This is a genomic window from Afipia felis ATCC 53690 (genome assembly GCF_000314735.2).
Classification (GTDB): Bacteria; Pseudomonadota; Alphaproteobacteria; order Rhizobiales; family Xanthobacteraceae; genus Afipia; species Afipia felis.
In genome coordinates, this window is sequence record NZ_KB375270.1 from 3,595,515 (window position 1) to 3,651,241 (window position 55,727).

A 55,727-nucleotide genomic window follows, 5' to 3' on the forward strand; every position below is an offset into this window, starting at 1 on the left:
GGTGCAATAGCGCGATGCGCTGTTGCTGCCCTCCTTGGGCGTTTCCTCCCTAGACTTAGGCCACTCGCTTGCGGGTGGCCTTTTTTCTTGCCCGCATGTTTTCCGGCGATGTCCTTGGTGCCGGTCGCACCAATCCATGCGCCTCGCATAAGCGAGCCGGGAGAACGGGCCGAAAGGCCAGTCGCGTCGAAAGGGAGCCCGGAGTTACTCCGCCGCCGCCTCGAAGGGGCCGGAGGAATCAAAGCGCAGCGCCGTCAGTGCTTCTGCAAGAGCAGAGAAGTCGGCCGCGACTTTCCGGAATTGCGGGCCGCGTTCGCGCCGCCGCTCGTCCATGTAGATCGCGCGGTTGAGCTCGATCTGGATCGTGTGCAGGCTGCTTGCGGGATTGCCGTAATGCTCAGTGATGAAGCCGCCGGCATAAGGCTTATTGCGGCCGACGCTATAGCCGAGTGCAGCGAAGGTTTCTTCCACCGCGTCAGCGAGCATGCCTGCGCAGGATGTGCCGTAGCGATCGCCAAGCACGACATCGGGGCGGCGCTTGTCTTCGCGCGAGACGCCGATCGAAGGCATCGAGTGGCAATCGGCGACAATGGCGTAGCCGAACATCTGCTGCGCCTTGGTCGCGAGTCGCCGCAGCGCGCGGTGATAAGGCTTGTAGAGCAGGTCGATCCGCGCCAGCGCCTCGTCCACCGCAAGGCGTTCACGGTAGATTTCCTGCCCGTCGCCGACGACGCGCGGAATGGTGCCCAATCCGCCCGCGACCCGCATCGAGCGGGTGTTTGCGAAGCTCGGCAGCCGGTCGTCGAACATCCGGGGATCGAGTTCATAGGGTTCGCGGTTGACGTCGACATAGCAGCGCGGGAAATGCACCCGCATGACCGGAAAGCCCTCGTCGGCGAGGTGGCCGACGATCTCGTCCATGAAGGAATCCTCCGACCGGCGCAGCGCATCATGGTCGATGCGCGTCGCGGCGAGGAATTCAGCCGGGTAGACCGAGCCCGAATGGGGCGAGTTGAAGATGATCGGGGCGCGCCACGTCTCCGGTTCGTGAATTTCGAACGGAGGGGAAATTGCGTCGTCAAACTCGTCGATCATTGGACTCCCTCAGGCAGCCATGCACCGGCGCGGTGGCCGGGCGTGACGCCCTTCTCTATAGTATCGCGATTGTCCATAAAGGCTTCCATTCGGGCAAGAGCGAGGGCACCTTCACCCGAAATTTACCCTCTGTCGGTCAGATGGGGGAACCAACCGAAAATCCAACCCGGATGCCTGCCTGCCATGAATATCCAGCATAAAATCCTCTTGGCCGAAGACGATAACGACATGCGCCGCTTTCTGGTGAAGGCCCTGGAGAACGCCGGGTTTCAGGTCTCGTCCTACGACAACGGGCTGTCAGCCTATCAGAGGTTGCGCGAAGAGCCCTTTGAAATGCTTCTAACCGATATCGTGATGCCGGAAATGGACGGCATCGAGCTCGCCCGCCGGGCGTCGGAGCTCGACCCTGACATCAAGATCATGTTCATCACCGGCTTCGCCGCGGTGGCGCTGAATTCCGATTCGGAGGCCCCGAAGAACGCCAAGGTATTGGCCAAGCCCGTGCATCTGCGCGAATTGGTGAGCGAAGTGAACAAGATGCTGGCGGCCTGAGGCTGCTGGACCAGAAGATCTTGGGCGTGGGCAAGGCTGTGAACGTGCCTTGCCACCGCCTGCGTCAGCCGATATAGGATCGGCTTCCCGAACAGATGGACCGGTTGGACCGGGCGCGTAGCTCAGCGGGAGAGCACTTCCTTGACATGGAAGGGGTCACAGGTTCGATCCCTGTCGCGCCCACCACCCCGTAAGCGAATGAGTTTGCTGCGGATTTCCTCGGGCTCTCGGTTCTCTGACGATCTTCAACATCTCTGCTGGTCCCAAATTGGTCCCACTCAGCAGGAGATGTTTATGGCTTCAATCCGCAAGCACCGCGGCAAATGGCAGGTGCGTGTCCGCCGCGATGGCGTGGCTGTCTCCAAGAGCTTTCTCGTCAAGAAGGACGCGGAGTTATGGGCAAGAGACACGGAACTGAAGGCCGACAGGGCTGAACTGCCTCCAAATATCAAGCAGCTTGCTAGGATCACTCTGGCCGAACTGGTGATCCGATATCGCGACGAGGTTACTCCGAGCAAGAAAACCGCAGCGTCGGAGATCGTCGTGCTCAATGCCTTCCTGCGTCACGACATTTGTAAAAAGCGGCTGTCGGATCTGACCGTGGGTGATTTCAGCCGCTATCGCGATGAGCGCTTGAAAGAGGTCAAGGTCAATACGCTGCGTCGGCAGCTCAATCCGATCCAGAACATGTTCAAGATTGCTTACAAGGAGTGGGCTTTGCCCATACCGGTCAATCCCGTGCAAGCCATGGGGTTGAAAAACGAGGACGATGCGCGAGAGCGGCGCATAGAAGACGAGGAATGGGAACGTTTGATTGCAGCAGTGGAGGCCGCTCGTAATCCGCTGATCGAGCCTATGATGAGACTGGGCAGGGAAACGGGAATGCGCCGGAGCGAGATGCTACGGATTATCGAGCGGCATGTGAGTCTCAAGCGTCGCGAGTTGTTTGTCCCGCCCGGCAAGAACAACAAGGCGCGGACCATCGTTCTGACCCAAGAAGCAGTAAACATTCTTTCCAGACTGATTGGCGAGTCTGACAAGGATGGGCGGCTATTCCCGATGACCATACAGGCTGCCAAATGCGCTTGGCGGAGGGTGAGGGCACGAGCTGGGTTGGATGGCCACAACCTTCGCTTCCACGACATTCGGCATGAAGCTATCAGTCGGTTCTTTGAGATTGGTCTATCAATGCCAGAGGTGGCGAGCCAGAGTGGCCACAAGGATGCGAGGATGCTTCTACGATATGGCCATGCGATGCGATCGAGAATTCTGAGCAAGCTGGATCAGCATTGAACTGCTGTGGGCCATGGACTGATGTGGGGCGAAGGGCCGCACTGCGAACGAACCGCCCCCGGTTTCCTCGTCCGCGGCGCACATCGAAGGTGCGGCCCGTGTCCCGCAAGGCTTGCTGAACGATAGGGTAGGACAGATACCGACTCATGTTCTTCTGGAGCGAGACACCGGTGAGCTCTTGGATTTCCAGAGTGGTTATCTCTGATGCTTCTGTGGTGTAGAGGAAAGAGACAAGTCCTTTCACGCCTTGCTGCTTGGTCTGCTCCGGTGTTCGCTGGATTGTCAGCTGGGCGCCGGGGAACATGATGTCTTTATACTGGATGAGTCTTTCAAACTCGCCCGTGACATAGAGTCTTTGCTCCCCGCATTTTCCCTGCCCGTCGATATTCCGGGCATTACCTCTCATCGCAATCTGTTTCATCCAGCGCAGCAGATGGCCTTCTCGTATTCCCGCCAGCTCTTTACCTTTGGGGTTTGGACTTTGGAACGGAGCCAATGCAGACGACGTGGCTCGTTGCGCTCGCAATCCCAAACTGGTGCCGACCATGGCTCGCTTGGGAACGTGAAACTCACCGAACAGGAAGACCGCGCCAGCGTCCTTCCATCGGTTGGAGCCTATCCCTGATCCCCAATGGATGAAACAAACCATTCGTCCCTCGAGATCAAACGGGTGATTGAAGTCTCGATGACCGTTCGGCAGGTATTCATGATCCAGCAATCCTTTGTGAACCACGGCTAATACCTTCTCACCGGGTTTGCTGTTCTGCTTAATCGTTTCGATGATCCACTCGGCATATGGCTTGGCCTGTTTCGCTGTCTTGATGATCTGGTTGACTGTGGATCCTTTGCCACCGCAGCAGTACCGCGCGCTCGTCCGCCAGCAGGACCGTGAGTGGCATGAAGCGCGGCTCGGGGCCGATGGCTTCGGCGAAGGGTCGTCGTTTTGGCAGCACCGGGGATTGCCCGGTTCGAAACAATCCAGTGCCCCGGATTGAGCGCAGCGAAATCCCGAACCCACCCCATACACGAACGCAAACCCGGATTTCGTCCCCGCGGTCTGCGGTCTTCCTGCGACTTGGCTTTCCCCACTAGGGCGTGAACCATAAATCTGCCGGGCGGACGGCTTGTCAGAGTCCGCTATGTCTCGACGAGGTGCCTGCGCCATGCGCACAAAATGGACCGCTGATTGCGCTATGGTACCAGCTTTCTCTGAGGCGGTTCATCGGACTTGGCTGCATTGGAAAAACGAGCGGGAAGATCAGCGGAGCTCAAGCTGGCGTGAGGCGGTGGGCTCAAAGCGGCGAACGCAATCAGTTCGACCAGGATCGAGCCATAAAACGCAATCGAGCTAAGTCTCCATCCTCTACCAATTCGTCGTTCGTCTCTGGCCGAACGAAGGACGCACAAAATTGCCTGCACAATTGCGGTCAATGCGAACCTCTCGTTCAGTTCGAGCCATCACCGGTCAGAGGTGACCAGGACAAGTCATTTCCAAGCGCATCCGTCGGAACGATCGTCATGGTTGCGACTGCTGGAGCGGCAGCAGGCCGGGGTGAATCGACAAAAGCCTTCGCCGCTACGGCTGCGCCCATTGATCCGGATTGCGGCGTGTGGAAGGTCGCACCGATCAGCGCCACGGCTAACACGCCACCGATGATGAGCACGCCCGGAAGCCACTCAGTCGGTCCCCGACGGTGCTGTTCTGTATAAACTGCGAGCTTGGTCATGATCGCCTCCTGTGATGCCTCGACAGGAGTAAGCGCTTGCGCTTGCGGGGGCATCATCTGAACCGATGATGCCGTACCGACCGTGCAGTGATGGCGTGATATTGTTCCCGTCAGGCGAAGCGGAGCCAACTCGAATCGCAATGCAGGTCCGTCGCCCATACGGCACGACGCGTGGTGCAGATTGAGATGTGCCTCAGGCCCGCAGCGGCCTCCCGCATCGCGCACTCGATTCCGACGCCGATCCTTGCGCCAGAACTCTGATCGAGCGTTTCCACATTGATCCGCACCATCTGCCGATCATTCCCACTCCGAACGGCAAGCTGCTGCACAATCCGAGCGAAAACGAACTTGCCCGCTGTGTCGGCCTTGTGCGGCCGGTGGACGCCAGCAAGGTCTATGACGTCGCCATTGTCGGCGCCGGGCCAGCATATTGAGCTTTTGAACTAAGCGCTTCATTGCTGGCGCTGGAACGTCGCAATCATTGGTTATGAGTCCGGCACCACCTTCAGTCTCGCATTCAAACGCATGTTCGACAGCAGTCCGGGCCGCTACAGATGCAGTGCCTCGACAACGCTGCATGGCGAGGGTTCCAGTGTTCAATGTGGAAGGTCATCAAAAAACAGATAAACGGCGGCAATCTTACCGTCCCGGGCAATGATGAAATCGGTGCCTGCATCGGCCGGCGGCTTTCCACGAAGGCGAACCTCCGGGCCCGGCCGGGCGATGGATGATCGAGCGCTTGAAGGGGTCCTCGGCAGGTATCGCGGCGAGGGAAGCTTTATAGACGCGATGAGTGGAACGATCTTTGCTTAGAGTAAATACATTCAATTGGTTTATTCATCCAGGCTAGGCGACAAGCCTGACAAGGTTTGCTGCGGGAGGTTCGCTCTCCAAAATTACCAGCGCAACCACAACCGTCCGCTAATCATACCCAAAAGCCCTGCGCCCAGAACGCCAAGCGTGTACCAGAGCACGATGAAGAGAACGCCGGGCTCCGGACAATGAAATGAGTAGATGAATACGGCGGTCGCGCCCGAGGTAAGGCCTGCAGCAAGTCCGGCAAGCGATGGGTTAGCGGGTGCCAGCTTGCGCATCGTTGCGAGAAGCGAGGCCAGTAGCGGCAGAGAAATAAGGACGATCAGCCACGGGCATACTAAGGCTGTCGTGCCCCAGGCCAACATCTCTCGTTGATCAGGAGTGGTAATGCTCCATTGAAGTGCTGCGATGCCAGCAAGGCCCAAGACAGGAAGGGCTATTGCAGGCCATGGCAATTGGGCCTGCAATGGACGCGATAAGGCCGGGAGGGCACGGACCAGAATGGCGATCAACGAGACCGCGTATCCAAGCTTGCACCAGAATGCCAATGTCGTCGTCGCCAGCGCCAGGTCGTGACGGGGACCGAGCAATAATAAAGTGATAGCTGCCGCGACGGTAATGCCAACCCCGGCATGGCGCAGAAACAGCGCGTGCATCGCCTGCGGCGCAATTGGCTTCAGATCGGCAGTCAGCCTGTCGATCAGGTTATCTGTCATCTTCCTTGCCTCCAAACCGATGGGCGAGTGACGCCAGTCCGCGGTGGATAGCCACTTTGACGGCGCTCCCGCTCAAGCCGCTTGCGCGCGCGGCATGGTCGACCGACTGGCCTTCTATCTTGACCTTGCGGATCAGCTTGGCCGTTCGTCCGGAAACGCCGTCGAGCATGCGATCGACGTCTACGCGCGCCTCCGCCGCGTCCGTTTCGCAGGCCGCGGGAAGATCATCATCGAGAGGGCTGGTGGCGCGACGGCGCTGGCGGCGCAGGTGATCGATCAGTTTATGATGCGCTATGCCATTTACCCACGGCAGCAATTCCAGATCTCGATCATAAGTTATCCGCCGCAGGTGAACGGCCAGGAGCGTTTCCTGCACAAGATCCTCAACTTCAGAGAGCGCGCTGCCATAGATGCGCCGCGCGAAGTAAGATTTCAGAAATCGTGACAGTTTGTTGAGAAGCGCCCTGTAAGGCGCTTCCTCGCCCTCCAGTGCCAGCAGCATCAAGGCTTTTAACCTTTCTTCGTTTGAAGGGGGCAGCGTGTGTTGTCTCTCATTCATCGGAGTCTTCGCCGGGAGAATGGATAAGGTTACATGCACACCGGGACGATCACATGGGCGTGATCGATGTAACCATTTTTCTGCTTCAGCCGAATTCTCTCAGGTTAGCGCAGCAAGCGCCAGAACAAACAGGAGTATCGCAATGACCATCAGCAAAAACGTCGTTTTCCTGCCGGCCCTCGCCCTACTGGCCGGCATTGTCCTGACACCGGCGGCGTTCGCACAGGAGACGACGAAGCATGACACCATGAAGCCCGATACGATGAAGTCGGACGCCATGAAAGGCGATGCGATGAAGAACGACGCCATGAAGGGCGGCGCCGTGAAGGGTGACGCTATGAAGGGTGATGCGATGAAGCATGACACCATGAAATCCAACGGAACGAAGGCCGCTCATTAAGCTAACAGCCCGCCGGTTTTCAAACTGGCGGGTCGTCTTCCTTTCATAGGGAGGGAACGATCATGGGGCGGCTGATCTATCGTCAATCGTTCTGGACGCGGCTGACCCATTGGCTGTGGGCATTCGCATTATTCTTCATGCTTCTGTCGGGCCTGCAGATATTCAATGCCCGGCCACAACTCTATGTTGGCAAGGAATCCGGTTTTGGCTACGACAACACCATCCTCCAGATTGGGGCTGAAGACACCAAGAGCGGCCCGCGTGGCTTCACGAGAATCTTCGGCCACACCTTCGACACGACGGGCGTGCTCGGCTGGTCGGGACCGGCCGGTCGGGAAAGCGCCCGCGCATTTCCGTCGTGGGCGACGATCCCGTCGTATTATGATCTCGGCACGGCGCGGGTGATCCACTTTTTCTTCGCCTGGGTGTTGAGCGCAACGCTGCTGACATGGCTCCTGGCCGGTTTCATCAACGGCCATATTCGCCGCGATCTTATCCCTCGTGGCACTGATATCCGCAATCTGCCCCGCGATGTGGCCGCCCATTTGCGTCTGAAATTCCACCACGCGCGCGAGTACAATACGCTGCAAAAGCTTGCTTATGCCGGCGTTCTTTTTCTTGCCCTGCCGCTCATGATCCTCACCGGTCTTGCCATGTCGCCGTCGATGGATTCGATCTTGCCATGGCTCAACGAGGTGCTTGGCGGGCGGCAGACGGCGCGCACCATCCATTTCTCCGTGATGGTGCTTCTGGTGTTGTTCTTCATTGTTCATATGCTGATGATTCTGGCGGCGGGGCCAATCAATGAGCTGCGCTCGATCATCACCGGCTGGTATCGTGCCGACCAACCCAGCGGCGATGGGGAAAGGAGCACCTGACATGGCAAAAGTCCTCATCAACCGCCGCAAATTCCTTACCGCAGCCAGCATCGGCGCTTCCGGTTTTCTGCTTGGTGGCTGCGATGCCTTCGACGACCATCTTGGCGTCGGCAACGGATTGCGTTCGTTCCTCGAAGGAGCGAACAGCCTCACGCATCGCGCCCAGCGCCTGCTGACGCGCGACGCCTTGGCGCCGGAATTTTCCGAAAGCGACATCCGGCAACCAATGCGGCCGAACGGCGTCACCGCGCCGGACGACGATACGTACAAGTCTCTGCTGTCTAATGCCTTCGCCGATTGGCGATTGGAAGTGACGGGACTGGTGGAGAAGCCGTTATCGCTGAGCCTCCGTCAGCTTCAGGCCATGCCCGCTCGCACTCAGATCACTCGCCACGATTGTGTGGAAGGCTGGAGTTGTATTGCCAAATGGACCGGTACGCCACTGGTGTTGGTGCTCGATCAGGCAAAGGTGAAGCCTGAGGCCCGTTATGTCGTGTTTCATTGTCTCGACACGATGGACCGTGACCAATCAGGAGACATCAAATATTACGGCTCCATCGATCTGATCGATGCTCGTCATCCTCAAACCATCCTGGCTTATGGGCTGAACGGCAAACCGCTGCCGGTCGAGAACGGTGCGCCGCTGCGTGCGCGCGTTGAACGTCAACTTGGCTACAAGATGCCGAAGTACCTCGCGAGGATCGAACTGGTATCTTCTTTCGCGATGATCGGGGGTGGCCGTGGCGGCTATGGGGAAGACAGTGGCTACGACTGGTATGGCGGTATCTGAAGAAGCGCAGATTTTGGCGGAGTCTTTCACCAGAGGCATCGGAATCACAAGAAAACAATTACTTCAGCTTGATCCCGGGCGATGTCAGACTTGTTGCCCCTTAAATTGTAACACCCGGTGAGTCCATATGGTGATGCCGAGGTCGACCACATGGACTTCTCGCGCTTCGCCGTGCCTGATTGCCGATCATATGGCGGCATCTTGAAGCCGGACGTCGTGTTTTTCGGCGAAAGCGTCCCTCGAGACCATGTGACGCGGGTTATTGAAAGCCTGAAGCAGGCTGATGCTATGCTGGTCGTGGGATCGTCTTTGATGGTCTATTCAGGCTTTCGGTTTGCCAGGCGGCCGCTCAACTCAGCATTCCGATCGCTGCCGTCAATCTCGGCCGAACACGCGCTGACGACCTGCTAACGATGAAGGTCGAGGACCGCTGCGAGGTGGCGCTTTCGTTTCTTTTGTAACCGATTTCGATGAAGCTCAACCTAAGGGCGGGGCATCTCAATCACACCTGCGATCGACAACGCCTGACCTAGCAGCGTAGCGTCGGTCGCCGGCCGGCTGCAGAGCATGACGCCGAGTGGCAATCCGGATGGCGCCAGCCCTACAGGTACGGTGGCGATCGGCCCGCCAAGCGCGGTAAAGGGAATGATGTAGCGCGGATCGCCGGTTTTCATGCCTTCGGGCGCAATATCCGGAGCAGCCGGGGCGATCACGACGTCGATATCGGTACAGGCGTCCCAGAATGTGAGTTGCATCTGCAGAATGCGATGCAGCGCGTCGGCATAAGTGCCGTCCCTTATCGTCTTTCCGCGAATAATGGCGGCAAGCCAGGCTTCCGACACCTTGTCGGGATGCGTGGTCTCCAGCCCGCCGTAGATGTGGGACAACTCGTACTCGAGAACGGTCTGATGTAGTGATAGGGACGTCGCCAGATCGACGGCGGACTTGTGGGATGTCATCTGGTGTCCGGCCTCGCAGAGCTGCGTGCTGATCTTGCCGAGACTCTCACGTACCGCGGCATCCGCGTCCGTGAACAATGGGTCTTCTAGCATCGCAATGCGTAGCGGGTGGGGAGTGCGCGTATGCTTATAACGCTGCGGTTGAAGCGCGGTGCTCATAGTGGCGACATCGTTCATCCGATAGCCAAACCACCCGACAGTGTCGAAGCTCGGTGCAAGCTGGGTCAGGCCCGCAGTAGAAAGGTCTTGCGTGGTCGGCTTGAATGCTGCGATTCCGCAATAGGCGGCGGGGCGCACCACGGAGCCAGCCGTTTGAGTGCCGATACTGCAAACGGCCGTGCCGGACGCGACCGCGGCAGCTGAGCCTGCGCTAGATCCGCCAGGGGTATGAGAAGCGTGCCACGGATTGCGTGTCGGAGGCGGGCCTTCGAAATAGGCGTACTCGGTTGTATGCACCTTGCCCATTATAATGGCGCCTGCCGCACGCAGCATCGCCACGATATTCGCGTCCAGGGTGGCCGGCGCGCTGTTCTCGCGGCTTGCCGTCCCCGCCCGGGTTTGTTGCCCTTCGATATCGACGACGTCCTTAATCGCCACAGGAACGCCGTGCAGCGGGCCGCGATTGATGCCCTGCTGCATTTCGTCGCTACACGCGCGTGCCTGACACCGCGCAGCCTCTACGTCCAGCGACAGCCAGGCATGAATATGTGGCTCGACCGCCTCCGCGCGCTGCAGAATCGTTTCAAGAAAGCGCACCGGATCGGAAGCGCCCGATACAAAGCTGGATCGGATCGCGCTTATATCGCCTGGGTCATGGACGAACTGAGACACTCAATCTGTTCCTTCTTTACGACTGACGCGGGCCGGTTTGACGTCGTGAAGCTTATTGAGGAGCTTGATGAATTGAGCCTGCTCCTTCTCATTCAGGCGGCCATAGATGCTGCGTTCCACAACCAGCAGGCGAGGCATCATCTTCGTGTAAAAACGCTTCCCCTTCGCGGTTAAGGCAAGCACCTGAACACGCGCATCGGCCTGGTGCGATGTCCGCGAAATAAGCCCCATTTTCTGCAGCTTATGCACGGCCCGGCTGATCGTGTTCTTCGGTCGTCCTATCGCATGACTGATGTCAGTGGCGGTCCATCCCTCCCGTAGCTCGATACAGAACACCACCACCCATTCGTGCCATTGGAGCCCGTATTCCTTTTCGAGCATCGCCCCCAGCGTGGTGACGTAGCGGTTGGTGAGAACGTTCACGCGGATCGCAAACGGTGTCGGATTATCTATGAAGATCATCGGATGGGGCATGGGCTTGACCAAATTGATAACATGATATCGAATTAGTTCACAATGGAACTAATTAGGTGGAGCTACGAAAAATCAAACAAGTCCCATTCGGAACTAAATGGTTAGGGGCTGGCACAAGAATTGCTTCGTTAAGGGTGTAAACGCAAGGTCTATACGAGGGGAAATAACAACCATGATTGCTTTTAATAAGTGGATGGCCTGTTTGGGCCTCGCTGCCATGACGCTTGCCCCGCTCAGTGCTTCGGCGGGCCCGGATGGCCGTGTCGTGGTAGCGCAAGGCGTCTACCCGGTGAGTTTCGACCCTCATCGGGATGTCACCGTGCCGACCATCAACGCCAATGCCAACATCTATGACGCGCTTCTTGCGCGCGATTCCGATCTGAAGATTGTTCCCGCACTCGCCGAATCGCAGAACCGCATCAGCGATACGGTGCTCGAGCTGAAGCTTCGCAAGAATGTGAAATTCCACAATGGCGATGCGTTCAGTGCAAAAGACGTCAAGTTCTCTCTCGATCGCGTGCTCAACAAGGAAGAACGTTCGCCGCAGCGTGGCTGGATCAACACGGTGTCGTCCGTCGATATCGTTGACGATTACACCGTCCGGCTGACGACGTCGGTGCCGGATCCTGTTCTGCCCGCGCGCCTAACGCTGATCAACATTGTCTCGAAGACTTACTTCGACAAGGTCGGGCTTGAGGGCATTGCTGCTAATCCGGTGGGAACCGGTGCCTATAAGGTCGGTAAATGGGTGCGGGGTGATTTTCTTGACCTCGATGCGAACGAAAACTACTGGGCTGGCGCGCCACAGGTCAAGAAAGCGCAGTTCCGCGCCATTCCAGATGTTGCCGCACGTATTGCTGCTCTGCAGGCAAAGAATGTCGACATCATCACAAACTTGCCGCCGGATTATATCGCTGTGATCAAGAAGGCTTCGGGCCTACAGGTTGCGAGTGTTCCGAGCGCCCGCGTGCTGTTTTTTGGCCTTGTGAATACTGCTCCCGGTCCGCTGCAGGATCAGCGCGTCCGGCAGGCGATCAATCATGCCGTCAATGTCGACGAAATCGTCAAGAGCTTGTTGCTCGACAACGGAATCCGCGCTGGCGATGTCAATGGCCATATCTTGCGTCTGCTCGGCGTGGACTTCAAATCGAAGCTTTATGACTATAACCCGAAAAAGGCCAAGCAACTGCTCGCGGAAGCCGGCTTCCCGAATGGCTTTTCCATCGACATGGACACGCCGAACGGCCGTTACCTGATGGATCGTGACATTTCGCAAATCGTTGCGGCTCAACTCGGTGAGGTTGGCATCAAGGTCAATCTGAAGGTCCATGAGTGGGGCAACTACGCCCAGATGTTCACTACACATAAGGTGTCGCCAATATACATGTTGGGCTGGGCGCTCCCCAGCATGGACCCCGATCAGTGGGCGACGCCGCAGTTCGGCGCAGGCGAGCCAGTGTCGAACTTCGACGACAAGGAAATCCAGGCTCTTGTTGTCGAAGCGCGCCAGGAAATGGACGCTGACAAGCGCAACAAGCTCTACGAGAAGCTGAACAACATGGTGCATGACAAGGCCGCCTGGCTCTTCATGCATCAGCAGATCGACCTCTATGGTGTGAACGCCAAGCTGGACTGGAAGCCGCGCGCCGACGAAAGTTTGCGGCTTGCCGACGTCAAGCTTCGTTGATCCGGCTCTGACAGGGCCGTCCATTCCGGGCGGCCCTGCCTCTGGAGACCTACTTCGATGATCAGTTACCTGGCGAAGCGCCTCCTTCAGGCTCTGCTTGTTCTGCTTGGGGTGATGACACTCGTTTTTTTTCTGCTGCATCTGTCCGGCGACCCGACGCAATTGCTTTTGCCGATGGACGCAAGCGCAGAGGAGCGCGCTGCATTTCGTCTGCGTATGGGATTCAACGACCCGCTACCGTTGCAGTACATTCGCTTCGCGTTCGACGTCATTACCGGGAATCTCGGGTTTTCTTATCGGCATAGTGAGCCAGCCGTGCGTATGGTGCTCGATCATTTACCGGCAACCTTCCAGCTCACCGGCACGGCGTTGCTGATTGCCACGTTTCTGGCCGTCCCGATCGGGGTGATTGCCGCCGTCAAACGCGGCAGCGCCCTGGATTCGATCGCGATGGGCTTTGCTCTTTTGGGACAGGCGATGCCGGTTTACTGGCTTGGACTGATGCTGATCCTGTTGTTCTCCGTCCAGTTGCAATGGCTGCCTTCCGGCGGGCGTTCGGGTTGGGAAACGCTGATAATGCCAGCCGCAACGCTTGCGGTGTTCTCTATGGCAAGAATCGCGCGCATGACGCGTTCAGGCATGCTGGATGTTCTCAGTCAGGATTATATCCGCACCGCGCGCGCGGTAGGCATCCCGACTCAGACGATCATTTTTAAATTCGGCCTGCGGAATGCGGCGATTCCGCTCATTACGGTGATCGGTCTTGAATTCGGCGTGCTGCTCGGCGGTGCCGTCATCACCGAGACCATCTTCGCTTGGCCGGGCGTCGGCCGCCTTGCTGTCGATTCGATTTTCGCGCGTGATTATCCCGTAGTTCAGGCCGTAGTGCTCGTGCTTGCGTCGATCTTCGTGCTGATCAACATCACGATCGATGTTCTCTACACCTATATGGATCCGCGCATTCGCGAAGGCGGAGGTTTCAAATGAGCTCATCCGCCAGTTCGATGTCGGCATTGTCCGGGGTCTTTGCTTGGTGCAGGAAGTCGGCGCTGTGCCGTATTCTTCGGCGTAGCAGCGGAGCTATCGGCCTTTCGATTCTCTTCGTCATGATTGTGATGGCTGTGCTGGCACCGGTACTCGCACCTCATGATCCGAATGCGCAGAGCCTTTTGATGCGCATGAAGCCGCCGGTTTTTGCCGGCGGCACCTGGAATCACATTCTGGGCACCGACCATCTCGGCCGCGATCTGCTCAGCCGGGTGATGTATGGCGCGCGTGTTTCGCTCTTTATTGGCTTTTCGACATCTCTGATCGCCTGCGTGATCGGGACTGTAGTGGGAATCGCCTCGGGCTTTTATCCCGGAATGATCCGCTCCGCGCTGATGCGGATCGTCGATGTGTTTCTGGCGATTCCCTATATTCTGTTTGCTGTGGCCGTGGTTGGCGCACTTGGTGCGGGCATCACTAATTTGATCATGGTGCTTGCCTGCACGCGCTGGGTACAGTTTGCCCGTATTGTTTATGGCCAGACGCTGTCGGTGCGCGAGAAGGAGTATGTTGAAGCGGCGCGTGTGCGTGGTAACAGCCAGTTTCGCATTCTCGCCGTACACATCCTGCCGAACGTGTCTACGCCGGTCATTGTCGTGATGACCCTCGAATTCGCTTTCATGATCATTATGGAATCGGCGTTGACCTTCCTTGGCCTTGGTGTGTCGCCGAGCACGCCGACATGGGGTTGGATGCTCGCCGAAGGCAAGGACTACATGAGCATCGCCTGGTGGCTCTCCGTTGTGCCGGGCATTGCCATTGTCGCGACCGTGCTCGGCATCAATCTGTTCGGCGATGCTTTACGCGACACGCTCGACCCCCGTTTGAAGCTTTGAGGTCGGATCATGAGCAATCAAGATAATATTCTGCTTAATGTCGAAGATCTCAGTGTTGCGTTCCGCACCGATCATGGGTCGGCGAACGTGGTGCAGGGCGTGTCTTTCAAGATGCGCCGCGGCGAGATCATGGGACTGGTGGGCGAATCCGGGTCGGGAAAGAGCGTTACTGCTCTGGTCATCATGGGTCTCTTGCCGAAGGCCGTTGCGAAGGTCAGTAGCGGTCGTGTTTTGCTCGACGGGCAGGATCTGACCAAAATGTCGGATCGCGACATGCGCAAGCTGCGCGGCCCGCGGGTCGGAATGATCTTTCAGGAGCCACTCACGGCGCTCAATCCAGTTTTTACGGTCGGTTCGCAGATTATCGCCGGCATTCGTGCGCATGAGCCTGTGACTAAGCGGGAAGCCCATGCGCGTGCGGTTCAGCTGCTTCAGCGCGTCGGCATCCCTGAACCTGCTCAACGCATGGAAGCCTATCCTTTCCAGATGAGCGGCGGCATGCGCCAGCGAGCCATGATCGCAATGGCGATTGCCTGTTCACCTGACCTTCTGATCGCCGATGAACCTACCACCGCGCTGGATGTCACTATACAGGCGCAGATTCTTGATCTGTTGCGAGAAATCCGTGACGAGATGGGAATTTCGATCCTGTTCATTACGCACGACCTCGCGATCATTTCCGAGCTCTGCGATTCCGTCGCTGTGTTCTACGCGGGCGAGATGCAGGAGCGCGGATCGGTCCGGAAAGTCTTCGCAGCACCGCACCACCCCTACACCAGCGGCCTTCTCTCTTGCATTCCGGACGTCGCGCGGGGCGAGCGCCTGAAAGCCATTGAGGGCCACCCACCGGCGCGGCTAAGCGATGTGCCGGGCTGCCGGTTCGCGCCGCGATGCCCGAACGCAATCGATCTTTGCTCTCAGGTTCATCCGTCGATCGAGCGCCTGCCCGATGGCGCGGAGACGCGGTGCTTCCGGTGGAAGGAGATTCAGGCATGCAACTGAGCATCCGCCATCTGAAGAAGTCATTTATGCTGCCGCAGCGAAACGGTTGGGGCGTGGAGCGCAAATATGTGCACGCGGTCAACGACGTTTCGCTCTCGATCGGCAATGGTGAAAGCTTCGGCATTGTCGGCGAGTCCGGTTCGGGAAAATCGACTCTGGCGCGGCTCATTCTTGGACTCGAACAGCCGACGGACGGCAGCATCGAGCTCGATGGACGCGACGTCGCGAATCTCAGCGACAAGGAGCGCCGGAGCTACTGGAAACGAGTGCAAATTATCTTTCAGGACCCGTTCAGTTCGCTGAACCCGCGGATGCGGATCGGCGACATTCTGGCGGAGCCGATCCGCAATTACGATGTGGTGACCGGAGATCTCACCGGGCAGGTTGAGGATCTGCTCAATCTGGTCGGCCTGCCGTCGACCGCAACGAACCGCTATCCGCATGAGTTGAGTGGCGGGCAACGTCAGCGCGTGGCGATTGCCGCGGCGCTGGCCGTCAAGCCCGACATCCTTCTTGCGGACGAAGCCGTGTCGGCGCTCGACGTGTCTGTGCAGGCGCAGATCATCAATCTGCTCTCGGACCTGAAGAAACAATTTGGCCTGACTTACATCTTTATCACCCATGACCTCAATCTCAGCTCCTATTTCTGCGACCGCGTTGCGGTGCTGTATCTAGGGCAGATCATGGAGGTCTGCGCGTCAGATGTGCTGCTAGGGAGTCCGGCGCATCCGTATACGCAGGCCTTGATCTCGGCGGTTCCGGCGGTCGATCCGGCTAAGCGCAAGAACCGGACGAAACTGACGGGCGAGATACCAAGCCCCATCAATCCGCCGAAGGGCTGTCCTTTCCACCCGCGTTGTCCGCTCACGATTGCAAAGTGCAGCGAGGCGCGACCTCCCGTTGTCGATATCGGCGGGGGACATCTCGCCGCCTGCCACGTCGTCAGCGAACGCCTCGCGCAAGGCGCGATCTAAAGTACGAGATTATCATGAAGATCAAGAATGCACAGGTCTGGCTGGGCGGCAACGAACTCAAGCAGGTGGATATCTGTATCGAAGACGAGTACTTTGTCGATCTCGCGGAATTCGATCCCACGACCGAGGTGGTCGATGCGAAGGGGCTGACGATTCTTCCCGGCCTCATCAATGCTCATGTCCATTTTTGTCTCGACGGCAGCAACGACAGTGTTCCGCGTCTCGCCGCCGAGCCACATCTTACCACCGCCTATCGTGCGGCGGCGGCGGCCGAGGCAACGTTGCGCGCGGGAACGACAACGGTGCGTGACGTCGGCTGCTCCGGCCAGATCGGCATCTATCTGAAGAAGGCCATTGATGCAGGGTTTGTCCGCGGGCCGCGAATGCTCGCCTCGGGCCCATGCATCGTCATGACCGGAGGTCACAACCGTTTCATCGGTGTCGAAGTCGACGGTGTTGATGAAGCACGCAAGGTCGCGCGCCAAAATCTGAAAGCGGGTGCCGATTTGATCAAGGTCGTCTCCACCGGCGGTGTGATTACCTCCGGTGTAGAACCTGAACATGTCCAGCTCAGCGCCGAGGAAATGCAGGCGGCGGTCGATGAAGCGCATAATTGCGGCAAGCATGCTGCCTCTCACGCTCAAGGCGAACAAGGCATTGCCAATTCGCTGAAAGCCGGCGTCGACACCATCGAGCATGGAATTTATCTGACGCCCGCGCTGATCGAGACCATGCTGAAGCAGGGTTCGGCGCTGGTCCCGACCCTCACGCCGATGCGGCGCATCCTGCTCGGGTGCGGCCAGGAGCGGTTGCCCGATTACGCCGTCGAAAAAATGCGCCGGACATCGGAGCCGTGGCTCGACAGTTTCCGCGCGGCCATTGCGGCGGGCGTTCCCATTGTCGCCGGGACCGATGCCGGTACGCCTGGTAATCCGCACGGTTCTGTCGCGGTGGAAGTGAAATTCATGGTCGAGGCCGGAATGACAGAGGAACTGGCGCTCAAGAGCGCCACCAGCGTCGCGGCGAAGGCGATCGGCCTTGGCGACAAGGTAGGACAGATTCGTCCTGGCTTTCACGCCGACCTGATCTTCGTGCGTGGCAACCCGCTCGAGGATATCCGCGCGTTGGATAATCTCTGTGGCGTTATGAAAGACGGCGAGATGATCTGGTTCAATCCGGATGCGTCTGATGGATCGATCGCGAAGGGCTGGCTGGACGTCGAAGCTTTAGTAGTATCCATCTTGTAGATTAGCGGGCCAATTTATACGAAGCGACTTGAGCGCCTAGCCGGCGTCGATAGATCGATCGATGATTTGAAGGGCCTTAGGGAAGGAGTACTCACTCAAGATGATCTGAAAGGAATGCAGGCGAGCGTTGTGTTTGCTTCAGCCGAATAAGAGTTCGCTTTGGCCGGGTAGCCTTTGGATGTTTCTTAGTTGGAATGGGTGCATGCTTTCGCGTATCAGCACAAATAAGCAATCCGCGCTCAACGCGAAGCTGCCGCGCCTTTGTCTTTCGCGGCTGCAAGGTGATCTGGATCTGCCCCCTTTGAAGTGGTCCTCCCTGAAGTATATGTTTCGGATGGAGGATAAGATCGATGGTGTGGGAGAGAAATACAGCGGAAGAGATCGTTCCGAAGCTGCGACAGGTTGATGTGCTGATGACGCAAGGTCGACAGCATTCTCAACAAGAAATCCCTGTTTTCTCTTGTTGCTTCCCTGATCCGTAGAGCCGTAAATTTGCTTCAACACAATGAAATTGTTATCTTTTTCGGTAGTCGCTTGATCGGATTTGGGCTGTTCTGATAGAATTCCCTGTTAGTGCCCATATGGCTGTGAATTAGGGCTTAGAGACTGGTTCGAATAGGACTGTCGCGTCCACCATCTTTTTCAAGATGTTAGCCGGTTGGGGCCATTCGCCCGTCGGGGCGATTTCCACTCGGCCTCCACGCCGGAACGGCGCAAATATCCCATGCGGATAAGCTGTCATTATCCGGCACACGGCTTCCCCACGTTACTCCGAAGATAACGCTGATGGGCGCACAACCGTTGACATTGCCCGCTGCAATCATCCCGGACGAGCGCAATCTTCTTTGCAGTGCCCGTGCGGCTGTGCCCCGCATCTACGGATTTTATTTGTCGTCTGGCGAATTGTTTTTCGCGCGCTGCTGCGCCGAAAGATAAGCGATGGGCAGATGCCAGCCGTGTCTGATGGCCATATAGCGTAATCCCAGGCACAAAGTTCCGCCGACGATAGCAGAGGTGCCGTAAGGAAGGCCAAGCATGTGGCCGATGACAACAACCCCAGCGGCGGCGAGAGCCGCAACGGCATAAAGATCGGAGCGTAAAACCTGAGGGATTTCCATCAGAAGGAGATCACGTGTCATGCCGCCGCCGATACCTGTCAACATTCCGAGGAGTGCTGACATAACAGGGCTCAGTCCAAATGAGATCGCCTTTTGCGCTCCTGCGACAGCAAAGAAAGAGAGCCCGATCGCATCAAACAATAGCACTGGCGTACGAAGGCGGTCGACGCCGGAATAGAGGAAGAAGGTAATAAGCCCGGCCAGAACTGACACGAGCAAATATGGGCTAGCAGTCAAGGCGGCTGGCGGCACAGCGCCGATCAGCACATCGCGCGTGATGCCGCCGAAATTTCCCGCGACGAAAGACAGAACGAGAATGCCAAAAATATCCAAACGGCGATTGACCGCGGCGACTGCCCCACTGATCGCGAAAACGAACGTGCCTCCAAGATCAAGAATGTGAACGAAAGTCTCAATCGTGATCATCAACATCCTGTCGGGAAAGGCTTAACGAGACGAGCCAAAGGCAGGCGCTCCGGCAAACCAATGGATATGCAGCCTCGGTACAAGCTTACAAACAATGTAATCCCAAAGCATCCCTCGGCGTTAGTTCGGCCGAAGCCACGCCAGTGCGCCCACAACGAGCGCCTCAACTCCGGTCTCCAGGGTAGGGTGCAAGACTGGCGCGAATTTCGGGCTGTGATTGACCGGAAGCTCGTTCAGTTGGCCTGCGGCTTTGGCCTTGGCGTAGACTTGAGGATCGTTGCCGCCCACGAACCAGAAGACGGATGGCACCTGCCAGGCGGTGCCGAAGCAGCCGAAGTCCTCGCTGGCTGGGGCAGGTCCGGTATGTTTGACCCGTTCAGGTGAGAAATAGCCGCGAAACGCTTCAGCGATGCGATTGCTCGCGGCTTCGTCGTTGACGTTGAGCGGGTAACGGTCGAGCGGCGTGATTTCGGGCTTTCGTGGCGCACCCGATGCTTCAGCCTCGGCATTGACGATCCGTTCGATCGCCGCAAGCACATGCTTGCGCACACCGGCATCGAATGTTCTCACATTGAGCTTGATAATGGCTTCATCGGGAATGACGTTCTCTTTTGTGCCTGCTTGAAGCACGCCGACGGTAATTACTGCCGCGTCGGCTGCTGCAACTTCGCGGGAGACGACGGTCTGGAGTCGCAACACCACGGACGCCGCCATTACGACCGGATCGATGCTTGCTTGCGGCATGGAGCCATGGGCGCCGCGACCGAACAGGCGGATTTGCAGGCTGTCCGCTGCAGACGTGATCGGTCCAGCGCTTCCGGCGAGGGTCCCTGCGGGACCGACCATGACGTGCTGGCCGAGCACGACTTCAGGCATCGGGAAGCGCTGCAGCAGGCCGTCGTTGATCATGGCCTGGGCGCCTTGCGCAGTTTCTTCGCCGGGCTGGAAGAGGGCCATCAACGTGCCTTGCCAAGCATTCCGAGTCTGCGAGAGCAATGTGGCCGCGCCCACCAGCCAGGCGACGTGCATATCATGCCCGCACATATGCCCGACCGCGACGGTGTTTCCCTCGGCGTCTGTCGCGGAAACTCTGCTGGCATAGTCGAGGCCGGTGTTCTCGGCGATCGGTAATGCATCCATGTCGGCGCGCAGCATCACGGTTGGCCCCTCGCCATTCCGGAGCAAGCCGACCACGCCTGTTTTGCCGACACCAGTTGTCACTTCAAAGCCAGCTTTGCGCAGCCGGTCTGCGGCGATGCTCGCCGTTCGTATCTCCTGCATCGACAATTCGGGATGGGAGTGGACGTCTTTGTAGAGTGCCTCCAGATCGGGGAGCAGCTTGTTCAGATTCGACAGAACGATGGATGCGGTACCTTGAGCCATGATGATCTGCTCCCGCTTGCGTAACCAGATAGGGGAACTCGGCTCGTTACAAAAAGTTCTTTTGCCCGCTGGTGGCGTGAGTCTTGTGGCAGGCGGGATTGTCGTGCCCGCTTCTGCGGCCCGCGGGGCTGTTCAGTGCTGCACCATCGGTTGCGGGTGACATTGGACTGGTGCCCCAGAAAAGGGACCTGACTATGTGAGCGCGGAAGCCCAGGCGATGGTATTTGCCGGCGTTGGCCCTGCCCCACACGACGAGATTCTTTCGCCATATACGCCGCTGCTAAGAGCGCATCCGGGGAACGGACATCGCTCCAGGCCTCTCGTATTTCATATTCCGGATTGCTGCCGCAGATTTTACTGCAACCGCGAATGCGGGACGGCTTGACAATCAGAATAGCTACCAATTATCGTACTCATACGTATGACACGTATGAGAGATAATCATGACACCCAGCTCGTCGACTTGCGACGTGGGCTTGTTCATTGAGAACGTCCACAACGATCATGAAGTCTGGTACCCGATTTACCGGCTCCGCGAAGCGGGGATGAAAGTTACGGTCATCGGTCCGGAGCGAAAGGACTATGTTTCCAAGCTCGGCCAGGTTCTGCCTGCAGATATCGCCGCGAAAGATGCGGTTGCCACTCTTTACGATGCACTGATTATTCCGGGCGGATATGCGCCGGACATGATGCGTCTTTGTCCGGAGATGATCGCCCTTACGGCGAAGCACCACCAGCACGGCAAGCCAATTGCCGCCATCTGCCACGGCAGTTGGCTTCTGGCGTCCGCGAACATCATTCGGGGCAAGCGTGTGACGGGTGCGCCGTCTATCAAGGATGATCTCGTCAATGCCGGTGGCCAGTTCGAGGACGCCGAAGTCGTGGTTGATGGATCGATCATTACGTCCCGCAAACCGGCGGACTTGCCCGCTTTCTGTCGCGAAATTCTGCGGCTGCTTCAGCCGGGACTCTGAAAGCAGATACCTAACTAAAAAACGGCCGGTTACGGCCGTCATAAAATTTGAGGGGAGGGATAAATGAAAAAGCTACTAGCGTATATCTTTGCCTTGATCGCCACAGTCACCTCATTTCTTCCAAGTAGTCCTGCTCGAGCGGAAGTAAGTGAAGTGCGGCTCGCACAACAATTCGGAATCAACTATCTGCCGCTTACCATCATGCGGACCGAAAATCTGATCGAGAAACACGCAGCCGCGTTGGGTCTGGGTAAGATTAAGGTCACGTGGCTGAAGTTCGGTGGAAGCAACTCCATCAACGATGCCCTTCTCTCCGGCCAGCTCGATTTCGGCTCTGGCGGCGTTGCTCCGCTTTTGACGGTCTGGGACAAGACAAAAGGCATTTTCGATGTGCGCGGCGTCGCCGCACTTGGCTCAATGCCGTTCTACCTGAACTCTAGTAATCCCAACGTCAAAACCCTCGCTGACTTCACCAGTAAAGACAAGATCGCGTTGCCGGCGGTCGAAGTTTCGATTCAGGCGGTTGTTCTTCAAATGGCTGCCGCAAAGGCATTCGGCATGGCGAACTACAAAAAGCTCGATCGGCTCACTGTGGGGATGAAGCATCCTGATGCCATGGCGGCGCTGCTCTCCGGCACTGAAGTCACCGCGCACTTTGCTAATTCACCGTTTCAGTAACAGGAGCTGCAGAATCCGGCGGTTCATCGTGTCCTGAGTTCGTACGAAGTGCTCGGCGAACCCACGACTCTGAATTCCGTCTATACGACCAAAAAATTTCACGACAACAATCCCAAGACCTATCAGGCGGTCCTCAATGCGCTGAAAGAAGCCATGCAATTTATAAATGACGACAAGGCGCGCGCAGCCAAAATCTACGTCGAAAGTGAGAAAAGCAAACTGTCGGCAGAATTCGTTCAGAAGATTTTGGAAGATCCGGATTTTATCGTCACGAGCGAGCCGAAGGGGATCATGAAGTACGCGGAATTCATGCATGCCGCGAAGAAAATGAAGAACCTGCCAAAGAGTGCGAAGGATATCTACTTTCCCGAACTCTATCAGGGCAAGTGAACAGGTTCGGGTAAAATTAAGGCCACCCAAAAAACAGATCTGCGCAATCAGCGGACGTAAGGGAGGAGGGACCGATGACGACAGCGCCACTATTGGAAGTCAAGGGCGTCACGTTGCAGTACAAGACGCCGAGTTACCTTATCACTGCGACCTACCGGGTCGATTTCAGCGTTTTTCAGGGCGATCGTTTCATTTTGCTGGGGCCTTCGGGCTGCGGCAAGTCGACGTTGCTGAAGGCCGTCGGCGGCTACATGACGCCGACTGAAGGTGAGATGAAGCTCAAGAGCAATGTGATCCGTCATCCCGGCCCTGACCGAATGATGGTGTTTCAGGAGTTCGATCAGCTGCTGCCCTGGAAGAGCGTCAAGGAAAACGTGATGTTTCCCTTGCAGTGCACCAACAAGCTCGGCGTCCGCGAGGCCGAAGAAAAGGCCATGCACTATATCCGCAAGGTCAACCTGGAGAAGTTCGCGGAGAGCTACCCGCATATGCTCTCGGGCGGCATGAAGCAGCGCGTGGCAATCGCACGCGGCATGGCGATGGAGCCGGATATTCTCCTGATGGACGAGCCGTTCGCCGCACTCGACGCGCTGACGCGCCGCAAGATGCAGGACGAGCTGATGATGTTGTGGGACGAAACTCGTTTCACCGTTCTGTTTGTCACACACTCCATTCCCGAGGCGATCAAGATCGGCAACCGCATCCTGCTGCTGTCGCCGCATCCGGGGCAGGTGAAAGCCGAATTGAACGGCGGCGTGCAAGGCGAGGAAGCCGCCGAACTCGAAAAACGAATTCAGGCCATGCTGTTTGCCGACACCATCGAGGAGGCCGAAAATGTCTGATGCATCGCTCGCCATGAAGGCCTTCACAACCCCGGTCCGCCCGGAGTTCGTGTGCGACGCAAGAACCACCGATCGGGCGCCCGAAGTGCTGGAAAAGCCTCTTTCGCTGGCCGTTCGACTCTACAATCAAACTTGGCTGCGCAAGGTCATCATCCTCGTCATTCTCGCTCTCGTTTGGGAAGCCTATGGCCGTTATCTGAACAACAGCCTGCTGTTCCCGACCTTCGGCGAAACGATGAGCGCGTTTTTCACCAATATCGGGAACGGCGTTCTGCCGTCACGTGCGTGGGCTTCCATTGAAGTGCTGTTGATGGGGTACGCGGTCGGTGTGGTGCTGGCGGCGCTGCTGACGGCATTGGCGATCACGACGCGGATCGGCACCGACTTCCTCGAGACACTGACCTCGATGTTCAACCCGCTGCCGGCGATCGCGCTGCTGCCGCTGGCGTTGATCTGGTTCGGGCTCGGCAACGGCTCGCTGGTGTTTGTGCTGGTGCACTCGGTGACCTGGGCCATCGCGCTGAACACGCACTCCGGCTTTTTGTCGGTCAGCCGCACGCTGAAGATGGTCGGGCGCAATTACGGGCTCGGCGGCTTCCGCTACATCGGCAAGATCCTGATCCCTGCAGCGTTTCCAAGTATTCTCACCGGTCTCAAGATCGGCTGGGCGTTCGCCTGGCGTACGCTGATCGCGGCCGAACTGGTGTTCGGCGTCTCGTCGGGCTCGGGCGGTCTCGGGTGGTTCATCTTTGAGAACAAGAACAGTCTCGACATCCCGACGGTGTTCGCCGGTCTGTTGACCGTCATCATCATCGGTCTTGTGGTCGAGAACATCCTCTTTCGTGCCATCGAGGCCAACACGGTCGACCGCTGGGGTATGCAATCTTAGGTGGCGGCGTCTGAAGCGAGGTGAGGCCGAGTTCGTCGCAAGCTCTGTCGCGGCGGTGGTGGAACTCTCACAGCGTTGAGTTTGATGCGTGTAGCTGAAAACGCATCGCTGCCTTTCCCCTCGCGGATAGCTGAAGATTGACAATTATCGCTCTCCTCCTACATAATCTACTCATACGTATGAGTAGTATGAGCAGATCGAAACTTGACGAAGAATGAGAAAGGTTGAGGCACATGAACTGTCCCGTTGCTCACGTCACCGGAGATCTGATGTCGCCCGAGGCGATTGCGGATCCTGAGTCCTATTTCGGCCGGTTGCGGGACGAAGACCCGGTTCACTGGAACGAACAGCGGAAAATGTGGATTGTGACGCGCTATGACGATGTGGTCTGGGCGTGCAGGCAGCCACAGCTGTTTTCGTCGGACAAGCTTGGATTCAACGTCAAGGAACTGCCGGAAAAGGACAGGGCGCGGTACGAACAGAAGTTCTCGCCCATCTATAAGGCTTATGCGAACTGGCTAAGCGCGGTGGACAACCCGCTGCACGACCATATTCGCCTGATCGTCAATCAGGTCTGGACTCCGGCGCAGGTCGAAAAGCGCCGCGCGAGCATCCGCCAGCTGGTTCACGGCCTTCTCGACGAGATTGAGAGTAAGGATGACATCGACTTCATCAGGGATTTCACCCTGCCGCTTCCTATCAAGGTGATTCTTGATTTCCTGGGTTTTCCCCACCAGGACTGGAAGGAGATCAAAAAACACTCGGATAGCTGGCTCTTTTATCATTTCGGCGGCGGTACGGATGAAGCGCGTTGGCAATCAGGTATGGACGGCATTGAAGGCCTGACTCGTTATGCCGAGCCCCGGGTAAAGGAACGGCGAGCCAACCCGACGGACGACTACATCTCGGGGTTGATAAAAGCCGAGTGGAAGGGCGATCGCCTGACCGACGAGGAGATCATCGTCCACTGTGCAAACCTGCTGTTCTCCGGTCATGAGACGACAACGAACCTGCTGGCGAATGGTCTGCATCTGCTGCTGTCGAACCGCGATCAGTGGGATCGCCTCTGCGCAAACCAGTCACTGATCCCGACTGCAGTCGAGGAAATCATCAGGATGGAGGGCGCGATCAAGAGTATGCTTCGCTACGCCCTTGAGGACGTGGAACTGAAGGGCAAGAAGATTCATAAAGGGGACTTGGTCCTGCTTGTGAACGCGGCGGCCAATAGAGACGCCGCCAAATACGCAAACCCTCAACAGATGGATGTCGGTCGTCGCCCGAACGCTCATCTCGGCTTCGGTCAAGGCATTCACATTTGCCTGGGTGCCCCCCTTGTGCGGGTTGAAGCCCACGAAGCCTATTCGGCGCTCACTCAGCGCTTTCCTCAGATGAAACTGGCCGCGGATACGTTTGAGTACCACGCCATTTTGCGAGGACGGGCGCTGAAAAAACTTCCGGTGAAACTGAAATGAAGAACGGTTGTCGTGTTCGCATATCGATCGACTATGACAAGTGTGTGGGCTCCCGCATCTGCACGGCTGTCGCACCGAACGTCTTCACTCTGAACGAGGACTCGCAGGCAGCGGTGATAGATGCTGAAGGCGACACGCTGGAAACAATAAAAATGGCGGCGGAGGCCTGTCCGGTCAGTGCAATCACGATCGGGGAAAAGGCTGAGTAACCGGCAAGGATATCGGGCCTCGTGGTGAAAAGCTGTACTGGTGAGGAGAGTGAAATGGTTGGCTCTGCCGCAAGGAAATTGGTGGATGATATGGTCGATGCAATTCCGAAAACGCTCCAGGTGAGCGTGCGATCAATCACGCCGTATGGTGAAAACATCAGATGCTTCGAGGTGGCCGATCCGAATGGCCGGCCGCTTCCCGCATGGGGGGCCGGAAGCCACATCGATCTTCATTTGCCCGGTGAAGGCGGCGGTATCCGGCAATACTCTCTTTGCGGTGATCCGGCCGACCGCATGAGCTATAGATTTGCCGTACAAAGGGAAGAAGCCGGACGCGGCGGCTCGAAAAGAGTTTTTGAAGAGATACGTCTCGGCAGCGTGCTGACGATCGGCGCGCCGCGTAACAATTTTGCCATCGTCAATGGAGTGCAACGGCATCTGCTGCTGGCAGGCGGCATCGGCATCACGCCGATGATGTCGATGATCCATGATCTTGAACGCGAGAAATGTGATTATGCGCTTCACTATTGCACGCGCTCGCCGGAGAGAACGGCGTTCCTCGATCGGTTGGCTCCGCTTCAGTCCGACGGCAAGGTCTTTGTGCATTGGGATTATGGCGACCCATCCAATGGTCTCGATCTAAAAGCCTTGCTGAAGGATTATGCCGAAGGGACTCATTTATACTATTGCGGGCCTCCCGGATTTATGGGGGCAGTCGCGTCGGCTTCCGCGCATTGGCCGAAAGGCACGGTCCATCGCGAATTCTTCACGCCTTCGGCGAACGATCCGGCTATTGCCGCGGCCCATCCGCCCAAAGAAGACGAAGTTGCCGAAGGCATGGGCAAACCTTTTCAGGTCAAGATTGCCAGCACTGGCCAAGTCTACGACATACCGAGCGACCGAACCGTGCTTGATGTTCTGAGAGAGAATGGCTTTGTAATCGAGACGGCCTGCGAACTCGGTGTTTGCGGTACATGCCGGACCCGAGTTCTCGAGGGTGAGGTCGACCACAAGGATTTTGTTTTGGAGGAGCGCGAACAGGAGCACGAAATGACGGTTTGCTGCTCGCGCGCCAAATCATCCCTGCTGGTGCTGGATTTATAGAGTCTCCGAAGGTCGTCTGGGCAATTGATGGTGGCAATCGTCGATTTATAGGGCCTTTCACGTGTCATTCGGCCTGGATTCGGCTAAAAAGGCAGGGATTCCCATGCCGTTGGTGAGCCGAGATTCGGACGTTCATATGCAAAAGGCGATAGTCAGCGCCCCCCTTTCCGGGGTGGAGCCGCTCTACAAGCAGGTCAAAAACAAGATCATCCAGAACCTCACTTCCGACGAATGGAAGCCGGGATCGGTCATCCCCAGCGAAACCAGGCTGGCTGAAACTTACGGAGTTGGAGTTTCAACGATCCGTATGGCGATCGGTGAACTCGTAGCAGCGCGGATTCTCATCCGGCGGCAGGGGAAGGGGACTTTCGTATCCTCGCGCGCGGACCAGCACAGCGTCTATCAGTTCTTTCACGTTGTAAAAGACGGCGCGGACCGGGAAGCCCCCGTCAGTGAACTGCTCTCGTTCAAGCGCGGTCAGGCTGACGACAAGGTTGCGGATATTCTCAACCTGCCGCGCTCGTCGAAAGACAGTGAAGTTTTCAAGCTTCGCAACTTGTTGCGTATCTCCGGCAGCCCGGTCGCTCTGTACGATATCGTGATTCCATGCGCCTTGTTCAAAGGCCTGAGCGAAAACGTCATTCGAAATTTCGGTAGAACGCTGTACGGCGTTTATCAGAGTCGTTACGGCATAACCATCGTATCGACCACCGAAGAATTGCGAGCCGTTAAGGCGGACTCAACCGTGGCTCGCAGTCTCAAAATTCAAACTGGTGACCCTGTCATTGAAGTAACGCGCGTTGCCAGTACATTCGATTCAAAGCCGGTCGAGGTCCGTCGCGGCTGGGTGAACACCAAGGGTTTTCATTACTTCATCACGCAAGGTGGCGAGTAATGACCGGGTTGTTTTCTTCCCGTCATGCCATCAGCGCCTCAGATGGAATTTCTTTCTGAGCGAGTTGCGCAGTATGCCTTCCAGCGTCTTACGATAAGAATTGATCTTCACCAGGGGCCACAAACATGGCGGCCGCGAAATCGAGCGCAGTCGCGATGGTCCCGATGACCAAGCTGACATGCGCGGGATTGGCAATCGCGAGGCCCTGCTCAAACGCATTCACTGAAATTCCCGCCGCGTAGTCTGCGTCTGACGCCGCCTGTCATGTTGTCGAGACATCGAAGTTGTTGCTTCAGATAACGGAGCGTTCTCGACTGGTGAATGGCGCGCCTGTTTTCATGACCTGACACTTCATGAACTGGAATTTTTATGTCGGATCGTTGGCCAATATCAGAGTGAATATGCTGGCTGGGTCTTTACGTGTTGACTCCCTTATTTGGCGCGCTCAAAATTTAATACGTAGTATCAGCATATGATACGCGCTTTAAACAAGATGGATTGAAGGCCAAAGATCATTCGAGCGCTGTCGCTGTGTCGGCGTGTCATTCGATCTTAGGTTGGAAATGAATGGCGGGACAAAACACGCCACCGGGGAAGTTGGATGCTAAAAGTACAGCTCGGCGAAATGCTCAGCAAACATAACCAAGTTTCGACGGCGCTATTGTATGAGGACCGGACGTATTCCTACGGAGAACTGGAAGCTCTTTCGAACCGTTTCGCGCACATGCTCCTCTCCTTGGGAGTGAAGGCTGGAGAGAGCGTTTCCTATTTGCTGGGGAACGATCCGCTCTTGGTGGCGGGCTATATCGCCGGGTTCAAGACAGGCATCGTCACCAATCCTCTCCACGACCGGCTCACAGCGGATGAAATCGCCTATATCGTCAATCACGCCGGCAGCAAGATCGTGGTGGTCGGCGAATCATACGCGGCGACCTTAGCGGAAGCGCTGAAGACCCTCATCGATGTTCGTGTGGTCTGCTTCGGCAATCCGGGCCCCTTGCAGGGCGCGACCGTTCCCGATATCGATTCGTTTTCGTCTGCGGCGCTGAGTCCGAGCATGAAGCCGGATGATGTTGCGTTGCTTCTCTATACATCCGGTACGACGGGGCGGCCGAAAGGCGTGATGTTGACGCACGGCAATGTCGCGGAAGGCATCACGGCGGTTGCGGGCGGATTCGATCTCAAGCCATCCGATCGAACGCTGTGCATCATGTCGCTCTCGCACACCAATGCGCTGATGTTCAGCACGCTGCCTTACCTGCTGTCCGGCGCATCGGTGGCGTTGTGCAAGCGGTTCAGTGCCTCGAATCTATGGGCGCTCTGCGAGCGTTACGACGTCAACAGTATGAGTGCCTCGCCCACCATTCTGAGCATTCTGCTGGAAGATGAGACGGGAAAGGCCGGCTATCCGAAGCTCGAGTTCGTCAAGGTGGCGTCCGCGCCGACCTCGGTCGATCTGTCGAACCGTTTCCATGCTCGTTTTGGACAGAACCTGCTGCTCGAGACATACGGCCTCACCGAAACTACATCCATCAATGTCATGAACCCGCTCCGTGGTCCGCGTAAGCCGGGTTCGATCGGAAAGCCGCTTGCGCCGAACGAAATTCGCATCGTCGATGGCGATGGCAGGGAACTGCCGGTGGGCGCGGTCGGTGAAATCGAAATTCGTGGTCCGACTGTGATGAAGGGCTATTACAAGGACCCCGATGCGACCGCTGCGACCATACGGAACGGTTGGGTGCGTTCCGGCGATCTGGCGCGGTTCGATGATGAGGGTTACATTTTCATCGTTGGTCGAAAGAAGGAAACGATCATTCGCGGTGGTGAAAACATCTCGCCGCTCGAGGTCGAGCAGATCATCGCGCGCCATCCGGCGGTACGGGAAGCGGCTGCGGTCGGAATTCCTGATCGCATCTACGGCGAGGTTGTCGCGGCCTGTGTCGTCAAGCGCGAAGATGTGACGGAAAACGAACTGATCCAGCACTGCGCCGAATATCTTGCGTCGTTCAAGGTGCCGGCTCGCATTGCTTTCGTCGATGAGCTGCCGCGCAATCCGATCGGGAAGTTCGTTCGCCGGGCTTTGCTGCCGTATTTCGAAGGTGAGAGTACGTCGGTTGCCAGCAAGAGGAATGCATGAGCACGAAAAAAGTAGCCGTCGATTTCGGCGACAAGAAACTCGATATCGACGTTCCGGATCATGCCTCGGTCGTCGAGTTCGAGGATCCGCCCTTCCTGCAGGACCCTGCCGCTTCGGTGCGCGAAACGCTGGCGAAGCCCTATGGCTCCCCTCCATTGGCCGAACTGGTCAAGCCCGGCATGCGGGTTGCGATTGGCTTTGACGACATCACCCGGCCGAACACGCCGCCGCGGACCATCCTGCCGATCATCGTCGAGGAGTTGCTCGCCAAAGGCGTGAAGCAGCGAGATATTCTTTTCGTCAACGCGTGCAGCAATCATCGCAAGAATACGCGTGCGGAACTTGCCAACCATCTCGGGCCGGAGATTTTTGGAACGTTCTGGGGGACAGGGCAAATTCTCAACCACGACTGCACCGATCAGGAGCAGTTGCAGTATTTCGGCATTACCGACGGCGGCCGTTATGTCGAAATGAACAAGCATTTCGTCAATGCGGACCTGATGATCTATCAGGGCAACGTCGCCGCCGGTGCGTGGCGCAGCTACACCGGCACGGGCGTCGCGATCGGCCTCGCATCGACGCGCAGCATCGCCTCTCACCACAGCTTCCACGGCATCCCCGAGCCTGCGGTGAAGGTCAATGCCGAAAAAAAGGCCGCAGCTTCACCGCGTAAACGTATTCCAAGCGTGAAGGAGGAGATGACCGACTTCCTCGACAATGCGCTTGGACGGAAGGTTTTCTACATCAACTCCTTCAATGGCAGTGGCGGGCGCATGGCCGGTGTGTTTGCCGGTTACGCGGATGGCGTGAAGCCGCCGGCGTGGGAGCTTGCGGAAAAATATGTGCGCCGCCCGACGCCGGAAGCGGACGTTTTGATCGTAGGCCTTCCCGCGAGCTATTCTTACGGCAGTTCCAACAACACGTTGATCGCAACCGTTGGTGCGACGGTGCCGCCGCGCTACTGCCCCGAAGCACCCGTCCTGCGGGAAGGTGGTGTTGTCATTGCCTGCTCGCCGGCAAATGGCCATATCGATGCCGATCGCTTTCCATCCTATCAGCCGGCCATCGATCTTTATGCGCGCTATTTTAGCTCGCGTGACATGGTTGACCATGAAGATGAATTCGATCATCGCCCCGACTTCCGGCACAAATACACGCACGGCTACGGTTATCCGCCGCTGCACGCGTTCTGGCTGTTCTATGAAAACGAGTACCTTCTGAAGCGAGCGGGTGCTGTCATCATGGCGGGTACGCCAAATCCGGGCGCGTTTCGTGCGCTCGGTCTTACCCCGGCGCGGAATTTCGACGAAGCGTGGCAGATCGCAAAGAAGTATGTCGGCGCCAATCCCCGCACCGTGGTTGCGCCGACCTTCTGGAGCAAGCCCCGCATCAAGTTCGACGTGCCGCGATGATCCGCTAACGGAGAGGTCCCATGCTGTCGGATCAGGTCAAACTGGATTTTCAGCGACGCGAGCGGATCGGATTCGACGAGGCAGTGCTCTGCGAATGGAAAAGCGTGGAGCAGATTGCCTATATTCTGCAAACAGCTCGCGACGCGGAACGTCCGCTTCTTTTGACGCGCCTCGCAGATGATAAGCTCGCCGCTTTGCCGGAGGCGCTGCGGAAAAACGTCGACTACGATCCGGTTTCTCGCACCGGTTTCTTTGCCTCCGAAATCTTCGTTCCATCTCATGCCGATGTGAGCGTGGTGAGTGCCGGGAGTTCGGACATTCCGGTCGCGCATGAGGCGATCCGCACATTGCAATATTTCGGCATCGGGGCCTCTGAAATCTCGGACGTCGGCGTGGCGGGTCTCTGGCGGCTGATGGAGCGGATCGATGGGATCCGTGCAAGCAAAGTCGTCATTGTCGCAGCCGGGATGGACGGCGCGTTGCCGAGTGTAGTCGGCGGGCTAGTGCCGGGTGTCGTGATCGCGGTGCCAACCTCGGTTGGTTACGGCGCGTCCGACGGTGGTCGTACCGCGATGAGCGCCTGTCTGGCGAGCTGTGCCGCAGGCCTCGCCGTCGTCAATATCGATAACGGCTTCGGAGCTGCCTGTGTTGCGTTGCGTGTGCTGCGCGACACCAAAGCTCCGCAATATCGAATGCTGCTCGAAGCAGCTCAGGGAGTGAACTTGTCAAAATAATCAAAGCGACAAATGGGAGGAGGGGCCATGTTTCGAGGAAAGGTTGTTACCGGGTTGAGTGGGTTCATATTCGCGGGCGCGTTCTTGCTGGGAGCTGTTACGACGCCAGCGGTGGCGGAAGTCAGCGAAGTCAAGATCGCCATGCAATATGGTCTTGGACATCTGCCGGTCATGGTGATGCGCGACAAAAAACTCGTCGAGAAGCATCTCAAGGAAGAAGGTCTCGGCAACACCACCACTAAATATTTCCAGCTTGCCGGTTCGGCCGCGATGAACGACGCGCTGCTGTCAGGGAGCGTCGATTTCACGAGTGGCGGCCTGACCGGCATTGCCACATTGTGGGGAGCTTCCAAGGGGCGTGTGAAGGCGCTGTCTGCCGTCAACGCTTTCCCGATGTACCTCAACACGATCAATCCGAAGATCAAGTCGCTGAAGGATTTTACGCCGGCCGACAAGATCGCCCTGCCGGCCGTTCGTGTTTCGCCGCAGGCAATCGTGCTCGGCATGGCGGCCCAGAAGGAGTTGGGGGACGCCACCAAGCTCGATTCGCTGACCGTGACGATGAACCATCCCGACGCGATGGCCGCGCTGCTGTCGAAATCCGGCGCGGTGAACAGCCATCTCGGCTTCTCGCCGTATCAGGAAGCTGAGTTGAAGCATCCCGGCGTGCACCGGGTTTTCAGTTCGTATGACGTCATGGGCGGTCCGGCGACCATCGTCGTGATCGGCACGCGCCAGGATTTTTACGATCAGAATCCAAAAACTGTGAAAGCCGTGCTCGCGGCGCTCAACGATGCGCTTGCCTTCATTAATAAAGACAAGGAAGGGGCGGCGAAGTTCTACATCGAGAACAGTGGCGACAAGAGTTCGACCTATGATGAGGTGTTGGGCCTTTTGAAGAACCCGGAAATCATCTTCTCCAACGTGCCGTCGGGGACCATGAAGTTCGTGTCTTTCATGTACGAACGTGGCATCGTCAAGCAGAAGCCGGAATCGTGGAAGGATCTTTATTTCCCGACGGCCTATAACATCAAGGGTGCAAACTGAGTGTCTGAAAGGCTCCATATTCACCTCGATGTCGTCGGCGGTATCGCCGGCGACATCTTCGTTGCAGGAATGGTCGATGCTTTCCCGAAGCTGAAGGACGCCGTACTCAGGAATACGTCGGCCGTTCTGCCAACGCATTGCGGAACACCTGCTTTTGCTGAGGGGAAGAGCGGCGCGATCAGGGCGCTACGATTTGCGCTCGCTTCATCCGATGCAAAGCCCGCTCATTCTCACGGCCATACCCACCACCACCACCACCATCACGACCATGCGCATGGTCACGAGCATAAGCATGCTCACCATCACGCCTCCGCTCATCAGGCCGAGACGCTGCATCGCCATGACGCTGCGACGGACCATCATCATGAGCACGATCATGGCGCAGGCTCCTATCGTGAAATTGTTGGTCTGATCGAAGCGGCCGATCTCGCTCCGAACGTTCGGACCCATGCTCTGGGAGTCTTGCGTCTTCTCGCCGAAGCCGAAGCCCATATCCACCAGGTCGATATCGACCATGTGCATTTCCATGAAATCGCCGGCTGGGATTCGATCATGGATGTCGTCGCGGCAGGAACGATCATCGCCGCCCTCGATGGTGCGCGCTGGTCGGTTTCGAGCCTTCCTCTGGGAGGCGGCCTGATCCAGACTCAACACGGGCTACTCCCGGTACCGGCGCCTGCGACGGCAACGCTGCTCAAGGATTTTCAGTGGCGCAACGACGGCGTTTCCGGCGAACGTATTACACCCACGGGCGCAGCCATTCTGAAGCATCTGATCGGCAGGTCGACGAGCCAGTTGCCGGAAGGGCGCTTGATGTCGACCGGGACCGGGGCAGGCACACGCGAATTCGAGCAACTGCCGAACATCTTGCGCGTTCTTGTCTTTGAAACGGGCGCCCAGGCAGAGAGCATGGTGGTCGCGACGATCAACTTCGATGTCGACGACATGACGGGAGAGGAAATTCAGGTTGCGGCTGACCGGATTCGTCAAGCCGACGGGGTGATTGACGTCACCACGGGGCAGCGAACCGGGAAAAAGGGGCGCGTGGCGACCTCATTCCGCGTCTTGGCTCGGCCTGACAGGCTGGACGAGATCAATCCGCTGATCTTCACTGAAACTTCGACGATCGGTCTGCGTTGGCATCTCGAGCAGCGCGCGTGCCTGTTTCGCAAGCCCGATACCGTCGCGCACGAGAACGGGGTCTTGCGTGTCAAGGAGGTCAGCCGCCCTGACGGGTCGTTTAGTCGCAAGATAGAGAGCGACGATGTGGCGTTTCAACCCGGGCTTGAAAGGCGCCGGGCGCTCAAGGCCAAAGCGGAGCGGAACGAGACATGAAAACTTTCTCGAGCGAAGAAGCCGCCTTGGTATCCGTGCTGGATGGTTATGATGACATCGCGATTGCGGTCAGCGGTGGCGTCGACAGCATGGTGCTGGCTTACATCGCTCATCGCTTTTCGCGCACTACGGCGACGATGTTGCATGCGATTTCACCCGCCGTGCCGCAGGCCGCGACCGCGCGTGTCAGGCGTTACGCCGAGAGTGAAGGGTGGCGGATCACTTGGCTCGATGCTGGTGAATTCGAGGATCCGAACTATCGCGCCAACCCCGTCAACCGTTGCTATTATTGCAAGTCCAATCTCTATGACCGGATTCGCGATGCGACGTCTTCGCAGATCGCATCGGGGACGAACATGGACGATCTCGGCGATTTCCGTCCGGGTTTGAAGGCTGCGTCAGAGCGCGCGGTGGTTCACCCTTATGTCGAAGCGGGTCTTGGCAAAAGGAACATCTATCGGTTGGCAGAACTTCATGGACTGACCGATCTTGCCGAGCTTCCGGCGCAGCCATGCCTTGCCAGTCGCGTCGAGACCGGAATTGCGATTGATCCGAAAGATCTTGCTTTCATCGAATTGATGGAAGGCAGGGCCGCTTCGCTCGCACCCGTATCCGCGGATATCCGCTGCCGTACGACTGCCGCAGGCATCATCATTGAAGTCGGCGCGGCGTTTCCGCAATCCCAGCGCGGGGTGCTGGCAGATGATGCCGCCAGATTGTGCGCGGCTCACGGGCGCGCTTTTGCCGGAGTACGGGACTATCGTCGTGGGTCCGCCTTTCTTCGCTGACCGTGTTGTGAGGCGCTGACCTCGGGGGGCGATGTTTGGAATTTTGACGCTAGGATTTCTGCTCGGGACTACCTCAGTGATCCCGTGCTGGGTGACCAAAAAATCGAATTTTCAGTGAATTGTCCTTTTTCCGTTCGTGTTCCGGATCTGCCAGTTAGGCAACATAGTTGCATCTGATTTGAACTCTTTGTTCTTGTCGCGCTAATCCAATCCAGCTAGTCTTCCTGCACTTTGGATGCCCCTTCGCGAGAGGCGCAACCATGGACACGGTGACAGACCCGTCCGAATCCAGAGATGCCGCGCCACCGCAGAGCAGGCGCGACGAATTCATTGTATTCATCACAATCGCAGCATTGATTTGGCCGATCGTCGCCGTTGGCGTGGTCGGCGGCTATGGCTTTTTGGTCTGGATGTCGCAATTGATTTTGGGGCCACCCGGCCCACCGCATTGACGTTACAGTCAGTAAGGAACGGTCATGAAAGAGTCAGGGCTTTCGAGGCGAACGTTTCTTTCCGGGCAGCTTCAGCCACCGACCATCCATATTTCGAGCGCCGTTGTTTCGGTCCTGCCGCGCTACCTGGACGATGTGGCACGGCAATTGTCCGCGCTGCCTGAAGTCGAAATCCACCATCGCAGCACATCGAAGCTCGTCATCGTCCTGGAAGGGCCGGACAGCGGCATGCTTGGCGCGCGGCTCGCCGAGATTTCCGGATGGACCGGCGTGCTGTCCGCCAACATGGTCTACGAGCAATTCGACGAAGTTGCTGGGCATGGAGAGGAACGATGAGTCTTTCGCGACGCGACATGCTCAAGGCCCAAGCGGCCGCGATTGCGGCAACCGCTGCCAATATTGCTTTGCCCGCTGCCGCGCAGCCGGTGGCGCAAGGCATCGGTTCGCTTGAGATTAAATGGTCGAAGGCGCCATGCCGTTTCTGCGGCACTGGATGTGGTGTCATGGTCGGCGTGAAGGGCGGCAAAGTCGTCGCGACCCATGGCGATACGCTGGCGGAGGTGAATCGCGGTCTCAATTGCATCAAGGGCTATTTCCTGTCGAAGATCATGTATGGCGGCGACCGCCTGACCACGCCGCTGATGCGCAAGAAAAACGGTGTCTATGACAAGAACGGCGACTTCACGCCGGTAAGCTGGGATGAAGCATTCGGCGTGATGGCCGATCGTCTCAAGGCCGTTCTCAAGGCGAAGGGTCCAACCGCAGTCGGCATGTTCGGCTCGGGCCAGTGGACGGTTTGGGAAGGATACGCAGCGACAAAATTGATGCGCGCCGGCTTTCGCTCCAACAACCTCGATCCCAATGCGCGCCACTGCATGGCGTCAGCTGCCTACGCTTTCACACGCACCTTCGGTTCGGATGAACCGATGGGCTGTTACGACGATTTCGAAGCCGCGGATGCGTTCGTGCTGTGGGGCTCGAACATGGCGGAGATGCATCCGATTCTGTGGACGCGTCTGACCGACCGCCGGCTCAGCCATCCGCATGTCAAGGTCGCAGTGCTCTCGACCTTCACGCACCGCAGTTCTGATCTCGCGGATATCCCGATCGTATTCAAGCCGGGCACCGATCTTGCGATCCTCAACTACATCGCCAATCACATCATCACCACCGGCCGGGTGAATAAGGACTTCGTCAAGGATCACACGACCTTCGTGAAAGGCGTGGCCGATATCGGGTATGGCCTACGCTCGGACAATCCGCTTGAGATAAATGCCAAGGGAGCAGGTAATCCGGCGGCCATGGAGCCGATCGACTTCGATGCCTATGCGAAGTTCGTCAAGGATTACACGGTCGAAAAAGTCTCGGAGCTGACTGGCGTCGAGCGCGGCTTCCTTCAGGAGCTTGCCGAGCTTTATGCTGATCCCTCGCGCAAGGTGATGTCGCTCTGGACCATGGGCTGCAATCAGCATGTGCGTGGTGTCTGGGCCAATCAACTCATCTACAACATCCATTTGCTGACGGGAAAAATCTCTGAGCCTGGCAACTCGCCGTTCTCGCTGACAGGACAGCCCTCGGCTTGTGGCACTGCGCGCGAGGTCGGCACCTTCGCGCATCGGCTGCCGGCGGATATGACCGTGGTCAATCCCGAGCACCGCAAGCACGCCGAGGAAATCTGGCGTGTACCGCAAGGGCTTATTCCCGCAAAGCCCGGTTATCATGCGGTCGAACAGGACCGCATGCTGCGCGACGGCAAGCTCAATTTCTACTGGATACAGGTCAACAACAACCTGCAGGCCGCCCCGAACAATACGCGCGAAACCTATCCGGGCTATCGCAACCCCGACAATTTCATCGTGGTGTCGGATGCCTATCCCACCGTCACCGCGCTGGCGGCGGACGTCATCCTGCCAGCCGCGATGTGGGTGGAGAAAGAGGGCGCCTACGGCAACGCGGAGCGGCGGACGCATTTCTGGCGCCAGCTCGTGAAGGCGCCGGGGGAGGCGCGCTCCGACCTGTGGCAGCTTATGGAGTTTTCCAAGCGCTTCACCACCGACGAAGTTTGGCCGGCGGAGATTTTGCAGACCAATCCGAATTATCGCGGAAAGACGTTGTTCGAGGTTCTTTACAAGAATGGCAATGTCGATCGCTTTGCAGCCAGCGAGATTCCAGCCGAGTACGAGAATCAGGAATCAAAGGCGTTCGGCTTCTATGTCCAGAAAGGTCTGTTCGAGGAATATGCCACTTTCGGGCGCGGCCATGGCCACGATTTGGGGCCGTTCGATCTCTATCACGAGGTACGCGGCTTACGCTGGCCAGTGGTCGACAAGAAGGAAACGCGCTGGCGCTATCGCGAAGGTCTCGACCCATATGTGAAGCCTGGGAAAGGCATCGAGTTTTACGGTCAGCCGGACGGGCGCGCGAAGATCATCGCGGTGCCTTACGAGCCGCCGGCCGAGTCGCCGGATAAAGAGTACGATATCTGGCTAGTGACCGGGCGTGTGCTGGAGCATTGGCACTCGGGGTCGATGACCATGCGGGTGCCCGAGCTTTACAAGGCGTTTCCCGGCGCGGTCTGCTTCATGCATGCTGAGGATGCCCGGGAGCGCGGCATCAACCAGGGCGCTGAAATCAAGCTCGCTTCGCGAAGGGGCGAGATCAGAACGCGAGTCGACATCCGCGGCCGCAACCGCATGCCGCGCGGCGTTGTTTTCGTGCCGTGGTTCGACGCCAGCGAGCTTATCAACAAGACCACACTCGACGCGACAGATCCGATTTCCAAACAGACGGATTTCAAAAAATGCGCGGTCAAAATCAGCCCCGTTTGAACCCGCTGGCGCGTTCGCTGCTCGGGGCGATGCTGGCAGGGTCGGTTGTCCTGTTTACCGGCGCGATCTACGCGCAGAACGCGCCGCAGATCGTGCCGCGCGTCACCGGCAATGCCGATCCCATGAGTGAACCGCCGATTCCGCCGATCTCGCGCCCGATCACCGACGACAAACGGGTAATGCGTAACTATCCCGAGCAGCCGCCGGTGATTCCGCATTCCATTGACAACTATCAGCTCACATTGAAAGCCAATCGCTGCCTCGATTGTCACCGCCGCCAGTACACGGAAGGGTCCGGTGCACCGATGATCAGCGTCACGCACTTCATGGATCGCGATGGCCAGGTTCTCGCCGACGTTACGCCGCGGCGTTACTTCTGTACGGCCTGTCATGTTCAGCAGACCGATGCCAAGCCGCTGGTGCCAAGTACATTCGAGGATATGGTTCTGATCCACGATCCCAAGCAATGAGCGCGACATGGCGAAACTGAAAGCCCTGCTGCTGTGGTTCTGGCGAATCGTCAGCCGGCCGAGCATGTATTTCAGCCTCGGTTTTCTGACCCTGGGCGGTTTCTTTTGTGGCGTGATGTTCTGGGGTGCATTCAATACGGCGCTCGAATTGACCAACACGGAGAAATTCTGTGTGTCGTGCCATGAGATGCATGACAACGTTTATCAGGAGCTGCAGCACACCGTTCATTTCTCCAATCGCTCGGGAGTTCGCGCCACCTGTCCGGACTGCCATGTGCCGCACAACTGGACCGACAAGATCGCGCGCAAGATGCAGGCCTCGAAGGAAGTCTGGGGCAAGATTTTCGGCACCATCTCAACCCGCAAGAAGTTTCTCGATATGCGTCTTGAGCTTGCCAAGCACGAATGGGAACGGCTCAAGGCTAACGATTCCCTGGAATGCCGAAACTGCCATTCCTCGATTGCAATGGATTTTGCAAAACAGACGCCGCGCGCGGCCGAAATCCACACCCGCTATCTGGTCTCGGGTGAGCGAACCTGTATTGACTGCCATAAGGGCATCGCGCATGAGCTCCCGGACATGACCGGAATAGAGCCCGGCTGGAGCGCTCCGCCCGAACTGCGGGATCGGCACAGCTTCAGAGAGCAGCGGCAATCGCTGCAGGATTTTATTACTTTGGCAAACGTATCCGGTGGCGATTGATAACAGTTTTCTATGCCACCCTTGCTCGGTTACAAACAGAGCAGTCTGCGAGAGCGTGAACATGGGCGCGAGAGTCGCGTCATGCTAAGAGTTCACGAAATGAGTGGCAGTTTCTCAAATTGATGGAATGGCGGTGGGGACGACAGACTCCATTCCAGAGTCGTTGCCCCATCACCCCACGGATTGGCAGCCGCCTTTTCCCGGCGGAGAAGTGAATAGATCATTCCGATTAGAAAGACCACTAGGCCCACGCCAGAGATATAGGCGCCAATCGACGATATCTCGTTGAAGCGCGCAAACGCGTTGGGATAGTCGGCAACACGGCGCGGCATTCCTGCGTTACCAAGAAAATGCATCGGGAAAAATGCGAGATTGACGCCAACGAAAGTCAGCCAGAAATGCAGCTTTCCGAAGAACGCTGAATACATGTATCCGGTGATCTTTGGGAACCAATAGTACCAGCCTGCGAAGATCGCAAACACTGCGCCAAGCGATAGAACGTAGTGGAAGTGCGCAACGACGTAATAGGTGTCCTGCAAAACGCGGTCGACTCCCGGGTTAGCGAGAACGACGCCGGTTACTCCACCGATCGTAAAGACGAAAATGAAGCCAACTGCCCAGAGCATCGGCACCTTGAACGTTATCGATCCACCCCACATAGTCGCAATCCAGGAGAAAACCTTCACGCCCGTTGGCACGGCAATGACCATGCTGGCTGCGGCAAAATAGGCTTGCGCTGAACTCGTCATTCCGACGGTGTACATATGGTGCGCCCACACGACGAAGCCGATGCCACCAATGGCCACCAGCGCATAGACCATGCCGAGATAGCCGAAGATCGGTTTGCGGCTGAAGGTCGAGATCACGTGGCTGATGATTCCGAAGCCGGGCAGGATCATGATGTAGACTTCGGGGTGGCCGAAGAACCAGAACAGGTGCTGGTACAAGATCGGGTCGCCGCCACCTTCTGGTGCAAAGAAAGTCGTGCCAAAATTACGATCGGTCAGCAGCATGGTGATGGCTCCGGCAAGAACCGGAAGCGACAAAAGCAACATAAACGCGGTGACCAGCACCGACCAGACGAACAGCGGCATCTTGTGCATCGTCATGCCGGGTGCACGCATATTGAAGATCGTGGTGATAAAGTTGATGGCGCCGAGAATGGAGGACGCGCCAGCCAGATGCAGGGACAAAATAAGGAAATCGACTGCTGGGCCCGGATGGCCGGCAGTCGAAAGCGGCGCATAGAGCGTCCAGCCGGTGCCAGCTCCGCTTGAGCCGGGCTCTCCATCCATGAACATCGACATGATGAGCAGGGTGAAGGAGGAAGGTAGCAACCAGAATGAGACGTTGTTCATTCGTGGGAATGCCATGTCCGGAGCGCCGATCATTAGCGGCACCATCCAGTTGCCGAATCCGCCCATCATTGCCGGCATTAACGCGAAGAAAATCATCACCAGCCCGTGGCCGGTTACGAACACATTATAGGTGTGCGGATTGCTGAATATCTGCAGGCCAGGAAATTCAAGCTCGGCCCGGATCACGATGGAAAAGAAGACACCGACGGTACCGGCAACAATCGAGAACACAAAATACATTGTTCCGATGTCTTTGTGATTTGTCGAGTAAAGATAGCGTTGCCAGCCGGTTGGATGATCCTGGATCAGAGCAAGACTGTCTGCTGGAGGAACGTCGCTGACGCCCTTGGCCATGGCTGCCTCCTTACGGTGGCTAAGCGATGTTACATAAGATGTACAAGTAATACATCTTATGAGATAGCGTGGCAACTTCGAATTTGTAACAAGTCGTTTACCCTCGCCGGCCATGCCATCTCAATCGTGTGCTCTGCGTCGAGCGCTGCAACGAAGAGCACGTCGCCATCGCATTCGGTGCTCATGCTCTGTTCAAGCCGATGCTTAACTCTTGGCAGAAAATCGATGCTTCTTGGCGGTTTCTAGAGGCCAAGTCTAAGCAGACAGTTGCGATGTGTACCGCTGCCTGGTGATAGCCGAGCGCTCGTTCTTTAACGCCCCTTACCAGTTTTCTTGACCGGGAGAGGAACGTTTCGCAACTAGCGGAACGCGGCCGTCGATTGGCGTACGACAAGTTCGATCGGCAGTTCGGTAATGCGCTCGACAGCCTTTCCGTCGAGTCGGGCCATCAGCTTGTCGGCGGCGCATTTGCCGATTGACCCTGTCGAAATATGAACGGTCGTCAGCGCCGGTGACATATGCGCCGACATCTCAAGATCGTCGATTCCGACGAGTGACAGGCGCTCCGGCACGCTGATGCCGCGGGAATGCGCCTCGACGAGACAACCGAATGCCTGAATATCGATGCCGCAGATGATTGCGGTTGGCGCATCGGCCAACGACAGAAGCGTTGTGCAGCCCGCGCGGCCGCCTGCAAGTGAGTAGGGCTGCTGGCTGATCCGCCAATCCGGAAGCGATAGTCCGGCCTCGACGAGTTCGGCGCGAATGCCTTCGACGCGCAATTGTTGCCGATCATTGTTGGCCAGCCGACCTGTCACGACACCGATGCGCGTATGGCCAAGCTCAACAAGGTGCCGCGCGGCGAGGCGTCCCGCCAGAACGTTGTCGATCGCGACGGCATCGAAGCGATCGTCGGCAACCCACGTCAGAACGACAGGCGCATCTGTCTCTTCGAGCAGGCGAATGGTCTCCGGCAGGCGTGCTGCGCCGACCAGCATGATGCCGTCTACGCCGCGGGCCAGGAGCGAGCGCAACGCTTCGGCTTCGGCCGCAGAACTGTAGCCTGTGGTCGCCACGAGCAACTGACAGCCTGACTGGGCGAGGCTGGCCTGCATCGCCTCAACGGCGTGCGCGAAAGTGGCGTTATCGAGGGTCGGGACGATGGCTCCGATGAAGCGTGCGCTCGAGCGCGTCATCGATACTGCGCGCGGCACCAGATAGCCCAATCGTTCGGCGCTCGCGAGAACACGCTTCAGCGTCGCTCCATTGACCAACTCCGGCTGAGCGAGCGCGCGCGAGACGGTTGCCAGCGATACTTTTGAGTCTCGCGCCACATCGACCAATCGGGGGCGGGCCGGCCGTGCCATGTGATCCTCTTATGAAAATAATTTTCAGTACATATGAGGCCTCTCGAAACGACAACGCAAGCGGAATATCGAAAATCAAGACTTAATGGCTGTTGACATCGACCATTCGTCATGAAACGTTTTCTGAAAATAATGAAAAATATTTTAGGGAGCGAAACTGGTGCGGAGTCGCAAGACTGTCATCGGCCTGGGCGCGATCCTTGGGGTCATCGTGCTGTGGTTCGCATTGACGAACTGGTTCGGCATTATCCCTGTAGGTCGTTTCCCGACGCCCGCAGCTTTTTGGAATGCGCTCAAGCAGATCGAATTGCGTGGGTATGCGGGCAGCCTTCTGCACGAACACGCCTGGCATAGCCTGCGGCTCATCATCATCAGTTTTATCGTGGCAGTCGGTACCGGCGTTCCGCTCGGTTTGTTGATGGGATGGAATCGCAAGGCCGAAGCATTAATCAATCCGGTGTTCACGTTAATCCGCCCGATTCCGCCGCTTGCCTGGATTCCGCTGGCGATCCTGTGGCTCGGTCTCGGTGACGCGGCAAAGGTGATGGTGATCTGGTTCGCCGCCTTCGTCCCCTCGGTCATCAATGCGCATGCGGGTGTGCGCAATATCGACAAGTCGGTGATCGAGGCGGCGAGGATGCTCGGAACGCCGTCGTTCCGGCTTGTCACGGAAGTGATCCTGCCCGGCGCGCTGCCGATGATCTTCACCGGACTGCGGCTGTCGCTGCAGGCATCATGGACGACATTGGTTGCGGCCGAACTTGTCGGCGCGCTGGTCGGCATCGGCTTCGTCCTCAACGTGGCGCAGCAGGATATTTATCCGGCGATGATCCTCGTCGGCATGCTGACCGCGGGCGCACTCGGCTGGTTCACGACGTTCATTCTCGGCCTTGTCGAGAAGTCCGTCCTGTCCTGGTCGGTGCGGGGGAGGGCCTGAGATGCAGCGGCGGCTCTCCTTCGTTGAAACGGTCGTGTACGGCTTTATCGGCCTCGTTGCCTTCCTCGGCATTTGGTACCTGCTGCCCGCAACGGGTCTTGTGCCGCAGCAGTTTCTACCGGGTCCCGTCACGGTCGTTGAGCGCATTGTTACGTTGACGATGCAACCGTTCGCCGGCGCGACGCTGCCCGCTCATATCGCCTACAGCTTCAGTCGCTTCATTTCCGGTTTTCTGCTCGCTGCGCTGATCGGTATCCCGCTTGGCCTCATCATGGGCTGGTTTCGCGTCGTCGACGAAATCGTTGCGCCGATTTTCGATGGGCTGCGTTTTATCGCACCGATCGCGTGGGTGCCGTTCGCAGCTCTCTGGTTCGGGACGGGTGTGGGCGGTCCGATCATGATTATCTTCGCCGGCGCCTTCCCGCCTTGCGTCATCAACGCCTATCGCGGTGCCAAGCAGGTCGATCCGCAACTGATCGAAGCGGCCGAGATGCTCGGGACGGGCCATCTGCGCATGATGAAGGACATCCTGTTGCCGGCCTCCGTTCCTTCGATCGTCGCGGGCCTGCGGGTGGCGGCTGGCCTTGGGTGGCAATCGCTCGTCGGTGCAGAGCTGATTGTCGCATCGACAGGCGTGGGTTTCATGATGGTGCAGGCGCAGGCCAACGTCGCGACATCAACCGTCATGAGCGGCATGGTCGCAATTGGCATCGTTGGACTCATCATCGACATACTGCTTCGCCGTGGCGAAGCAGTCATTCGCCGCCGTCGCGGACTCGCTGAGTAGAGGAGAGAGAAGGTGGGTTCGATCCGTTTTGAGAACGTCGGCAAGGTCTACGGTCACGCAAAGACTGGCTTCAAGGCGCTCGATGGCGTCTCACTCGAGATTTCCGAGAAGGAGTTCGTTGCCATCGTCGGACCGTCGGGATGCGGCAAGACCACCTGCCTTCGCATGGTTGCCGGATTCGAGAGCGTGTCGAGCGGCAAGGTTCTGGTCAACGATCAGGCCGTCACGGCGCCGGGCGCTGATCGCGCGGTGGTGTTTCAGCAGTTCGCGCTCTTCCCCTGGAAGACGGTGCGGCAAAATATCGAGTTTGGCCTGCGCAACAAAGGCATCGCCAAGGCCGAGCGCGATCATCTTGTCGCGAATGCGCTGAAGTTGATGACGCTGGAAAGCCACGGCGATGCTTATCCGCATCAGTTGTCCGGCGGCATGCAGCAGCGCGTTGCGATCGCACGTGCATATGTTCTCGATCCCAGCGTCCTTTTGATGGACGAGCCGTTCGGCGCGCTCGACGCTCAAACCCGTGTCGTGATGCAGGAAGAACTGGTTCGCCTTGCGCGGGTCAACCCCCGCACGGTGTTGTTCATCACCCACGGCGTCGAGGAAGCCGTTTATCTCGCCGACCGCGTCGCGATCATGACTCGCCGGCCGGGCACGATCAAGGAAGTGATCGACGTCAAATCCATCCGGACCCAGGAGAACTGGGGCGGCTACGAGAAGATCGAGGATGTGATGGACCTCGAATCCTTCGTCCACCTGCGGACGCGAATCTGGAAATCACTGCGTGAAGAAAAAATCGCTGCGGCCACGTAGTTGCAGCGGGTGATGTGTCGAATTTTGAAAGGGAGGAAACGATGAAAGGCTTTCGACGACTCGGAATGACTTTGGTTGCGGGATTCACCGCCGCGGCCCTCTCGTCCGGCGGTGTCCGCGCAGCCGATCAGATCGGCGTCAGTTATCAGCCCTCACTCTATTGGGCGCTGCCGTTCTACTACGCCACGCAAAAGGGATGGTGGAAGGAAGTTGGCCTGTCTCCGAACTTCTCGACGTTTCCCGCCGGCGCGCCGCAAATCGCGGCGGGTGCATCGGGCTCCTGGGACGTTGGAGGCACAGGCTCTGTGCCGGCCGTGCTTGGTGCGGCTCGCTTCAACATTGAGACGATCGGTATTACCAACGACGAATCGAAAGCCAACGCGCTGATGGCGACTCCAAAGGAGTATCAGGCGATCAAGGCCGATCCGACGAAGCTCAAGGGGCAGCGCATCCTGCTGACGACCAACTCGACGGTCGATTACGCCGCCCGCAACTGCCTCGACAAGATGGGTGTGAAACAGAGCGACGTGCAGTTCGTCAATCTTGGCCAGGCGCAGATCATTACCGCCGTCACGTCAGGCAACGGCAATATTGCAGGTGTCTGGGCGCCGAACACTTACACGCTTCAGGATAGAGCCAAGGCCGAATATCTGTGTAGCGGCGCGGACACCGGCGCGATGGTTCCGGGCGCGCTGGTCGTGACTGCCGACTATGCCAAGAAGAGTCCGGAAAACGTCGCTAAATTCCTCGCCGTCTATCTGCGCGGCTGGTCATGGGCGAAGTCGCATCAGGCCGAAGCGAAGAAGATGGCTCTCGCATTCTATAAGGAAGGCGGTCTGGAGGCCACGCCCGAGGCAATGGATCAGGAATTCAAGCTCCGTCCGGTGTTCTCGCTGGATGAGCAGCTAAAGCTGATGGACAATTCGAAGGGGCCGTCGGAGGTCGATATCTGGTTCTCCAACATCGGCAAGTACATGACGAGCGTCAACACGCTGTCGTCCAATCCTGATCCCAAGAGCTACATCACTGACAAATACATGAAGATGGTCGCGGCTGATCCGAAGCTGCGCGCCTTCGCCACCGAATTTGACCAGAAATAGCAAACCCTGTGGGCGGTCTTTAAGTCACCGCCCGCAAAACCCAAACTGAAGGGCCGCGTGATGACCGTAACCTATCTGAAGAAAGCAACGAAGACTCCGGCGAGTGAAACCGGGACTGCCCGCAAGGTTGTCGACGAGATGCTGGCAACGATTGAAAAAGGCGGCGAACAGGCGGTGCGTGATTACGCGCTGAAGCTCGACAAATGGAATGGCGACATCGTCGTCACGGAAGACGAGATTGCGCGGCGAACCGCAGAAATTCCGCAGAGCATCAAGGACGATATCGATTTTGCGGCGGGTAATGTCCGCACGTTCGCCGAAAACCAGATGAAATCGGTCACGAACTTCTCTTACGAGCCGATTCCCGGCCTCTGGCTCGGCCAGAAGCTCGTGGCCTGCGAAACCGCCGGTTGCTACGTGCCGACGGGTCGATATGCCCATATCGCCTCTGCCTACATGTCTGTCGCTACGGCCAAGGCCGCCGGCGTCAATACTGTCATCGCATGCTCAACGCCGTTCCGTGGTCAGGGTATTCATCCGCATGTCCTCTACGCGATGAAGGTCGCTGGCGCGGATATCATCATGACGCTCGGCGGTGTTCAGGCTATCGCCGCGATGGCTTTCGGCCTGTTCAGCGGAAAGCCGGCTGACATCATCGTCGGGCCCGGCAACAAATTTGTCGCTGAAGCCAAACGCACATTGTTTGGCAAGGTCGGCATCGACGTGTTCGCCGGCCCGTCCGAAGTAGCGGTGCTGGCCGACGACAGCGCCGATCCGATGATCGTCGCCGCCGATCTCGTCGGGCAGATGGAGCACGGTGTCGAAAGCCCGGCCTGGCTGATTACGTCCTCGCGTCGTGTGGCCGATGAGGTGGCGCGGATCGTTCCCGAGTTGATCGCTGAACTTCCAGCGAGTGCGCGAGAAGCGTCTGTCGCCGCATGGCGAGACTACAGCGAGATCGTGCTGTGCGATACGCGGGAGGAAATGGTTCGGGTGTCCGACGAGTACGCGAGTGAACATCTCGAGGTGCACTGCGGGGATCTCGACTGGTGGCTCGATAATCTCACGAACTACGGTTCGCTCTTCCTCGGTGAAGAAACGAACGTGTCGTTCGGCGACAAGGTGTCGGGTCCGAACCACATTTTGCCGACCAAATTTGCCGCGCGTTATTCGGCTGGCCTGTCGGTGCACAAATTCCTCAAGCCATTAACCTGGCAGAAGATGAATCGCGACGGCTGCCGGACGATTGCGCCGGTTTCTGCCCGTATCTCTCGTCTCGAGGGCATGGAGGCGCATGCGCGCACCAGCGATGTCCGGATGCGGAAATATGCGCCGGGTATGAATATCGATCTCGGTGCGCCCGTTCAGGATTGAGCCATGTTCAAACCTGTCGATCTGTTCGATCTAACCGGACGCACCGCGCTCGTCACAGGCGGCAACAGCGGCATTGGTCTGGCTATGGCCCGGGCGCTGGCGCTGGCCGGAGCGGCGATCGTTCTGGTCGCCCGCCGGACGGACGAATTGGAGAACGCGGCGGCTACGCTGAGCGATGAGGGTTTCGACGCCAGCGCCGCGGCTGCAGATCTGGCCGATGCCGCGGCCATCTGTGCGCTTTCCGACGCGCTATCGGACAAGAACATCGACATCATCGTCAATGCGGCTGGCGTGAATCTGCGCCAGCCGTTCCGCACGGTGTCTGCCGAGGCGTTCGACCTGCATATGGCGCTTCATCTGCGCGCGCCGTTTCTTCTCACTCAGGCCTTCGCGCCGAAAATGGCAGAACGCAAGTGGGGACGTATCATCAACATCGCATCGTTGCAGAGCACGCGCGCTTTTCCTGATTCTGCACCCTATGGCGCGGCCAAGGGCGGAATCGTCCAACTGACGCGGGCGATTGCGGAGGAGTGGTCGCGTCATGGCGTGACCTGCAACGCGATCGCGCCGGGATTCTTCCCAACGCCGCTGACAGCTCCCGTGTTTGGCGACACGGAACGCGCTAATCGGATGGCGGCGCAGACCGCAATCGGCCGTAACGGCGAGCTTGCGGATTTGCACGGCGTGACGATCTTTTTCGCGTCCGATGCATCGGCCTACATCACCGGCCAGACGCTGGCGGTCGATGGCGGCTTTACCGCCAAGTAGGAAGTGAACATGAAAGCGCTTGTATATCTAGGTCCGAACTCGCTTGTTTACCGCGATGAACCGGAGCCTGTGCCGGGCAACGATGAAGCGGTCGTCAAGGTTGAGGCGGTGGGCATCTGTGGTTCCGATATGCATGCTTATCATGGTCTCGACACGCGCCGTCCCGCACCGCTGATCCTCGGGCATGAAGCTGCAGGCACGATTGTTACAGGACCACGCACCGGCGAGCGCATCACGGTCAATCCGCTCGTCGTCGACCCGCTCTGCCCTTATGCGGTTCGAGGATTGCCGCATTTGTCGCCGACCCGGCAAATCCTGTCGATGCCGCCGCGCCCCGGTGCCTTCGCCAGCTATGTTAGCGTTCCCGAGCGCAATTTGCTGCCAATTTCGCCGGACTTGCCGATCTTCGAGGCTGCACTGGCGGAGCCGATTGCGGTGTCGTGGCATGCCGTTCGCGTCGGCGCGGAGAAGCTGCAACAACCAATTGCGACGGCTCGTGTCGCCGTACTTGGTGGCGGCGCGATCGGGCTTGCGGCCGCATTGGTGGCAAAGTTGTTCGCGGCGGCTGAGGTTTATGTCGGCGAAACCAATGCAGGCCGACGCGAGACGCTTCAGGCGATTGGAGGCCTGACGGTCTACGATCCGTCAAACGGCGGTGGTCCGCAGGCTGACAGTATGGACCTCGTCATTGATGCCGTGGGAGCTGGTGCGACAAGAGCAGCCGCAAGCCGCATGGTGCGTCCGGGCGGCGTCATCGTTCATATCGGCTTGTTGCCGGGGATGGATGGTCTCGACATCCGCAAGATCACCTTACAGGAAGTTACCTTCACCGGCTCGTACTGTTACACGCCGCAGGATTTCGCCGACACCGTTCATGCACTGGAGCATCGCCGCTTTGGCTCAATTGGCTGGATCGAGCAGCGCAGCCTCGCCGACGGCGCACAGGCTTTCCGCGATATCGATCAAGGCTCCGTGTCAGCGGCCAAGATCGTGCTGAGAGTTTAGTTCAGGCGACCAACCGTGTTTGCCATTGATGCAGCTTTAATGAGCGCGCAAGTGGAGGCCGCAAAGGTCGCGGCGGTTCGTCCGCAATGAGTGATTAGTGCAGCGGCATTGGTGGTCTAGGCGCGGTGCTGTCGCCGGGTTGTGGTGGAAGTTGCGTGGGCACCGGGGGCGGATTGTAAGTTGCTCGTGGTGCGGTGCTCTGCGGATAGATTTGCCGTTGCGGCTGTGTTTGTGGCGGCGAATAGGGTGCAACAGGACGCGAAGCCACGGCTGGCGTTGGCGCATGCCGTGGTCGTGAAGCTGGCTTGGCGACAGGCTTTTGACGTGCCGTGTGCTCGCTGATTTTCGCGACATCGTCGCTCAACTGCTGCTGACTGACCCGCAACTGTTCTACTGTTTGCTTCAACGAAGCAATTTCTTGCGCCATTGTTTCAAGAGACTGTGTAACTTCAGGCGGCAGCGCGGCCTGCGCCGGAGGAGCCTCCGCCGCCGGTATGGCGGGAGCCGGTTCAGGTGGCAATGCTGGCGTTGTGGATGCCGCGTTGCTGCCCTCTTGCGTAGGTGCCGGGGTGGCAACCGGTTGAGGTGCCGCGGTTTGGGAGGCTACGTCCTGTGGCTCGGCGACGCTGGTGTTTGGCGTTGAAGCTGGCGCAGTTACGTGAAATTGCGGCACCAGGTCTGAAAACCGCTGCTTCGCCTGGTCACCATAGAAATGCCATGCCGCTGCGGCGGTGCCAGCGCAGATGGCCAGGAAGACAACGTTTCGACCAGATCGCGCGCGCGATATCGGGATGCGCATGTCACCGGCGTTGTCGTTTAATGGTGTGGCTTGGACCGGTGGCTCGTTCGCCGGTTCAGGCGACGCTGCAGGCGTGACGCTGGGACCGGGGAGATCGTCCGTGCGAGGCGTTGCCAAGGCGCGCAGTTGCGCGGCGATGGTGTCGTGCGGATCTGCATGCTGCGATTGCATTAGCGCTCCGTGATCGCGCGCGGTGTGTTGCGCGGGAGAAATTCCGACCAATGCGCGTGCGAAATGATGGACGCATCGCGCTTTGACTAAACCAAGGCAGCACGGTGAAAAGTATGAGGCAGGGGAACCGAGTCTTGGTGGCACGCGGCTGGCGGGAATAGCAAGGTCGACGTTGTGCCGCCGCGGGCGAAGCGGTGCTTGCCGTGTCGATCTTCAGGAGTAGCGTCTATGTCGACATTGGTACCGTACAGTAGGGGAGGGATTATGAGATCGAAATGATCTCAAGGTTCTGACCGGATGCAGCGACTTCTTCTCCAACGGTCTTGCCCAGCAGGAGTCTCGCGACCGGGGATGCGAAGGAAATGGTGCCAGCCTTTGGATCGGCTTCATCCTCTCCGACGATGCGATATGTCTGCACCCGCCCGTCGTCGCGCCTGAAGGTCACCGTGTTACCAAAGGCGACCGCGTCGGTTGATGTTGGATCGGCGATGACCTGCGCCGTCCGTACCCGCGCGGCGAAATAGCGCGCGTCGCGCAGGGGAATTGCGGCTTGTCGTCGTCGCTCGTTGATGTCTTCGATCTTTTGCGCTGCCTCATAAGCCGTGTGTGCTTGATGCAGCTGAAGTTCGAGAGCCTTCAGGCCGGATTCTGTAACAAGGTTGGGATGTGATGAAATCGGGCGATCGGGCAGAAAGGTCTCCGATGCAGTTTCGGCACTCTCTTCCTTGGTAAAAGCAACACTCATGTCAGGCTCATTCCAGGTGGGCCAAAACTCCTTATAGCCCTTTAGGTTGATATAATCCTGCATCCCGTTGATGGGAATAGGTAGCTGTGGGCCCACGCCAGCCACATGAGACCTGAAGTCGCCAAGAACGGCGCCGGTGCCGCTGTCGCTGTCGCCTTCTGAAAGTAGTAGCCGACCAGGCCAACCATCCATTGTTTGGTGACGAAATGCGACGCTCCGAAATCCAGAGGCGGCATTCCTTAAAACATATATTGACAATATATCTTTTAAGGATAATGCTCCCTCGTATCTGAAGACGGCAGGCCGCAGAAATCGACGTCGCAGTGGTCTTCGGGAGACGACGTTCCGCGCGGACGCGGTGCGGCGCAAGCGCCACCCGATTGAGATCAATCCCATGGTAGGAGCCTGACTATGACCGATGCCACCAAGAATTCGAACGTCACCAAGGTTGATGTGCGCAGCCTGATCCCGGCGCAGCGTCACGCGAAAATCTTTGAACTCGTCAACAAGCTGACGCCCGGCGGAAGCTTCATCCTGGTCAACGATCACGATCCGAAGCCGCTCTACTATCAGCTCGAGGCTGAATATCCGAAGCAGTTCTCCTGGACCTATGTCGAGCGCGGACCGGAGGTCTGGCAGGTGGAGATCGGCAAGCTCGCAAAGGCTGCCTGAGTCTTTCCCGCGAGGCTCGCGCCGGAATTCTCCATGCACCGGTGCGGGCTTCGATAAGGAGGTCCGCATGGTCGGCGTTTCACTGTCGAGATGGACGATGTCCTATTTTGCCGCGGCGCTCGTTGCGTTGCTCGCGGCGGAAATCATGATGGCCACGGGCTTCGGCTTTCCGGCTGTGGCGGCCGCATCGCCCGATACGCTGATCCTCGTTCATGTCGTCGCCATCGGCTGGCTCAGCCTTTTGATGTGCGGCGCACTTTTTCAGTTTCTGCCGGTTCTTGTGGTGCAACCGCTTCATAGCAATGCGCTTGCAGTGCCTGCGCTTGTTTCGCTGGTCGCGGGTCTTGCGGCATTGATTCTCGCGTTCTTGCAATTCGGCGGGCGTATCGACCTTGGCGTTCCGTTCTTCACCGCAGCCGCCGTCCTGTTGAGCCTCGGTTTCTCGCTCGTGTTGTATAATCTCGTGCGGACGATGATTGCGTCGAAGACCGTGCCGCTGCCGGCGTGGTTCGTCGCGGCGGGCCTTGCGAGCGTCGTATCGACGGTCGCGCTGGGGGCGATCTTCTCTCTCGTGTTGGGGGGCGTGATCGAATCCAGGCCGCTTCTGGCGTTGACCGGGGCGGGGCTCCCCATTCATGCGATCGCGGGCCTCGGCGGCTGGCTCACCTTCACGGCGGTCGGCGTGAGCTATCGGTTGCTCGCGATGTTCATGCTGGCGCCGGAGCTTGACGGCGCGAGGCCGAAAAGCGCGTTCTATCTGGGCACGGCGGCGCTCGCGATCGTGATTGTCGGCGGGGTCGTCACGGTTCTTCTTGAAGGCAACCTGTTGCTGACGTTTCTTGCCGCGCTGGCCGTGGCACTTCCGGCACTCGCATTTTATGGTGCCGATGCCATTCATCTCTATCGCGCACGCAAGCGCCGCAATATCGAACTCAACAGCCGCACGGCCGGGATCGCTCTTGGTTACCTTGCGGCTTCGGTCGCGCTCATCGTGGTTCTTCTGGCGTTGGGGCGCCTGAGCGATCACGTCGGCGCCGTGGTCTTCCTGGTCGCGTTCGGCTGGTTGACGGGGCTCGGCCTCTCCCAGCTCTACAAGATCGTGGCATTTCTCACATGGCTTGAATGTTATGGGCCGGTGCTCGGCAAGATCCAGACGCCACGCGTGCAGGACCTTGTGGTGGAGGCACGCGCGATCAAGTGGTTCGCTCTCTATTTCGCCGCGGTCGGAGTTGGCGCTGTTGCGCTTCTTGCGGACGCGCCGACTGCTTTCCGGTTCGCGGCCGTTGCGATGGCCGTCGGGACCACAGGCATTGCCGCGCAACTGATACGGACACGCCGTCTGGCGGATGTGAAGGCGGAGGCCCGCCTGCCGCAGGGCGTCCGGCTCCCGCATCTTCTGCTGTCGTGCCACACCTGATCAAAAGAGGAGATTATGCGATGACAACATCGTTCGTTGAACTGGATGTCCGGCCGATCCTCCGGAATGGCGGCGAACCTTTTGGAGAAATCATGGGCGCGATAACCGGGCTCCAGCCGGGGCAGGGGCTGAAATTGCTCGCGACCTTCAAGCCGACGCCGCTGTTCAGCGTGCTCGGCTCGAAGGGATTCAGTCATGAAGCGCGCGAGATCGGCGGCGGGGATTGGGAGGTTCTTTTCCGTCCGGCCGAGGGAGCGACAAAATCGGAACCTCCTTTGGATGCACCCGCGCAGGACACAGCGGAGTGGCCCGACCCCGCTCAACATCTCGACAACCGCGATCTCGATCCGCCGGAACCGATGGTGCGCATTCTTGCGGCCACGGAAGAATTGAAGAAGGGCGAGGTGCTGTCCGCCTTGTTGTGCCGCGAGCCGATCTTCCTGCTTCCGGAGCTTGCGAAGCGCGGTCATGCCTGGCGTGGCGGCTTCGAGAGCGACGGCAAGACTTACAAGATCCTAGTACGGGTCGGCGTGGCCGATATGGCTGCTGTATGAGCGCACGGTTTTCGTAGCCACTGTTTCACCGCGGCTGCGAGGTCTCACGCAGGAGGTGTGCGATGTTCATTCAGACGGAAGAGACGCAGGATTCCGAGCGGCTGAGATTTCTCCCGGGTCGTGAGGTGTTGCCCGAGGGAACGCTCAATCTCAAGACAAAGGAACAGGCCGCTTCGTCGCCGCTCGCCGAGCAGCTTTTCACAATTCCCGGCGTCGCCGGCGTGTTGCTCAACAAGGATTCGATCGTCGTGACGCGGTCGGGTTCGGACTGGCAGCATCTCAAGCCTGCGATCCTTGGAACTATCATGGAGCACTTCATGTCCGGCGCGCCGGTGTTGCGGACGCCGCCCGGCGCCTCCGCCCACGCTAGCGCATCAGGCGAGGAGGACGACGCGACCGCCGCCGGACAGATCCGCGAAGCATTGCGGCGGGTGATCGATCCGGAGCTCGGCTACAACATTGTCGATCTCGGCCTCGTTTACGATGTCGCGGTCGAGGACGGCGGCGTCACCATTGTAACGATGACGACGACCACGCCGGGATGTCCGGCAACGAATTATCTGAAGACTGGCGCGGGCGAGGCGGCGAGCTCTGTCGACGGGGTGGAGTTTGTCGATGTCAGACTGACCTATGAACCGCGCTGGACGCCGGACATGATGACGCCCGAGGCGAAAGCACATCTGGGTATCGGGAGCCAATGGTGAGTGAAGCCACGGCGCCAGCACGCCGTCCGGGCGAGGATGAGGCGACCGCAGGGGTCATGCGCTTGCCCGAAATTCTCCTGACAAGCCTGACGGCTCTCGCTGCCGCCGGAGAAGTCGAGCAGGCGTGCCGTCTCGCCGGGCAAGCCTGTGTGATGCTGCGCGCCAGTGATCCCGCCGCGTCACGCCGTTTCGACGTTCTTCTTCATCGCCTGACGCGCAAGCTCAGTTGGTGAGGGTATCGTGGGCCGTTAGTGCCGCAACCCGCGCGCCAGCGTGCGCAACATTCCGATGAACGTGATCGTCCACGCCACCAGCGCGACATAGAAAAATACGCGTGGGAGTCCGGCCAGAAAACCGAATTCCATGGCCCGGTCCATTTGCCAGGTACAAGCCGCATACATGCCGAGCGGGAACACCGCGCCCCAGTAAAGCGGATCGTATTCGAACGGAAATCTCTCATAACCGTAACGCCAGATGCCGAGCAGAAGTAGCATCGGTATCCACCATGTCCCGGTCGCCCAGTAGAATACCGTGAAGCCTTTCAGGAACGGCAACAGCGACGCCAGATAGGGTGCGTGCGGCGCGTTCAGAATGAGCAGGGAGCCGGCCAGTGTTGAAATCGCCATTGCCCCCATA

58 protein-coding genes, 1 tRNA gene and 2 pseudogenes (1 of these 61 only partly in view) are annotated in these 55,727 nt (G+C 58.2%); 48 read left to right on the forward strand and 13 right to left on the reverse strand.

What is annotated here, in order from left to right; genetic code table 11:
• Window positions 1-204: 204 nt before the first annotated feature.
• On the reverse strand, window positions 205-1,095 hold the full coding sequence (locus HMPREF9697_RS17165; protein ID WP_002718511.1) for an N-formylglutamate amidohydrolase: 891 nt from the start codon (window positions 1,093-1,095) through the stop codon (window positions 205-207).
• 183 nt (window positions 1,096-1,278) lie between these two features.
• On the opposite strand from HMPREF9697_RS17165, the gene cpdR reads away from it, so the two are divergent.
• The 3 genes from cpdR to HMPREF9697_RS17180 all read left to right on the forward strand — a co-directional run bounded on the left by cpdR (window position 1,279) and on the right by HMPREF9697_RS17180 (window position 2,940).
• The gene (gene cpdR, locus HMPREF9697_RS17170) at window positions 1,279-1,647 is read left to right on the forward strand and encodes a cell cycle two-component system response regulator CpdR (RefSeq protein WP_002718512.1); all 369 of its coding nucleotides are present in this window, start codon (window positions 1,279-1,281) and stop codon (window positions 1,645-1,647) included.
• A 111-nt stretch (window positions 1,648-1,758) separates the two neighbouring features.
• Window positions 1,759-1,833, forward strand: a tRNA-Val gene (locus tag HMPREF9697_RS17175).
• Between the two features lie 108 nt (window positions 1,834-1,941).
• Complete coding sequence (locus HMPREF9697_RS17180) at window positions 1,942-2,940, forward strand: tyrosine-type recombinase/integrase (protein ID WP_002718513.1); 999 nt, start codon at window positions 1,942-1,944, stop codon at window positions 2,938-2,940.
• A 1,445-nt stretch (window positions 2,941-4,385) separates the two neighbouring features.
• On the opposite strand, the gene HMPREF9697_RS17190 is transcribed toward HMPREF9697_RS17180, so the two are convergent.
• Complete coding sequence (locus HMPREF9697_RS17190; RefSeq protein WP_002718515.1) at window positions 4,386-4,667, reverse strand: hypothetical protein; 282 nt, start codon at window positions 4,665-4,667, stop codon at window positions 4,386-4,388.
• 188 nt (window positions 4,668-4,855) lie between these two features.
• Between HMPREF9697_RS17190 and HMPREF9697_RS17195 the strand changes: the two genes are divergently transcribed.
• Window positions 4,856-5,101, forward strand: a complete 246-nt coding sequence (locus HMPREF9697_RS17195) for a hypothetical protein (protein ID WP_040308001.1) — start codon at window positions 4,856-4,858, stop codon at window positions 5,099-5,101.
• 462 nt (window positions 5,102-5,563) lie between these two features.
• Here HMPREF9697_RS17195 and HMPREF9697_RS17200 read toward each other — a convergent pair whose 3' ends face one another.
• Together HMPREF9697_RS17200 and HMPREF9697_RS20600 are read right to left on the reverse strand one after the other, a co-directional pair.
• The gene (locus tag HMPREF9697_RS17200) at window positions 5,564-6,199 is read right to left on the reverse strand and encodes an NrsF family protein (protein ID WP_002718516.1); all 636 of its coding nucleotides are present in this window, start codon (window positions 6,197-6,199) and stop codon (window positions 5,564-5,566) included.
• Window positions 6,189-6,701 (reverse strand): sigma-70 family RNA polymerase sigma factor, encoded by a 513-nt coding sequence (locus HMPREF9697_RS20600; RefSeq protein ID WP_002718517.1) that lies wholly within the window; start codon window positions 6,699-6,701, stop codon window positions 6,189-6,191. Before HMPREF9697_RS20600 ends, HMPREF9697_RS17200 begins: the two co-directional genes overlap by 11 nt.
• 199 nt (window positions 6,702-6,900) lie before the next feature.
• On the opposite strand from HMPREF9697_RS20600, the gene HMPREF9697_RS17210 reads away from it, so the two are divergent.
• From HMPREF9697_RS17210 to HMPREF9697_RS17225, 4 genes and pseudogenes are all read left to right on the forward strand, one after another.
• On the forward strand, window positions 6,901-7,158 hold the full coding sequence (locus HMPREF9697_RS17210; protein WP_002718518.1) for a pentapeptide MXKDX repeat protein: 258 nt from the start codon (window positions 6,901-6,903) through the stop codon (window positions 7,156-7,158).
• A 62-nt stretch (window positions 7,159-7,220) separates the two neighbouring features.
• A complete protein-coding gene (locus HMPREF9697_RS17215) occupies window positions 7,221-8,036 on the forward strand; it encodes a cytochrome b/b6 domain-containing protein (protein WP_002718519.1) in 816 nt (271 codons plus the stop codon).
• 1 nt (window position 8,037) lies between these two features.
• Entirely contained in the window at window positions 8,038-8,826 is a 789-nt protein-coding gene (locus tag HMPREF9697_RS17220; RefSeq protein WP_002718520.1) for a molybdopterin-binding protein, read from the forward strand.
• A gap of 120 nt (window positions 8,827-8,946) precedes the next feature.
• Window positions 8,947-9,287: pseudogene (locus HMPREF9697_RS17225) on the forward strand (Sir2 family NAD-dependent protein deacetylase); the annotation flags it as partial.
• A gap of 21 nt (window positions 9,288-9,308) precedes the next feature.
• Here the strand turns inward: HMPREF9697_RS17225 and HMPREF9697_RS17230 are convergent.
• Window positions 9,309-10,616: an amidase gene (locus HMPREF9697_RS17230; protein ID WP_002718522.1), complete on the reverse strand. Its 1,308-nt coding sequence runs from the start codon at window positions 10,614-10,616 to the stop codon at window positions 9,309-9,311.
• Window positions 10,617-11,090, reverse strand: a complete 474-nt coding sequence (locus HMPREF9697_RS17235) for a MarR family winged helix-turn-helix transcriptional regulator (protein ID WP_002718523.1) — start codon at window positions 11,088-11,090, stop codon at window positions 10,617-10,619. It lies immediately after the preceding gene.
• Between the two features lie 172 nt (window positions 11,091-11,262).
• On the opposite strand from HMPREF9697_RS17235, the gene HMPREF9697_RS17240 reads away from it, so the two are divergent.
• The 7 genes from HMPREF9697_RS17240 (at window position 11,263) to HMPREF9697_RS21335 (ending at window position 18,289) form a co-directional block, all read left to right on the forward strand.
• Entirely contained in the window at window positions 11,263-12,777 is a 1,515-nt protein-coding gene (locus HMPREF9697_RS17240) for an ABC transporter substrate-binding protein (protein ID WP_002718524.1), read from the forward strand.
• Window positions 12,778-12,834: 57 nt separating this feature from the next.
• Entirely contained in the window at window positions 12,835-13,764 is a 930-nt protein-coding gene (locus HMPREF9697_RS17245) for an ABC transporter permease (protein ID WP_002718525.1), read from the forward strand.
• Window positions 13,761-14,660 carry an ABC transporter permease gene (locus tag HMPREF9697_RS17250; protein ID WP_002718526.1) on the forward strand — a complete coding sequence of 300 codons (900 nt, stop codon included), beginning with the start codon at window positions 13,761-13,763 and terminating at the stop codon, window positions 14,658-14,660. Before HMPREF9697_RS17245 ends, HMPREF9697_RS17250 begins: the two co-directional genes overlap by 4 nt.
• Before the next feature lie 9 nt (window positions 14,661-14,669).
• The gene (locus HMPREF9697_RS17255) at window positions 14,670-15,662 is read left to right on the forward strand and encodes an ABC transporter ATP-binding protein (RefSeq protein WP_002718527.1); all 993 of its coding nucleotides are present in this window, start codon (window positions 14,670-14,672) and stop codon (window positions 15,660-15,662) included.
• Window positions 15,653-16,636 (forward strand): ABC transporter ATP-binding protein, encoded by a 984-nt coding sequence (locus HMPREF9697_RS17260; RefSeq protein WP_002718528.1) that lies wholly within the window; start codon window positions 15,653-15,655, stop codon window positions 16,634-16,636. The genes HMPREF9697_RS17255 and HMPREF9697_RS17260 overlap by 10 nt, the downstream gene beginning before the upstream one ends.
• Window positions 16,637-16,650: 14 nt before the next feature.
• Window positions 16,651-17,883: a metal-dependent hydrolase family protein gene (locus HMPREF9697_RS17265; protein ID WP_002718529.1), complete on the forward strand. Its 1,233-nt coding sequence runs from the start codon at window positions 16,651-16,653 to the stop codon at window positions 17,881-17,883.
• A gap of 202 nt (window positions 17,884-18,085) precedes the next feature.
• Window positions 18,086-18,289 carry a hypothetical protein gene (locus HMPREF9697_RS21335; RefSeq protein ID WP_002718530.1) on the forward strand — a complete coding sequence of 68 codons (204 nt, stop codon included), beginning with the start codon at window positions 18,086-18,088 and terminating at the stop codon, window positions 18,287-18,289.
• A 478-nt stretch (window positions 18,290-18,767) separates the two neighbouring features.
• On the opposite strand, the gene HMPREF9697_RS17275 is transcribed toward HMPREF9697_RS21335, so the two are convergent.
• Entirely contained in the window at window positions 18,768-19,427 is a 660-nt protein-coding gene (locus HMPREF9697_RS17275; protein ID WP_002718531.1) for a trimeric intracellular cation channel family protein, read from the reverse strand.
• 120 nt (window positions 19,428-19,547) lie between these two features.
• Entirely contained in the window at window positions 19,548-20,810 is a 1,263-nt protein-coding gene (locus HMPREF9697_RS17280; RefSeq protein WP_002718532.1) for a M20 family metallopeptidase, read from the reverse strand.
• A gap of 443 nt (window positions 20,811-21,253) precedes the next feature.
• Between HMPREF9697_RS17280 and HMPREF9697_RS17285 the strand changes: the two genes are divergently transcribed.
• From HMPREF9697_RS17285 to HMPREF9697_RS17375, 20 genes are all read left to right on the forward strand, one after another.
• Window positions 21,254-21,784, forward strand: coding sequence for a type 1 glutamine amidotransferase domain-containing protein (locus HMPREF9697_RS17285; RefSeq protein WP_002718533.1), 531 nt, complete (start codon window positions 21,254-21,256; stop codon window positions 21,782-21,784).
• Window positions 21,785-21,847: 63 nt separating this feature from the next.
• Window positions 21,848-22,462 (forward strand): ABC transporter substrate-binding protein, encoded by a 615-nt coding sequence (locus HMPREF9697_RS21575; RefSeq protein ID WP_002718534.1) that lies wholly within the window; start codon window positions 21,848-21,850, stop codon window positions 22,460-22,462.
• A gap of 48 nt (window positions 22,463-22,510) precedes the next feature.
• Window positions 22,511-22,852, forward strand: coding sequence for a substrate-binding domain-containing protein (locus tag HMPREF9697_RS21580; protein WP_002718535.1), 342 nt, complete (start codon window positions 22,511-22,513; stop codon window positions 22,850-22,852).
• 74 nt (window positions 22,853-22,926) lie between these two features.
• A complete protein-coding gene (locus HMPREF9697_RS17295; RefSeq protein ID WP_002718536.1) occupies window positions 22,927-23,694 on the forward strand; it encodes an ABC transporter ATP-binding protein in 768 nt (255 codons plus the stop codon).
• Window positions 23,687-24,583, forward strand: coding sequence for an ABC transporter permease (locus HMPREF9697_RS17300; protein WP_002718537.1), 897 nt, complete (start codon window positions 23,687-23,689; stop codon window positions 24,581-24,583). The genes HMPREF9697_RS17295 and HMPREF9697_RS17300 overlap by 8 nt, the downstream gene beginning before the upstream one ends.
• A 233-nt stretch (window positions 24,584-24,816) precedes the next feature.
• Window positions 24,817-26,055, forward strand: coding sequence for a cytochrome P450 (locus HMPREF9697_RS17305; RefSeq protein WP_081602563.1), 1,239 nt, complete (start codon window positions 24,817-24,819; stop codon window positions 26,053-26,055).
• Window positions 26,052-26,264: a ferredoxin gene (locus HMPREF9697_RS17310; protein ID WP_002718539.1), complete on the forward strand. Its 213-nt coding sequence runs from the start codon at window positions 26,052-26,054 to the stop codon at window positions 26,262-26,264. The genes HMPREF9697_RS17305 and HMPREF9697_RS17310 overlap by 4 nt, the downstream gene beginning before the upstream one ends.
• A 54-nt stretch (window positions 26,265-26,318) precedes the next feature.
• The gene (locus HMPREF9697_RS17315) at window positions 26,319-27,368 is read left to right on the forward strand and encodes a PDR/VanB family oxidoreductase (RefSeq protein ID WP_002718540.1); all 1,050 of its coding nucleotides are present in this window, start codon (window positions 26,319-26,321) and stop codon (window positions 27,366-27,368) included.
• A gap of 61 nt (window positions 27,369-27,429) precedes the next feature.
• Complete coding sequence (locus tag HMPREF9697_RS17320) at window positions 27,430-28,263, forward strand: GntR family transcriptional regulator (protein WP_147293868.1); 834 nt, start codon at window positions 27,430-27,432, stop codon at window positions 28,261-28,263.
• A 601-nt stretch (window positions 28,264-28,864) separates the two neighbouring features.
• Window positions 28,865-30,400 (forward strand): class I adenylate-forming enzyme family protein, encoded by a 1,536-nt coding sequence (locus HMPREF9697_RS17325; protein ID WP_002718542.1) that lies wholly within the window; start codon window positions 28,865-28,867, stop codon window positions 30,398-30,400.
• On the forward strand, window positions 30,397-31,812 hold the full coding sequence (locus tag HMPREF9697_RS17330) for a lactate racemase domain-containing protein (RefSeq protein ID WP_002718543.1): 1,416 nt from the start codon (window positions 30,397-30,399) through the stop codon (window positions 31,810-31,812). Before HMPREF9697_RS17325 ends, HMPREF9697_RS17330 begins: the two co-directional genes overlap by 4 nt.
• A gap of 20 nt (window positions 31,813-31,832) precedes the next feature.
• On the forward strand, window positions 31,833-32,546 hold the full coding sequence (gene larB, locus HMPREF9697_RS17335; protein ID WP_002718544.1) for a nickel pincer cofactor biosynthesis protein LarB: 714 nt from the start codon (window positions 31,833-31,835) through the stop codon (window positions 32,544-32,546).
• A gap of 27 nt (window positions 32,547-32,573) precedes the next feature.
• Window positions 32,574-33,593: an ABC transporter substrate-binding protein gene (locus tag HMPREF9697_RS17340; protein ID WP_002718545.1), complete on the forward strand. Its 1,020-nt coding sequence runs from the start codon at window positions 32,574-32,576 to the stop codon at window positions 33,591-33,593.
• 69 nt (window positions 33,594-33,662) lie between these two features.
• Window positions 33,663-34,928 carry a nickel pincer cofactor biosynthesis protein LarC gene (larC, locus tag HMPREF9697_RS17345; protein ID WP_244597983.1) on the forward strand — a complete coding sequence of 422 codons (1,266 nt, stop codon included), beginning with the start codon at window positions 33,663-33,665 and terminating at the stop codon, window positions 34,926-34,928.
• On the forward strand, window positions 34,925-35,716 hold the full coding sequence (gene larE, locus HMPREF9697_RS17350) for an ATP-dependent sacrificial sulfur transferase LarE (RefSeq protein ID WP_002718548.1): 792 nt from the start codon (window positions 34,925-34,927) through the stop codon (window positions 35,714-35,716). The genes larC and larE overlap by 4 nt, the downstream gene beginning before the upstream one ends.
• 260 nt (window positions 35,717-35,976) lie before the next feature.
• Window positions 35,977-36,168, forward strand: a complete 192-nt coding sequence (napE, locus tag HMPREF9697_RS17355; protein WP_002718549.1) for a periplasmic nitrate reductase, NapE protein — start codon at window positions 35,977-35,979, stop codon at window positions 36,166-36,168.
• A gap of 24 nt (window positions 36,169-36,192) precedes the next feature.
• Window positions 36,193-36,504 carry a chaperone NapD gene (locus HMPREF9697_RS17360; protein WP_002718550.1) on the forward strand — a complete coding sequence of 104 codons (312 nt, stop codon included), beginning with the start codon at window positions 36,193-36,195 and terminating at the stop codon, window positions 36,502-36,504.
• Window positions 36,501-38,996, forward strand: coding sequence for a periplasmic nitrate reductase subunit alpha (napA, locus tag HMPREF9697_RS17365; RefSeq protein WP_002718551.1), 2,496 nt, complete (start codon window positions 36,501-36,503; stop codon window positions 38,994-38,996). The genes HMPREF9697_RS17360 and napA overlap by 4 nt, the downstream gene beginning before the upstream one ends.
• Entirely contained in the window at window positions 38,969-39,466 is a 498-nt protein-coding gene (locus HMPREF9697_RS17370) for a nitrate reductase cytochrome c-type subunit (RefSeq protein WP_002718552.1), read from the forward strand. The genes napA and HMPREF9697_RS17370 overlap by 28 nt, the downstream gene beginning before the upstream one ends.
• 7 nt (window positions 39,467-39,473) lie before the next feature.
• On the forward strand, window positions 39,474-40,169 hold the full coding sequence (locus HMPREF9697_RS17375; protein ID WP_002718553.1) for a cytochrome c3 family protein: 696 nt from the start codon (window positions 39,474-39,476) through the stop codon (window positions 40,167-40,169).
• Between the two features lie 92 nt (window positions 40,170-40,261).
• On the opposite strand, the gene ctaD is transcribed toward HMPREF9697_RS17375, so the two are convergent.
• Window positions 40,262-41,881, reverse strand: coding sequence for a cytochrome c oxidase subunit I (gene ctaD / locus HMPREF9697_RS17380; RefSeq protein WP_002718554.1), 1,620 nt, complete (start codon window positions 41,879-41,881; stop codon window positions 40,262-40,264).
• Window positions 41,882-42,240: 359 nt separating this feature from the next.
• Window positions 42,241-43,248, reverse strand: coding sequence for a LacI family DNA-binding transcriptional regulator (locus HMPREF9697_RS17385; protein WP_002718555.1), 1,008 nt, complete (start codon window positions 43,246-43,248; stop codon window positions 42,241-42,243).
• 160 nt (window positions 43,249-43,408) lie between these two features.
• On the opposite strand from HMPREF9697_RS17385, the gene HMPREF9697_RS17390 reads away from it, so the two are divergent.
• The 7 genes from HMPREF9697_RS17390 to HMPREF9697_RS17420 are packed head-to-tail and all read left to right on the forward strand — an operon-like array spanning window position 43,409 to window position 50,029.
• On the forward strand, window positions 43,409-44,185 hold the full coding sequence (locus tag HMPREF9697_RS17390; RefSeq protein ID WP_002718556.1) for an ABC transporter permease: 777 nt from the start codon (window positions 43,409-43,411) through the stop codon (window positions 44,183-44,185).
• Between the two features lies 1 nt (window position 44,186).
• Complete coding sequence (locus tag HMPREF9697_RS17395; protein WP_002718557.1) at window positions 44,187-44,972, forward strand: ABC transporter permease; 786 nt, start codon at window positions 44,187-44,189, stop codon at window positions 44,970-44,972.
• Between the two features lie 12 nt (window positions 44,973-44,984).
• On the forward strand, window positions 44,985-45,782 hold the full coding sequence (locus tag HMPREF9697_RS17400; RefSeq protein WP_002718558.1) for an ABC transporter ATP-binding protein: 798 nt from the start codon (window positions 44,985-44,987) through the stop codon (window positions 45,780-45,782).
• A gap of 41 nt (window positions 45,783-45,823) precedes the next feature.
• The gene (locus HMPREF9697_RS17405; protein ID WP_002718559.1) at window positions 45,824-46,882 is read left to right on the forward strand and encodes an ABC transporter substrate-binding protein; all 1,059 of its coding nucleotides are present in this window, start codon (window positions 45,824-45,826) and stop codon (window positions 46,880-46,882) included.
• A 60-nt stretch (window positions 46,883-46,942) separates the two neighbouring features.
• Window positions 46,943-48,256, forward strand: a complete 1,314-nt coding sequence (gene hisD / locus HMPREF9697_RS17410; RefSeq protein ID WP_002718560.1) for a histidinol dehydrogenase — start codon at window positions 46,943-46,945, stop codon at window positions 48,254-48,256.
• A gap of 3 nt (window positions 48,257-48,259) precedes the next feature.
• Entirely contained in the window at window positions 48,260-49,024 is a 765-nt protein-coding gene (locus tag HMPREF9697_RS17415; protein WP_002718561.1) for an SDR family NAD(P)-dependent oxidoreductase, read from the forward strand.
• Between the two features lie 9 nt (window positions 49,025-49,033).
• Window positions 49,034-50,029, forward strand: coding sequence for an alcohol dehydrogenase catalytic domain-containing protein (locus HMPREF9697_RS17420; RefSeq protein WP_002718562.1), 996 nt, complete (start codon window positions 49,034-49,036; stop codon window positions 50,027-50,029).
• 94 nt (window positions 50,030-50,123) lie between these two features.
• Here the strand turns inward: HMPREF9697_RS17420 and HMPREF9697_RS20605 are convergent, their stop codons facing one another.
• Window positions 50,124-50,999 (reverse strand): hypothetical protein, encoded by an 876-nt coding sequence (locus HMPREF9697_RS20605; RefSeq protein ID WP_002718563.1) that lies wholly within the window; start codon window positions 50,997-50,999, stop codon window positions 50,124-50,126.
• Between the two features lie 262 nt (window positions 51,000-51,261).
• Window positions 51,262-51,744: a transcription elongation factor GreA gene (greA, locus tag HMPREF9697_RS17430; protein WP_040308337.1), complete on the reverse strand. Its 483-nt coding sequence runs from the start codon at window positions 51,742-51,744 to the stop codon at window positions 51,262-51,264.
• Window positions 51,745-52,155: 411 nt separating this feature from the next.
• On the opposite strand from greA, the gene HMPREF9697_RS17435 reads away from it, so the two are divergent.
• The 6 genes and pseudogenes from HMPREF9697_RS17435 to HMPREF9697_RS17455 all read left to right on the forward strand — a co-directional run bounded on the left by HMPREF9697_RS17435 (window position 52,156) and on the right by HMPREF9697_RS17455 (window position 55,324).
• A complete protein-coding gene (locus HMPREF9697_RS17435) occupies window positions 52,156-52,416 on the forward strand; it encodes a DUF2249 domain-containing protein (RefSeq protein ID WP_002718565.1) in 261 nt (86 codons plus the stop codon).
• Window positions 52,417-52,483: 67 nt separating this feature from the next.
• A complete protein-coding gene (locus HMPREF9697_RS17440; protein ID WP_002718566.1) occupies window positions 52,484-53,833 on the forward strand; it encodes a hypothetical protein in 1,350 nt (449 codons plus the stop codon).
• A 20-nt stretch (window positions 53,834-53,853) separates the two neighbouring features.
• The gene (locus HMPREF9697_RS17445) at window positions 53,854-54,387 is read left to right on the forward strand and encodes a DUF2249 domain-containing protein (protein ID WP_002718567.1); all 534 of its coding nucleotides are present in this window, start codon (window positions 53,854-53,856) and stop codon (window positions 54,385-54,387) included.
• A 62-nt stretch (window positions 54,388-54,449) separates the two neighbouring features.
• Window positions 54,450-54,701 (forward strand): annotated as a pseudogene (locus HMPREF9697_RS21585) (NifU N-terminal domain-containing protein); the annotation flags it as partial.
• 3 nt (window positions 54,702-54,704) lie between these two features.
• Window positions 54,705-55,091, forward strand: coding sequence for a metal-sulfur cluster assembly factor (locus HMPREF9697_RS21590; RefSeq protein WP_430642227.1), 387 nt, complete (start codon window positions 54,705-54,707; stop codon window positions 55,089-55,091).
• Complete coding sequence (locus HMPREF9697_RS17455) at window positions 55,085-55,324, forward strand: hypothetical protein (protein WP_040308005.1); 240 nt, start codon at window positions 55,085-55,087, stop codon at window positions 55,322-55,324. Before HMPREF9697_RS21590 ends, HMPREF9697_RS17455 begins: the two co-directional genes overlap by 7 nt.
• A 15-nt stretch (window positions 55,325-55,339) precedes the next feature.
• Here the strand turns inward: HMPREF9697_RS17455 and HMPREF9697_RS17460 are convergent, their stop codons facing one another.
• Window positions 55,340-55,727, reverse strand: partial view of a tellurite resistance/C4-dicarboxylate transporter family protein gene (locus HMPREF9697_RS17460; protein ID WP_002718570.1) — the final stretch only. 662 nt of this gene lie beyond the right edge of the window; the window shows 388 of its 1,050 coding nt (coding positions 663-1,050); its start codon lies off the right edge, out of view — the gene reads right to left on this strand; it ends in the stop codon at window positions 55,340-55,342.

Coding starts and splice junctions, on each gene's coding strand:
- HMPREF9697_RS17165 (WP_002718511.1), bottom strand. CDS start 1,095: ATGATCGACGAGTTTGACGACGCAATTTCCCCTCCGTTCGAAATTCAC.
- cpdR (WP_002718512.1), top strand. CDS start 1,279: ATGAATATCCAGCATAAAATCCTCTTGGCCGAAGACGATAACGACATG.
- HMPREF9697_RS17180 (WP_002718513.1), top strand. CDS start 1,942: ATGGCTTCAATCCGCAAGCACCGCGGCAAATGGCAGGTGCGTGTCCGC.
- HMPREF9697_RS17190 (WP_002718515.1), bottom strand. CDS start 4,667: ATGACCAAGCTCGCAGTTTATACAGAACAGCACCGTCGGGGACCGACT.
- HMPREF9697_RS17200 (WP_002718516.1), bottom strand. CDS start 6,199: ATGACAGATAACCTGATCGACAGGCTGACTGCCGATCTGAAGCCAATT.
- HMPREF9697_RS20600 (WP_002718517.1), bottom strand. CDS start 6,701: ATGCTGCTGGCACTGGAGGGCGAGGAAGCGCCTTACAGGGCGCTTCTC.
- HMPREF9697_RS17210 (WP_002718518.1), top strand. CDS start 6,901: ATGACCATCAGCAAAAACGTCGTTTTCCTGCCGGCCCTCGCCCTACTG.
- HMPREF9697_RS17215 (WP_002718519.1), top strand. CDS start 7,221: ATGGGGCGGCTGATCTATCGTCAATCGTTCTGGACGCGGCTGACCCAT.
- HMPREF9697_RS17220 (WP_002718520.1), top strand. CDS start 8,038: ATGGCAAAAGTCCTCATCAACCGCCGCAAATTCCTTACCGCAGCCAGC.
- HMPREF9697_RS17235 (WP_002718523.1), bottom strand. CDS start 11,090: ATGCCCCATCCGATGATCTTCATAGATAATCCGACACCGTTTGCGATC.
- HMPREF9697_RS17240 (WP_002718524.1), top strand. CDS start 11,263: ATGATTGCTTTTAATAAGTGGATGGCCTGTTTGGGCCTCGCTGCCATG.
- HMPREF9697_RS17245 (WP_002718525.1), top strand. CDS start 12,835: ATGATCAGTTACCTGGCGAAGCGCCTCCTTCAGGCTCTGCTTGTTCTG.
- HMPREF9697_RS17250 (WP_002718526.1), top strand. CDS start 13,761: ATGAGCTCATCCGCCAGTTCGATGTCGGCATTGTCCGGGGTCTTTGCT.
- HMPREF9697_RS17255 (WP_002718527.1), top strand. CDS start 14,670: ATGAGCAATCAAGATAATATTCTGCTTAATGTCGAAGATCTCAGTGTT.
- HMPREF9697_RS17260 (WP_002718528.1), top strand. CDS start 15,653: ATGCAACTGAGCATCCGCCATCTGAAGAAGTCATTTATGCTGCCGCAG.
- HMPREF9697_RS17265 (WP_002718529.1), top strand. CDS start 16,651: ATGAAGATCAAGAATGCACAGGTCTGGCTGGGCGGCAACGAACTCAAG.
- HMPREF9697_RS21335 (WP_002718530.1), top strand. CDS start 18,086: ATGCTTTCGCGTATCAGCACAAATAAGCAATCCGCGCTCAACGCGAAG.
- HMPREF9697_RS17275 (WP_002718531.1), bottom strand. CDS start 19,427: ATGATCACGATTGAGACTTTCGTTCACATTCTTGATCTTGGAGGCACG.
- HMPREF9697_RS17280 (WP_002718532.1), bottom strand. CDS start 20,810: ATGGCTCAAGGTACCGCATCCATCGTTCTGTCGAATCTGAACAAGCTG.
- HMPREF9697_RS17285 (WP_002718533.1), top strand. CDS start 21,254: ATGACACCCAGCTCGTCGACTTGCGACGTGGGCTTGTTCATTGAGAAC.
- HMPREF9697_RS21575 (WP_002718534.1), top strand. CDS start 21,848: ATGAAAAAGCTACTAGCGTATATCTTTGCCTTGATCGCCACAGTCACC.
- HMPREF9697_RS17295 (WP_002718536.1), top strand. CDS start 22,927: ATGACGACAGCGCCACTATTGGAAGTCAAGGGCGTCACGTTGCAGTAC.
- HMPREF9697_RS17300 (WP_002718537.1), top strand. CDS start 23,687: ATGTCTGATGCATCGCTCGCCATGAAGGCCTTCACAACCCCGGTCCGC.
- HMPREF9697_RS17305 (WP_081602563.1), top strand. CDS start 24,817: ATGAACTGTCCCGTTGCTCACGTCACCGGAGATCTGATGTCGCCCGAG.
- HMPREF9697_RS17310 (WP_002718539.1), top strand. CDS start 26,052: ATGAAGAACGGTTGTCGTGTTCGCATATCGATCGACTATGACAAGTGT.
- HMPREF9697_RS17315 (WP_002718540.1), top strand. CDS start 26,319: ATGGTTGGCTCTGCCGCAAGGAAATTGGTGGATGATATGGTCGATGCA.
- HMPREF9697_RS17325 (WP_002718542.1), top strand. CDS start 28,865: ATGCTAAAAGTACAGCTCGGCGAAATGCTCAGCAAACATAACCAAGTT.
- HMPREF9697_RS17330 (WP_002718543.1), top strand. CDS start 30,397: ATGAGCACGAAAAAAGTAGCCGTCGATTTCGGCGACAAGAAACTCGAT.
- larB (WP_002718544.1), top strand. CDS start 31,833: ATGCTGTCGGATCAGGTCAAACTGGATTTTCAGCGACGCGAGCGGATC.
- HMPREF9697_RS17340 (WP_002718545.1), top strand. CDS start 32,574: ATGTTTCGAGGAAAGGTTGTTACCGGGTTGAGTGGGTTCATATTCGCG.
- larC (WP_244597983.1), top strand. CDS start 33,663: ATGGTCGATGCTTTCCCGAAGCTGAAGGACGCCGTACTCAGGAATACG.
- larE (WP_002718548.1), top strand. CDS start 34,925: ATGAAAACTTTCTCGAGCGAAGAAGCCGCCTTGGTATCCGTGCTGGAT.
- napE (WP_002718549.1), top strand. CDS start 35,977: ATGGACACGGTGACAGACCCGTCCGAATCCAGAGATGCCGCGCCACCG.
- HMPREF9697_RS17360 (WP_002718550.1), top strand. CDS start 36,193: ATGAAAGAGTCAGGGCTTTCGAGGCGAACGTTTCTTTCCGGGCAGCTT.
- napA (WP_002718551.1), top strand. CDS start 36,501: ATGAGTCTTTCGCGACGCGACATGCTCAAGGCCCAAGCGGCCGCGATT.
- HMPREF9697_RS17370 (WP_002718552.1), top strand. CDS start 38,969: ATGCGCGGTCAAAATCAGCCCCGTTTGAACCCGCTGGCGCGTTCGCTG.
- HMPREF9697_RS17375 (WP_002718553.1), top strand. CDS start 39,474: ATGGCGAAACTGAAAGCCCTGCTGCTGTGGTTCTGGCGAATCGTCAGC.
- ctaD (WP_002718554.1), bottom strand. CDS start 41,881: ATGGCCAAGGGCGTCAGCGACGTTCCTCCAGCAGACAGTCTTGCTCTG.
- HMPREF9697_RS17385 (WP_002718555.1), bottom strand. CDS start 43,248: ATGGCACGGCCGGCCCGCCCCCGATTGGTCGATGTGGCGCGAGACTCA.
- HMPREF9697_RS17395 (WP_002718557.1), top strand. CDS start 44,187: ATGCAGCGGCGGCTCTCCTTCGTTGAAACGGTCGTGTACGGCTTTATC.
- HMPREF9697_RS17405 (WP_002718559.1), top strand. CDS start 45,824: ATGAAAGGCTTTCGACGACTCGGAATGACTTTGGTTGCGGGATTCACC.
- hisD (WP_002718560.1), top strand. CDS start 46,943: ATGACCGTAACCTATCTGAAGAAAGCAACGAAGACTCCGGCGAGTGAA.
- HMPREF9697_RS17415 (WP_002718561.1), top strand. CDS start 48,260: ATGTTCAAACCTGTCGATCTGTTCGATCTAACCGGACGCACCGCGCTC.
- HMPREF9697_RS17420 (WP_002718562.1), top strand. CDS start 49,034: ATGAAAGCGCTTGTATATCTAGGTCCGAACTCGCTTGTTTACCGCGAT.
- HMPREF9697_RS20605 (WP_002718563.1), bottom strand. CDS start 50,999: ATGCAATCGCAGCATGCAGATCCGCACGACACCATCGCCGCGCAACTG.
- greA (WP_040308337.1), bottom strand. CDS start 51,744: ATGAGTGTTGCTTTTACCAAGGAAGAGAGTGCCGAAACTGCATCGGAG.
- HMPREF9697_RS17435 (WP_002718565.1), top strand. CDS start 52,156: ATGACCGATGCCACCAAGAATTCGAACGTCACCAAGGTTGATGTGCGC.
- HMPREF9697_RS17440 (WP_002718566.1), top strand. CDS start 52,484: ATGGTCGGCGTTTCACTGTCGAGATGGACGATGTCCTATTTTGCCGCG.
- HMPREF9697_RS17445 (WP_002718567.1), top strand. CDS start 53,854: ATGACAACATCGTTCGTTGAACTGGATGTCCGGCCGATCCTCCGGAAT.
- HMPREF9697_RS21590 (WP_430642227.1), top strand. CDS start 54,705: ATGTCCGGCGCGCCGGTGTTGCGGACGCCGCCCGGCGCCTCCGCCCAC.
- HMPREF9697_RS17455 (WP_040308005.1), top strand. CDS start 55,085: ATGGTGAGTGAAGCCACGGCGCCAGCACGCCGTCCGGGCGAGGATGAG.